A 56818-nucleotide genomic window follows, 5' to 3' on the forward strand; every position below is an offset into this window, starting at 1 on the left:
TCCACGTCGATCAGGTGGCGGGGGGCGGAGCCGCTGATCAGGCCGCCGATCCAGTCGCCGATGCCGCCCTTGAGCCAGAGGCGGGTCGGGGTCGGGAAGCCGAGCTTGCGGCGTTCACGGACCGACTCGGGGACGATGCCGCGCATGGCCTCGCGCAGGGCGTGCTTGGTGGTGGTGCTGTGCGGGGGCAGCTTCATGTCGGTCGGCAGGCCGGCCGCGGCCGCGTACACGGCCTGGTCGAGGAACGGCACGCGCAGTTCGAGCGAGTGGGCCATGGACATCCGGTCGGCCTTGCACAGGATGTCGCCGGGCAGCCAGGTGTGCAGGTCGACGTACTGCATGGAGATCACGTCGTCGACGTCGGCGGTCTCGGCGTACAGGTGGCTGGTGACCGCCGTGTGGGGGTCGGCCGTGAACCGGAGCAGCTGGGCCTTCTCCTCGGGCGAGAAGATGCGGGCGTTGCCGTAGTAGCGCTCCTCGATCGGGGTGGTGCCGCGTTCGAGGAAGCTGCGGCCGCGCACGCCCTCGGGGATGGCGTGGGCCAGGCCGCGCAGGCCGCGCTTCATGCCGTTGGGCAGGCGCTCGATGGACGACAGGGAGGCCGGCTCGCGATAGATGGTGTAGCCGCCGAACAGCTCGTCGGAGCCCTCGCCCGAGAGCGTGACCGTGACGTAGCGCGACGCCGTCTGGGCCAGGAAGTAGAGCGGGACCAGCGACGGGTCGGCCACCGGGTCGTCGAGCAGCTGCACGATGCGGGGCAGTTCGCGGATCACGTCGTCCTCGGTGACCACGGTCGGGGTGATCCGCACGCCGAGCTGGGCCGCCGTGTCCTGGGCGATCTCGATCTCGGAGTAGCCGTCGGCCGCGAACCCGGCCGTGAAGACGTGCAGGTCGGGCTTGACCTCGCGGGCCAGGGCGACCACGGCCGACGAGTCGACGCCGCTGGACAGGAACGCGCCGACCGGCACGTCGGCGTGCAGGTGCTTGTGCACGCTGTCGCGCAGCGCGTCGCGGATGGCGGCCTGGGCGTCCTCGGGGCTGCTGTGCAGGGGGCGCAGCTTGGGGCGGAAGTAACGCTCGGTGCGTACGCCGCCGCCGGCGGTCCAGGTCAGCCGGTGCCCCGGGGGCAGGCGGCGGATGTTGCGGTGCAGCGTGAGCGGGTCCGGCACGTACTGGAAGGTGAAGTAGTGGGCCAGCGCGTCGGTGTCGATCGACGGGCCGGAACCGGCCGCGAACGGCAGCAGGGCCTTGCGCTCGCTGGCCAGGAAGAGGCCGTCCACGGTCTCCAGCAGGTAGAGCGGTTTGATGCCGAAGGGGTCGCGCGCCGCGTGCAGCGTGCCGGTCCACTGGTCGTAGGCGGCGAAGGCGAACATGCCGCGCAGCCGGGGCAAGGCGCCCGGGCCCCAGAAGTGGAACGCCGCGGCCAGCACCTCGCTGTCACCCTCCGTGGCGAACGTGGCCCCGTGCTCGTGGATCAGCTCGGCCCGCAGCTCCCGGTAGTTGTAGATCTCGCCGTTGAAGACGACGGTCCACCGGTCGCGGTAGTGCACGGGCTGGGCGGCCTCCTCGCGGTCGATGATCGCGAGGCGCTTGAAGCCGAACGCGGCGCCGTCGGCGAACTCCACGCGGGTGTCGTCCGGGCCGCGGTGGTGCATGGTCTCCAGCGCGGCGGAGAACGCGGCGGCGGTCGCCTGGTCCGGCGCTCCCGCGGCCGGGCGGCTGCTCACGAAGACGTTCAGCCCACACATGGTGTTCCTCCCCTGTCGGTTGGACGGGAAAGTTAGGCCGGATTCTGTGAAGAACTTGTGGGGCCATCGGTATCGGTTCAGTTCTTCATCGGAATCTCACATTCGTTGGTGGGGGTGGCGCGCTGAGGTCACAATCGCGGCGTGACCGCACGTATCCTGGTGGCCGACGACGACCCGAAGCATGCCCAGCTCATCCGGCTCTACCTCGAGAAGGAGGGGCACCAGGTCATCACCGTGGGTGATGGCCGCTCCGCGCTCGAGGTGGCTCGCGCCCGCAAGCCCGACCTGGTCGTGCTCGACGTGATGATGCCGCTGGTGGACGGCCTGGACGTGTGCCGCATCCTGCGGGCCGAGTCGTCGGTGGCGATCATCATGGTCACCGCCCGCTCGTCGGAGAACGACATGCTGCTCGGGCTGGACATCGGGGCCGACGACTACCTGCCCAAGCCGGTGAGCCCGCGCGAGCTGACGGCCCGGGTGCGGGCGCTGCTGCGGCGCACGGGCGCGGCCGACGGGCCCTCCTCGATCCTGCGGGTGGGCGATCTGGAGGTGGACGCGGGCCGGTTCGAGGTGCGGGTCCGGGGCGAGGCGGTCACGCTCACGGCCAAGGAGTTCGGGATCCTGGAGCTGCTGGCCCGCGAGCCGGGCCGGGTGTTCACCCGGGGCCAGATCATCGACAAGACGTTCGGCTTCGAGCACGACGTCTCGGCCCGCACGGTCGACGCGCACGTGGTCAACCTGCGCCGCAAGATCGAGGCCGACCCGGCCGAGCCGCGTTACGTGCAGACCGTCTACGGCCGCGGGTACCGGATGGCCGAGCAGTGAGTTTCCGCCTGCGCATCTTCGTGCTCGTGCTGCTGGTGGCCTCGACCGCGATCGGCGCCACGGCCTGGCTCACGCTCAAGCTGAGCTCGCGCGAGGTGTCGCAGGCGCTGGAGGCCCAGAACCGGCACCGGGCCGACATCATCGCCGAGATCCAGCAGTACGGCTTGAAGCACGGACGCTGGCCCGGGGTCGACCAGGTCGTCGCCGGCCTGTCCGAGCGCACCGGCCTGCACATCCAGCTGCAGACGGCCGAGGGCGAGGTGCTGGTCGACTCGGACATCCAGGCCAACCGCCCGTCCGGGCCGGTCCAGCCCGTGGCGTACGACATCGACCCGCTCCCGGCGCCGCGGTTCTCCCCGACGGCAGCCCCGGCGAGCAAGGTCGTGCGGGTCAACTACATCCCGAGGGACGTGTTCGGGAAGGCGGACCCGGTCCGCGACGACGCGGCCCGGCTGACCCTGCGGCAGGCCGCGCAGTACCGGGCGGGCCTGGTCCTCGTCCGCTGCCTGGGTGACGCCACGGGCGCCGACCCGGCCCTGGCCGGCACCCAGGCCCCGTACGTGTCCCAGGCCCAGCTGACGCAGTCGCCCGAATGCCTGCAGAAGGCCACGACCCGGGTGCTGGGCGACGAGTACTGGTTCCAGGGCTACTGGGACTATCTGACGCGCTGCGAGCGGCTCAAGCCGGGCGAGGGCATGGACGCCGACCTGACCAACACGGCCTGCCTGCGCGGGGCGTTCAACGACACGGTGGTGACCAGCTCGGCCGTTCCGCTGCTGCTCTACCTCGGCGGCCGCAACACGGTCGAGGTGGCCGACTTCGGGCGCCCGGCGCTGGCCGGCGCGGCCGGGCTGCTGATCGTGGCCCTGGCCGGCACGTTCCTGATCGCACGTCAGGTCAGCCGGCCGGTGCGGCGGCTCACCGGGGCCTCGATCCTGCTCGCGGCCGGTCAGCACGACGTGCGGGTGCGCGACGAGGGCCACGGCGAGCTGGCCCAGCTGTCCCGGTCGTTCAATGCGATGGCCAAGGCGGTGCAGGAGAGCGAGGAGCGGCAGCGCCGGCTCGTGGCCGACGTCGCGCACGAGATGCGTACGCCGTTGTCGAACCTGCGGGGTTATCTCGAGGGCCTGGCCGACGGAGTGATCGAGCCCAGCCGGGAGCTGTTCGCCTCGCTGCACGAGGAGACCCTGCTGCAGCGCCGCATCCTGGACGACCTGCAGGTGCTGGCCCTGGCCGAGGCGGGCGACCTCGGATACACCCGGACGCCGACCGACCTGGCCGAGCTGGCCACGGCCGGGGTGACCGCGCAGCTGGCGGTGGCGGCCGCGGCCGGGGTGACGCTCGAGGTCGAGGCGGACACGCCGGTCATGGTCTCGGCCGACCAGGACCGGATGCGCCAGGTGCTGGGCAACCTGCTGACCAACGCCATCCGCTACACCGACCGGGGCGGGCGGGTGGTCGTCCGGGCCCGGGCCGAGGCGGGCGAGGCGTGGCTGTCCGTCGAGGACACCGGCGTCGGGATCGCCCCCGGCGACGTGCCACATGTGTTCGAGCGGTTCTGGCGGGCCGACCCGGCCCGGCAGCGCGCCACCGGCGGCAGTGGACTCGGGCTGACGATCGCGCAACGCATCGTGACCGACCACGGTGGCCGCATCGAGGTGGTCAGCCGCCCGCACCTGGGTACGACGTTCACCGTGCGTATTCCACTGTCCTAGTAGGGCTCGCGCGCTGCTTTCGACTGATGCCGCAAAAGTTTTGTTCGTCGATCCAAAAGTCTGGACAGGACTGTTCCTTACTTCATAACGTGAAGCCCACTACGGGATTGTTTCCGGCACGTGACGGCCCCCACCGTCGCGGCCTGGAAGCACGCCCGCAAGCCACAGCAATCCCCGGCTGCGGCGCGGCGGCACGCGCCCCGCCTGGCGACTCGAGTCAGGAAGGGACCACGTGAACAAAAGGATCCATGTCCATCGAAGAACAGCGATGGGAACGGCTGCTCTTCTGCTCTCCTCCGTCCTCACGGTGGCCGTCATGCCGGCCTCCCCAGCCGCCGCGGTGATCAACCCGGCCGACTTCCAGCAGGTCACGCTGGCCAAAGGTGTGGCCGAGACCGGCGAGCCGATGAGCATCGCCGTGCTGCCCGACCGGTCGGTGCTGCACACCGCCCGCAACGGCACACTGCGGCGCACCGACGCGGCCGGCGCCACCACGGTCATCGCGAACATCCCCGTCTACACCCACGACGAGGAGGGTCTGCAGGGCGTGGCGGTCGACCCCGGTTTCGCCACCAACCGGCAGATCTTCCTGTTCTACGCGCCGCCGCTGAACACCCCGGCCGGTGACGCCCCGGCCACCGGTACGGCGGCCACGTGGGCCACCTGGGCCGGGGTCAACCGGCTGTCGCGGTTCACCCTCAACACCGACTTCTCGGTCAACATGTCGAGCCAGGTCAACGTGCTCGACGTCGCGACCGACCGGGGCCAGTGCTGCCACGTCGGCGGCGACATGGACTGGGACGCAGCCGGCAACCTGTACATCTCGACCGGCGACGACTCCAACCCGTTCGACTCGGCCGGCTACTCCCCGATCGACGAGCGGACCGACCGCAACCCGGTCTTCGACGCCCAGCGCAGCGCGGGCAACACCAACGACCTGCGCGGCAAGATCCTGCGGATCAAGCCCAACACCAACGGGACGTACTCGATCCCGTCGGGCAACCTGTTCGCCCCGGGTACGGCCGGCACCCGGCCCGAGATCTACGCCATGGGGTTCCGCAACCCGTTCCGGATCAGCGTCGACAAGGCCACCGGCGTGGTCTGGGTCGGCGACTACGGTCCGGACGCGGGCACCACGTCGTCCACCCGCGGACCGTCCGGGCAGGTCGAGTTCGACCGGGTCACGGCGCCCGGCAACTTCGGCTGGCCGTACTGCACCGGCACCAACACGACCACCGAGACGTACAACGAGTGGAACTTCGCGACCAACGCGACCGGCCCCAAGTACAACTGCACGGGCGGGCCGGCCAACAACTCGTTCCGCAACACCGGTCTCGGCACGCTGCCCCCGGCCCAGCCGGCCTGGATCCGGTACGCCGGTGACGCCGGCACCCCGTCCGAGTTCGGCGGCGGCTCCGAGTCGCCGATGGCCGGCCCGGTCTACCGGTACAACGCGAGCAACCCCTCCACCACGAAGTTCCCGCAGGTGTTCGACGGCAACTTCTTCGCCGGTGAGCTCGGCCGGGGCTGGATCAAGCCGATCGTGGTCAACGCCAACGGCACCCGGGGCGCGATCGACACCTTCCCGTGGAACGGCAAGCAGGTCATGGACATGGCGTTCGGGCCGGACGGCGCGCTCTACGTCCTCGACTACGGCACCGGCTACTTCAACGGGGACGCCAACTCGGCGCTCTACCGGTACGACTACGTGGCCGGCGGCAACCGGGCGCCGACGGCTCAGGCCAGTGCGACGCCGACGTCGGGTTCGGCCCCGCTCAGCGTGCAGTTCTCGTCGGCCGGGAGCAGCGACCCCGACGGTGGGGCGCTGACCTATTCGTGGGCGTTCGGCGACGGTACGACGTCGACGGCCGCGAACCCCGCCAAGACGTACAGCAGCAATGGCTCGTACACAGCGACCTTGACTGTGCGTGACCCACAGGGCGCGACCGGGACGGCGAGCGTGACCGTCACGGTCGGCAACACCGCACCCAGGGTGACCATCAATGCCCCGGCCGCGGGTCAGCTCGCCTCGTTCGGCGACAGCATCCCGTGGAGCGTCACGGTCACCGACCCCGAGGACGGCACGATCGACTGCACGAAGGTGACCATGGCCTACGTGCTCGGTCACGACCAGCACGGTCACCAGATCACGTCGCAGACCGGGTGCTCGGGCACGATCACCATCCCGACCGACGGCGAGCACGACGACGCCGCGAACATCTTCCCGATCTTCGACGCGTCCTACACCGACAAGGGCGGGCTGGTCGGCAACGCCCAGCACATCCTGGCTCCGCGCAAGCGGCAGGCCGAGCACTACAAGACGGCCCAGGGCGTCACCAAGATGTCCAAGACCACGGCCGAGGGCGGGCAGACCGTCGGTGACATCAACAACGGCGACTGGATCCAGTTCGATCCGTACAAGCTGAACAACGCCACGTCCTTCACGGCCCGGGTCTCCTCGGCCGGCATCGGCGGTACGCTCCAGCTGCGTACGGGCTCGGCCACCGGCACGGTCATCGGCTCGGCCGCGGTCGCGCCGACCGGGTCGTGGGACACCTTCGTCAATGTCACCGGGTCGATCAGCGGGGCGCCGGCCGGCACCACGTCGCTCTACCTGACGTTCGCCGGCGGCACCACGGGCGCGCTGTTCGACCTGGACAGCTTCTCGTTCACCACCGGCACGGCGCAGAGCCTGCTCTCGCTCAACAAGACGGCCACCGCCTCGAGCGTCGAGAACGCCACCTACCCGGCGTCCGCCGCGGTGGACGCCTCGGCCACCACCCGCTGGTCGAGCGCTTTCAGCGACCCGCAATGGATCCAGGTCGACCTGGGCCAGACCTACAACATTTCCCGCGTACGCCTGCAGTGGGAGGCCGCCTACGGGTCGGCCTACCAGATCCAGACGTCGACCAACGGCACCACCTGGGCCACCGCGCGCTCGATCACCGGTGGCAACGGTGGCGAGGACGACAACGTCGGCCTCAGCGCGCAAGCACGGTACGTCCGCATCAACGCCACCACCCGGGCCACGGCGTGGGGCTACTCGCTCTTCAACTTCGAGGTGTACGGCAGCTGATCCTTCCCCTTAGGAGTGGGCGCCCGTTCCCCCAAGCGGGCGCCCACTCTCCCCGAGCACAGGAGGTTTCATGCGCAAGCTGATAGCCGGCACGGCGACCCTGGTCGCCCTCGCCGCCTGCACGTTCACGGCTTCACCCGCAGCAGCGGCCGACGCACCGTACGACGTACTGGTCTTCTCCAAGACGGCCGGCTTCCGTCACGACGCGATCCCGGTCGGCATCCAGACGATCCGCGACCTGGGCGCGGCCAACAACTTCTCGGTCACGGCGACCGAGGACGCCAACGCGTTCACCACGGCCAACCTGGCCCAGTACGAGACGGTGGTCTTCCTCAACACCACCGGCGACGTGCTCAACGCCACGCAGCAAACCGCTTTCGAGTCGTACGTGCGAGGCGGCGGCGGTTATGCCGGCGTCCACGCCGCGGCCGACACCGAGTACGACTGGCCGTTCTACGGCAACCTGGTCGGGGCGTACTTCCACTCGCACCCGGCGATCCAGACCGTCACGGCCCGGGTCCAGAACCGGGCCCACCCGAGCAGCGCCCACCTGCCGCAGAACTGGACCCGCAACGACGAGCTCTACAACTACCGCACCAACCCCCGCAGCAGCGCGGCCGTGCTGGCCACGCTGGACGAGTCGACGTACTCGGGCGGCAACATGGGCGCGGACCACCCGATCTCGTGGTGCAAGACGGTCGACAGCGGACGGTCGTGGTACACCGGCTTCGGCCACACCCAGGCCTCGTACGCCGAAGCGAACTTCCGCAGCCACCTGCTGGGCGGCCTCCGCTACACGGCCAACCGGGCCAAGGCCGACTGCCGGCCCGAGACCGGCTACACCGCGATCTACAACGGCAGCACCACCGGCTGGACGCAGGCCGGGCCGGGCAGCTTCACCAACAGCGACGCCACGCTGAGCTCGACCGGCGGCATGGGTCTCTACTGGTACTCGGCCAAGCAGTTCACGTCGTACTCGCTCAAGGCCGACTGGCGGCTCACCGGCGACAGCAACTCGGGCATCTTCGTCGGCTTCCCCAACCCCAACAACGACCCCTGGGTGGCCGTCAACCAGGGGTACGAGGTGCAGATCGACGCCACCGACGCGGCCGACCGCACGACCGGCGCCATCTACACCTTCAAGTCGGCCGACCTCGCCGCCCGCGACGCCGCGCTGAACCCGGCCGGTGAATGGAACTCCTACGAGCTGCTCGTCGAGGGCCAGCGCATCCGGGTCTACCTGAACGGCAAGCTGGTCAACGACTTCACCAACACCGACCCGGCCCGCAACCTGGACGGCTACATCGGCATCCAGAACCACGGCGCCGGCGACCAGGCCGCCTTCCGCAACATCCGGGTCAAGGAGCTCACCGGGCAGCCGCCGGTGACCAACCTGGCCCTGAACAAGACGGCCACCGCCTCCAGCGTCGAGAACGCCTCGTACCCGGCCTCGGCCGCGGTCGACGCCAGCACCAGCACCCGCTGGTCGAGCGCGTTCAGCGACCCGCAGTGGATCCAGGTCGACCTGGGTGCAACCTACAACGTTTCCCGCGTACGCCTGCAGTGGGAGGCCGCCTACGGGTCGGCGTACCAGATCCAGACGTCGGCCAACGGCAGCACCTGGACCACCGCCCGGTCGGTGACCGGGGGCAACGGCGGCGAGGACGACCTCACCGGACTGAACGCGCAGGCCCGGTACGTGCGCGTGCTCGGCACCACCCGGGCCACGGCCTGGGGCTATTCCCTCTTCAACTTCGAGGTCTACGGCAACTAGCAACAAAGGAAAGAGGTTCGGATGACGACTGGCGTGTGGTTGATCGGAGCACGAGGATCTGTGGCCGTGACCAGCATGGTCGGGGCCACCGCACTACGCGCCGGGCTCGCCGAGCCGCTCGGTTGCGTCACCGAACTGCCGGAGCTGGCCGGCCCGGCCCTCCCGGGTCTGGCCGAGCTGGTCTTCGGCGGGCACGACATCAGTGACATCACCCTCGAGAAGAAGGTGGAAGACCTGGTCGCCGCAGGCGTGCTGCCCGCACGCCTGGCGGCGGCCGTGGCCGACCAGCTGGACGGGCTGCAGCGCGAGCTGCGGCCCGTGCCGACGGCCTCGACGCAGGCCGAGGTGGCCCGGCTGGTTGCCCAGGACATCGACGACTTCCGGCGGCGGCGTGGCCTGTCCCAGGTCGTCGTCGTCAACGTCTCGTCGACCGAGCCCATCTTCGAGTCGGGAGCGGCTCATTCGTCGCTCGCGGCACTCGAGGAGGCACTGGCTCAGGGCTCGCCGCTGCCGCCGAGCTCGCTCTACGCGTACGCCGCCTTCAATGCCGGCTGCGCCTTCGTGGACTTCACGCCGTCCACCGGGGCGAGGCTGCCGGCCCTGCGCGAGCTGGCCGAGCGGGAGGGCCTGCCCTACGCCGGTCACGACGGCAAGACCGGCGAGACGCTGGTCAAATCGGTGCTGGCCCCCATGTTCGCGATGCGCCATCTGCGCGTACGCACGTGGAGCGGCACCAACCTGCTGGGCGGCGGCGACGGCGCCAACCTGGCCGACCCCGCCGCCAACGCGGCCAAGGCCACCAGCAAGCAGCGGGTGCTGGCCGAAACCCTCGGCTACCAGCCCCAGGGCACCAGCCACATCGAGTACGTGGACGACATCGGCGACTTCAAGACCGCGTGGGACCTGATCACGTTCAGCGGCTTCCTGGGCACCCAGATGCGGATGGAGTTCTCGTGGCACGGCTGCGACTCGGCCCTGGCCGCGCCGCTGATCCTCGACCTGGCCCGGATCACGGCGGCCGCCCACGCGGCCGGGCGGGGCGGGGCGCTGACCGAGCTGGCGTTCTTCTTCAAGGACCCGATCGGCGAGGTGCCGCACGCGCTGGCCGAGCAGTGGGCGACGCTGGCCGCGTTCGTGCGGGGGCTCCATGCGCCTGCGTGACCTGGCCGAACTCGTACGGGCACCGGCCGCGCTGTCGGTGCCCGGGGACACGGTGGCGGGGGCGGCCGCGTCAGGCGGGCTGCGCCGGTCGACGCCGGGGCTGGCCGCCGCGTCGGTCTGCCTGTACTGGGGTGGCATGGCCGCCAACGACTGGGCCGACCGCGAACTCGACGCGCACGAACGGCCGGAACGGCCCATCCCGTCCGGGCGGATCGGGGCGGGGCAGGCGTTGCTGGCCGCGGCCGGGCTGACCGCGGCCGGGGTCGGGTTGGCCGCGCTGGCCGGCGGCAGACGGGCTGCGGCGGTCGCAGTGCCGCTGGCGGGGGCGGTGTGGATCTACGACTTGTGGGCCAAGAACACCGCTGCTGGGCCGCCGATGATGGCTCTGTGCCGTGGGTTGGATGTGCTGCTCGGCGCCAGCGGCGGTGATGTGCGTAGGGCGGTGCCGGCGGCGCTCACCGTTGCTGCCCATACGTACACGGTGACAGCGTTGTCACGGCACGAAGTGTCGGGGGCGACGCCCGCGCTGCCGTTGAGCACGCTGGCCGGCACGGTGGGGGTGGCCGCTGCGGCAGCCGCGGCGAAGTCTCGTTTCGATCATGCGCGAACCCACCACCGAGCCCACCCTCCCAAGGGGGAGCCCCCTCGTCCATTTTCGCAAGCGAGCGGGCGGCTTCGGGCTTCGAATGCTGTGGCCTGTGGACAGGGCGACGATGTGGACAACGCCCGAAGCCGGTCCACGCGTGTTATGCCGGCTGCGGGCACCATCGCGACCACAGCGCTCGCAGCCTGGTACCTCAACGGATACGGCCGAGCCCAACTCCGCGCGGCCGCCGACCCCACCGCCGCCCCGATCCGCGCGGCCGTCGGCGCCGGCATCACCGAGCTGCCATCGCTGCAGGGAGCACTGACGGCAAAGGCCGGCTCCCCCGCGTACGGGATCGGTCTGGCCCTGATGGCGCCCCTGGCCCGCCGCCTGGCTCGAAAGGTGTCGCCGACATGAGATTCGGATACGGGACCAACGGGTTCGGCAATCACCGGTTGCCCGAGGCCTTGGCCGTCATCGCCGACCTCGGTTACGACGGGGTTGCCCTCACACTGGACACCAACCATCTCGATCCTTTCGAGAGCGGCCTGGCCCACCGCACGGCTGAGGTGGCGGCTGAGCTCGGCAGGAGGAACCTCGCTGTCGTCATCGAGACCGGCGCCCGGTATCTGCTCGATCCTTGGCGTAAGCACTCCCCCACGCTCATGGACGACCACCCGGAGAAGCGTCTCGAATACCTGCGCCGGGCCGTCCGCGTGGGGGCCGAGCTGGGAGCCGAGGCCGTCTCGTTCTGGGCGGGCATCGGGTCGCCGGAGCACTGGGACCGTCTGGTCGACGGCACCGGGCAGATCGTCGAGTTCGCGCAGAAGCATCGCGTGACGCTGGGTTTCGAGCCGGAGCCGGGCATGCTCGTCAACGACATCGCGGACTGGCGCCGCCTGCACGCGGACCTCGGCCAACCGAAGAACTTCGGCATCACCCTCGACATCGGACACTGCCGCTGCCTCGAGGATCTGCCGGTGGCGGACTGTGTGACGGCGGTGGCCGATCACCTCGTCAACGTGCAGATCGACGACATGCGACGCGGGGTGCACGAGCATCTCGAGTTCGGGACCGGCGAGATCGACTTCCCACCCGTTCTCGCGGCGCTGTCGGCCAATTATCGGGGGCTCGTGTCCGTCGAGTTGCCCCGGCATTCCCATGCGGCGCCGACGATCGCCGCGCAGTCCCTGGACTTCCTGCGCAACGCCGCCAAAGAGGCAGGAGACCGATCATGACCACGTTGGACGAGCTACGGACCTTTCTGACGATCGACGATTTCAAGCCGGCCGATGTGCCGGCGCTGTTCCCGGCGGCGGGCCGCCGTTACGGGCGGGAGCCGCTCACCGAGGGCTGGACGACGGACGAGGCCGCGCGGGCGCTTCTGCTCGCTGCGGTGCCGCCGGCCGAGATTCATGAGATCTACCGGTACGGGGACACGGCCGAGAAACTGGCCGTGCTGAAGGCGCTGCCGTTGCTGCCGATCGGTGACGATGCTGTGCCGTTGCTCGAGGACGCGCTGCGCACCAACGACACCCGGCTGGTGGCGGCGGCCCTGGGCCCGTACGCGGATCGGCTGAGTCTCCAGGCGTGGCGCCAGGCCGTGCTCAAGTGCGTCTTCATGGGCGTGCCGCTGAGCAGTGTGCACCGGCTGCACGAGCGCGCCGACGCCGAACTGGGCGCGATGTTGCGCGCCTTCGCCCATGAACGTTCCGCCGCGGGCCGCGACATGCCGCCCGATGCGACCGCTCTGCTCGAACGGCTCCAGGAGGTCTGATGCGCATCTTCGATCCGCACATCCACATGACGTCGCGCACCACCGACGACTACCAGCGGATGGCCGAGGCCGGGGTGCGGGCCGTGGTCGAGCCGGCGTTCTGGCTCGGTCAGCCGCGGACCAACCCGGGCTCGTTCACCGACTACTTCGACGCGATCATCGGCTGGGAGCCGTTCCGGGCCTCGCAGTACGGCATCCGGCACCACGCCACGATCGCGCTGAACCCGAAGGAGGCCAACGACCCGCGCTGCCGTCCGGTACTCGACCTGCTGCCGCGCTACCTGGCCAAGGACGGCGTGGTGGCGGTGGGCGAGATCGGGTACGACTCGATGACCCCGGCCGAGGACGAGGTGTTCGCGGCCCAGCTGGCCCTGGCCCTCGACCACGACCTGCCTGCGCTGGTGCACACCCCGCACCGGGACAAGGCGCGCGGCACCCAGCGCAGCATCGACGTCGTGAAGGAGTCGGGCATCGCCCCGGGGCGGGTGCTGCTCGACCACCTGAACGAGGTGACCGTGGCCGCCGCGCTCGAAGCGGGGCTGTGGGCCGGGTTCTCCATCTATCCGGACACGAAGATGTCGCCGGACCGGATGGTGGCGATCCTGCGGGAGTACGGGGTCGAGCGGGTGCTGGTCAACTCGGCCGCCGACTGGGGCAAGTCGGATCCGCTGCTCACCGTGCGGACGGCCGAGGCCATGCTGGCCGGCGGGTTCGACAAGGACGACGTGGACCGGGTGCTGTGGCGCAACCCGGTCGAGTTCTACGGGCAGTCGGGGCGGCTCGACCTGTCCGACATCGCGGAGACCGAGGCCACGTTCGCCGGCAACTCGATCCTGCGCGGGGGCAGCTGATGCACCTGAGCTACTGCACCAATGTGCATCCGGCCGAGGACCTGGCCGGGGTCATAGAGCAGCTCGACACGTACGCCGGTCCGATCCGGCAACGGCTGGGGGCCGACGTTCTCGGGCTGGGGTTGTGGCTGGCCGCGCCGGCCGCGGCGGCCCTGGCCGACGATCCTGCGCTGCGCCGGCGGTTGCGGGCCGAACTCGACGCGCGCGGGCTGGAAGTGGTCACGCTCAACGGTTTCCCGTACGAGGCGTTCCAGGCGCCGGTGGTCAAGCACGCCGTCTACTACCCGGACTGGACCTCGCGGGACCGGCTCGACTACACGCTCGACCTGGCCCGGGTGCTCGGCGATCTGATGCCGGAGCCGGCCGCGTACGGGTCGATCTCGACGCTGCCGCTGGCCTGGCGCACGCCCTGGGACCCGGAGCGGGCCGACCAGGCCCGGCGGCACCTCGACGAGCTCGCCCTCGGGCTCGAGAAGCTGGCCGGGGAGACCGGGCGGACGATCAAGGTCGGGTTCGAGCCGGAGCCGGGCTGCATCGTCGAGAACACCACGCAGGCCGCCGACCTGCTGGGCGGCGTGGACACCCGGTGGCTGGGCGTCTGCCTCGACCTGGCCCACCTGGCCTGCGCGTGGGAGCAGCCGGCCCAGGCGCTCGACCGGCTCGCCGCGGCGGGCGTGCCCGTGGTGAAGGTGCAGGTGTCGGCCGCCCTGCAGGCCGATGACCCGGCCGCTGCGGCTGAGGTCCTGCAGGCGTACGTGGAACCGCGTTTCCTTCATCAGACGCGCTCCTCGCTCGGCGGGGCGACCGACGACCTGGACGCGGCTCTGGGCGAGCAGCTGCCCGGGCCGTGGCGCATCCACTACCACGTACCGCTGCACGCCCTGCCCGAGCCGCCGCTGAGCTCGACGGTTCCGGTGCTGCGGCTCGCCTTGCGGGAGTTGCTCGCGCGCACGGACTGCGAGCACTACGACGTCGAGACGTACACCTGGGGGGTGTTGCCGGTGTCCCAGCGGCCGACCGACACGGCGGGGCTGGTGCACGGGATCGCGGCCGAGCTGGCCTTTGCCCGGGACCTTTTGACCACGGAGGTGAGCGCGCGATGACCCAACTCCTCGTGCTTGATGTAGTGGGGCTGACCCCCCGGCTTCTCGAACACATGCCGCGCCTGCGGGCCCTGGCCGGGCGGGGTTTCCAAGCCCAGCTGGGGACGGTGCTGCCGGCCGTCACCTGCTCCGCGCAGTCCACTTTCCTCACCGGTGAGCTGCCGTCGGAGCACGGGATCGTCGGCAACGGGTGGTACTTCCGGGAGCTGGGCGAGGTCTTTCTCTGGCGGCAGCACAACGCGCTGGTGGGCGGGGAGAAGATCTGGGACGCGGCCCGCAAGGCCCGGCCCGGCTACACGGTGGCCAACGTCTGCTGGTGGTACGCGATGGGGGCGCAGGTCGACTGGACCATCACGCCGCGGCCGATCTATTACGCGGACGGGCGCAAGGAGCCGGACTGCTACACGTACCCGCCCGAACTGCACGACGAGCTGCCGCCGTTCCCGCTGTTCACCTATTGGGGGCCGGCCGCGGGCATGCCGTCGTCGCAGTGGATCGTGAACGCGGCCCGGCAGCTGCACACCACCAAGAAGCCCGACCTCACGCTCGTCTACATCCCGCACCTCGACTACGACCTGCAGCGGTTCGGGCCGTCGTCCCCGCAGGCGTCGGCCGCCGCGACCGCGTTGGACGAGGTGCTCGCACCCCTGCTGGACCTGCCCGGCACGACGGTGGTGGCCCTTTCCGAGTACGGGATCACGGACGTCAGCAAACCGGTCGACATCAACCGGATGCTGCGGTCCGAGGGCCTGCTCGAGGTCTACACGCAGGACGGGATGGAATACCTCGACCCGTGGACCTCGCGGGCCTTCGCCGTGGCCGACCACCAGGTGGCCCACGTCTACGTGCGCGACCCGGCCGACCTGCCCGCGGTGACCAAGCTGTGCGAGGCGCTGCCGGGCGTGGCCGAGGTGCTCGACGAGACCGGCAAGACCGAGTACGGGCTCAATCACGACCGGGCCGGCGAGCTGGTGCTGGTCTCCGACCCCGATGCCTGGTTCACCTACTACTACTGGCTCGACGACGCGCGGGCGCCCGACTTCGCGCGCGCGGTCGAGATCCATCGCAAGCCCGGGTACGACCCCGCGGAGCTGCTGTTCGACCCGGCCGACCCGGCGGCGGCCAAACGCCGGGCGATCAAGGCCGTGGCCCGCAAGAAGCTGGGGCTGCGGTACGTGATGAACCCGGTCGGGCTCGACGCGGGGGCCAAGGCCATCCGCGGCTCGCACGGCCGGTTGCCCGACGACGCGGCGGACGCTCCGGTGCTGCTGTGTTCCGATCCTTCCGCCGTACGGGAAAGAATCGAGGCCACCGAGGTCAAGGCGCTGCTGCTCGGTCTGGCGGGGTTGTCATGACACTCGAGGCGACCCGCCCGCCGGCCGCGGCCGACCTGCGGCAGCGCTTCGACACCGCGCTCGCGTCGTTCATCGACCGGCAGGACCCGGCCTGGCCCGACGGCGCTCCCCGCGGCGCCCTGGACAGCCTGCGCCGGTTCGTGCTGGCCGGCGGCAAGCGGCTGCGGCCGACGTTCTGCTACTGGGGCTGGCGTGGCGGGGGCGGCGAGGACTGCGACGAGGTCATCAACGCGGCGGCCGCGCTCGAGCTGTTCCACGCGTTCGCGCTCATCCACGACGACATCATCGACGGCAGCGACCGGCGCCGGGGCCAGCCCTCGATGCACCGCTTCTTCGCCACGCTGCACCACCGCCGCTCGTGGCGCGGCGACTCGCTGGCCTTCGGTCGCAACACCGCGCTGCTCTGCGGCGACCTGTGCGCGGCCTGGGCCGAGCAGATGTTCCACGAGTGCGGGCTGCCGCCGAAACAGATCCACCAGGGGTACGCGGCGTTCGCCCTGATGCGGACCGAGGTGATCGCCGGGCAGTACCTGGACCTGGTGTCGGGCGTGGGCGACGGCTCGGTGGCGAGCGCGCTGACGGTGATCCGGATGAAGGCGGCCCGCTACACGGTGACCCGGCCGTTGCAGATCGGGGCCTGGCTGGCCGGGGCGCCGCAGGCGCTGTACAACTCGTTCACCGACTTCGGCGACCCGCTGGGCGACGCGTTCCAGCTGCGCGACGACGTTCTGGGCGTGTTCGGCGACCCCACGGTCACCGGAAAGTCCACGCTGGACGACCTGCGCGAGGGCAAGCCGACGGTGATGATGGCGCTGGCCCGCGACGCCGCCTCGCGCGAGCAGGGGGCGCGGCTGGCCACCCTGTTCGGCAACCCCGACCTGGACGCGGAGGGGGCCGAGCAGCTGCGCGCCATCATCGTCGAGACGGGGGCCCTGACCCAGATCGAACAGATGATTCGCGTACGGGCCGACGCCGCCCTGACCGCACTGGAGTCGGCCCCGGTGCCCGACTTCGTCCGGACCGCGCTCACCGACCTGGCCACCGCCGCGGTCGACCGAGCCAACTGACCGGACCAGGCCACCGCGGCCCGGCTCGGCTCCGAACCCGGTCCGCGGTGGCCGCAACCGAGCGAAGTCACTCCAGGTGATGCGATGATCACCGCATGACACCAGGGGTCACGCGGCGGGTGGTGGCCGGGCTGAGCTGTGCCGAGTGGCATCCGGGCGCCATGCCGACGGTGCTGGCCCTGCACGGGCTCACGAGCACGTCGCAGGTGTGGTCGGAGCTGGCCGGGGCGTTACCCGGCATCCGGGTGGTGGCGCCCGACCTGGCCGGGCGGGGCGGCTCGCGGCACGCGTCCACGGGGACCGGGCTGGCCGGGCACGCGGCGGCCGTGGTGGCGGTCGCGGAGGATCTCGGGCTCGGGGACATCACGCTGGTCGGGCATTCGATGGGGGCGTTTCTGGCGCCGCTGGTCGCGGCCCGGCTCGGAGAACGGGTGCGCAGGGTGGTCCTGGCCGACGGGGGCGTGCCACCGGATCCGTCGCCTCTGTTGCGGCGGCCGGTGGTGCGCGGCATCTTCACCCTGCAGGGGTTGCTGTTGCGGCGGCGGTGGCGCAGCGCCGAGGCGTACGTCGAGGCCGTCGAGGGCAAGGCCGTGCGGGCCCGGCCCGAGCTGCGGCCGGTGGTGCGCGAGTGGGCCGCCTATCTGCTCGACGGCAACGGGCGGGCCCGGCTCGACCCGAAGCGGCTGGTCGCCGACGCGGTGGACAGCCTGGCCGGGCCGGCGACGCTGCCGGCACTACGCGAGAGCACCGTGCCGGTGCACCTGCTGGCGGCCAGTCATGGCGCCCACGACGGGGCGGCGGCGTTTCTCAGCGACGCGGCGCTGCAGCGCGCCCAGGGGCTGCTCCCGCGGCTGACCACCGAGCGCGTTGCCGCCAACCACGTCACCCTGCTGGCTGACCCCCGGCTGGTCGCTGCCGTCAGGTCAGATCCAGCGTGAACTCGGCCCGCTCGACCTTGCCGGCGACTTGGAACTCGAGGAACGCGCGGTAGCGGCCGGCGCCGGGAACCGAGACGTTGAAGCGGATCGCGCCGTCGGCCAGCTCGGGGTCGGGATGCACGTGGACGTAGCCCAGGTCGCCCTCGCGCAGCACGACCAGGTGGCCGTAGGCGCCCAGATAACGTTCGAGCGTGGCCGGACCGGGAGCGCCGGAGCGGGTGACCCGGAACGAGATCGGGACGGTCGTGCCGGCCTGCGGCGTGCCCTCCATCGTCACCGCGAACGGGCCGGCCGGGGCCCGGGTCGCGGCGGCGGGCAGGGCGGTGCCGGTCGCGGCGCCGGGGACGTGATGGTCGACGCCCAGCACCAGCGGGGTGGTGGCGCCCTCGGCGGTGGCCACGCTGAAGTCGGCGAAGATGCGGTAGGCGCCCGCCCGGGGCAGGGCCAGCGGCACCGACCACAGGCCGTCGGCCGACATCGTGGGGTGCAGGTGCTGGAAGCCGGCCAGGTCTCGGCCGGCCACGACCAGGTGCAGCGGCTTGTCGTGCACGACGGCGAAGCGGGTGGCCGGTTGCCGGTCGGCGCCGACGATGCGGAAGGCGTAGTCGACGGCGCGGCCGGCGGGCTGGGATCGGCGTACGGGTTGCAGGGTGTACCCGCCCGAGCTGACCGTGGTGCCGGCCGCCTCGACCGTGGCCGCTCCGCCGTCGCCACCGCCGTGCTGGTGGCCCGCCATAGTTTGCGACATCGGCGCGACCGGGGCCGGCGCGGCGGCGGACTCGGGCGGGGCGGCGGTGGCCCGGCCCAGCCCGTAGCCGCCGATCAACGCCACCACGACGGCGCCGACGGCGATCGGCACGACGGGAATCGAGCCGGCTGTCGTCGCGCCCGCCTTGGTCGCACCCGCCTTCTTCGCGCTGCTCTTCACCGGGGCGCTCCCCGCCGGGCGTCGCCGCCAGAAGATCAGGCCGACCACCACCAGGGCGGACGCGGCGATCCCGCCCAGCCAGCCCAGCCAGTTGGTGCCGCCGTCCTCCGGTGCCGCGACCGGGGCCGCGGCCGATGGCGCAGTGCCGGCCGCGACGGCCCCGCCGAGCAGCGCCGGGTCGGCCTGGTCGGTCGGCGGCGTCCACCCGGCCGGGGCCGGCGTCGCGGGACCGGTGTACTTGAAAGTCACGGTGCCGTGCACGTTGTCGCCGTCCGACGCCCGCGACTGATAGCCGACCTTGTACTCCCCCGTCACCGGCAGGTGGGCGATGCGCACCCGGGCCGGGAACCCGGTCGTGTACTGCCGCGGCTCGAACTTGCCACCCTCCATGAAGTACTCGGTGACCGGTTTGTCCAGCGGCCGCGGGCCGGCGTGCTCCCACCCGTTGTCGACCCGCCCGCCGTCGGGCGCGGTGACGGTGAAGAACGCGTTGTCCGGCACCTTCTCGGTGAAGAACAACTCGACGCTGTCGAGCGGCGCGCTCACCGTCGCCCCGCCGGCCGGGACCGACATGCCCAGCGTGCCGTGCGCCGCCGCCGGCGACGGCACAGCGAACACGACGACAACGACAGCGCTGACCGCGAGGACAACTCGGTGGAAGAGGCCCATCGCACTATCCTCGGAGAACGGAAGCTTTAGTCAAGGCATCGAGATCTTTTTATTCGCCAGACCGAAGTTTCGCTCGTTCCCGTCTCAAGTGGATCGGTCAAGCGGCGACCTGTCGCTTGTCCGCGGCCGGGCGGTAGTCCGCGATCTCGCCGGCGGGCATCGGGCGGCCGTAGTGGAAGCCCTGGGCGTACCGGTAACCGAGCCGCTGCAGTTCGGCCGCCTGTTCCGCGGTCTCGACGCCCTCGGCCACGGCGCGCAGGCCCAGGCCCTCGCAGATGCCGATCAGCGCGGCCACCACGACCGCCTGCGGGCCGCCGTCGGTGATGTCGTCGACGAACGACTTGTCGACCTTCAGCACGTCGGCCGGGCACGAGCGCAGCAGGCTGAGCGACGAGTGGCCGGTGCCGAAGTCGTCCAGGGCGATCTTGACCCCGAGGGCGGCGATCGCCCGCAGTTCGGTCAGCGCGGTGCCGCCGTCGAAGACCGCGGTCTCGGTGACCTCCACGGTCAGCACCTCGGGCGGCAGGCCGGTGCGGCCCAGCACCGCCGCCACATCCTCGGCGAAGCGGGCCTCGCGCAGCTGGCGGGCCGACACGTTCACCGACACCGTGGCCGGCGCGGCCGGGCCCAGCTCGGCCCGCCAGGTCACCGCCTGCCGGCAGGCCTGCTCGAGGACCCAGGCCCCGAGCGGCACGATCAGGCCGGTGCGCTCGGCGGCCGGGATGAACACGTCGGGGCCGATCGGGCCGCGCTCCGGGTGATGCCAGCGCAGCAGCGCCTCGACCCCGAACAGGGCGCCGCCCGGCATGGTCACGATCGGCTGGTAGAGCAGGGTGAGCTGGTCGGTGTCGAGGGCGATCCGTAGGTCGGCGGCCAGCCGCGACTGCTCGGCGGTGCGCTGGTCCATCGCCGTCGCGTACGTGACCTGGCGGCCCTTGCCCTGGCCCTTGGCCTCGTACATGGCGACGTCGGCCCGGCGCAGCAGCTCGTCGGCGGTGTCGCCGTCACGGGCCGGGGCCAGCCCGATGCTCGCCTCGACGACCAGCTCGTGGCCGCCCGCGCGCACCGGGCGCCGCAGCCGGGCGGCGATCGCGGCCAGGATCCCGGCGGCGTCGCCCCGCAGCAGCAGCGCGTACTCGTCGCCGCCGAGCCGGGCCGGCACGCCCCCGGCCGGCAGCTCGTTCTCGATCGTGGCGGCCACGGCGGTCAGCAGCTCGTCGCCGACCGCGTGCCCGAGGTCGTCGTTGATCGCCTTGAAGTCGTCCAGGTCGATCAGGGCGACGCTGACGTCGGCCGGGTCGTCGGCCAGCGCGGCGGTGATCTCGCGGGTCAGCACGGTGCGGTTGGCCAGCCCGGTCAGCGCGTCGTGGCCGGCCTGGTGCACCAGTTCCCGCTGGCGGGCGTCCAGGTCGTCGAGCAGCCGGCTGTTGTCGCGCAGGGCGACCAGCTGGCGGGTGGCGACGAGCAGCGAGACGGTGACCGAGCCGATCGCGATCGCGAGCAGGTCGGCCGAGTGCTCGACGGCGCTCGAGAGCAGCAGCGCCCCGGTGGCCAGCACGGCCACGTACGGCATGTGGCTGAGCCGCCGCATGGGCGGGCGCGGCAGCGGGTGGCCGATCCGGGTCGCGCGGGTCTGCCGGTCGGCGGCCAGGCAGAGGCACAGGCAGCAGGCCGGCAGCAGCACGTGCGCGGTGTTCAGGTACGGCTTGTCGGCCAGCAGCGGGGCCAGGGACCCGCCGCCGGCCCCGATCGCCCCGGTCAGGGCCAGCAGGTGCAGGGCCCGCCGGTCGATCGGCCCGGTGCCGGTGAAGGCCACTTTCACGAAGGCGAAGATGCAGATGACCCCGGCCGCGAGCACGATCAGCACCGAGGCCGAGTCGGCGAAGCCCCCGCCCAGCCACTGCTCCCAGCGCGGGTAGGCCAGATGCCACGCGAACGTCAGCACGGTGACCAGCACGGTGGCGATGTCGAGCCCGAACCGGGTCCACTCGATGCCCGTCCGCCGGGCCCCGGGGATGCGCAGCAGTCCCAGCAGGAAGACGGCCAGCCCGGTCACGTAGACGGCCGCGGTGATGCCGGAGATGTGCTGCCCCTGCTGGGCGCCGGTCAGGTAGTCGTAGGCGTTGGAGGCGGCGCCCAACCCGATCAGCACGATGCCGGCCGACGCGTACCGCCAGTAGCTGCGGCCCTCGGAGGACGCCCGCCACGAAGCCCAGGCGGCCAGCGGCACGCTGACGAGCAGCGGCAACCAGCCCAGCAGGGTCGGCGTCTGCCGCAGCAGCCCACCCGCGAACCACAGAGAGGCCAGCACGAGGACGACAGCCGCGACTACGAGGGTGCGGGTCAGACGGAACGGCGGAACCATCGCCGCCGCCATGCCACGAGTCCTCTCCACATCGATCCCATCGGCTCGTCACCGCTGCGGATGAGAAAGATCGCGGTGCTGCCCGCGCCACAGGGTAAACCCCCTGCCCGGACAGCGCGAGGGACGAACGGACGATCACTGGCACCGGAGCCGAGCCAACTGGCCCTCGAGCCGCCGGTGTACGACGAGAGAATTGGACGCGTGGCGGTGCTTTCCCCCCACCGTGTCGCGCGGTGCATGATACCCGGGTTCCCGAGGCGCGCACCCGAAAAGCGAGAACTGGCCCACCGGGAGGACTACGAGGTAGCGGTGGCCGCGGCCTGGACGGTGGCGCTGGAGCGGCTCGGTCTGGAGAACCCGGTTGCCCTCCAGCTGCTGCAGGCGTGCTTGTTCATGGCCCCGGAGCCGATCTCGCTCGAGCTCTTCCTCACTCCCCCCAAGGTCAACATCTCGCCGGAGATGGGCGCGACCCTGCAGAACCCCAGCCGGCTGAACCGGGCCCTGCGGCAGATCGGCGTTACGGTCTCGCCCGCACCGACTACCGCGAGCGACTGCGAGGACGAGTGGGCCCGCCGGCTGGCCATCGACATCATCGCCTTCTTCTTCTACTGGGGCGATCAGCGCGGCTGCCGGGAGTACGCGGTCCAGGTGGTCGAGCACTGGAACACCATGCTGACCCCCGAGGACCCGCAGATCCTCAAGGCGGCGCGGTGGCTGGCGTTCGTCGAGCGGCAACTCGGCAACCTCGCGGTGGGCGCGGCCATCAACGCCGACTGCCTCAACAAGCTCCAGGCGTCCGTCGGCCACGACGACGAGGAGACGCTGGACGCGATGATGCTGGCCTCGGACGACCGCCGGGCCGCCGGGCCGCCGGCAACTTCGACGGCGCGGTGACGCTGGCCATCGAGGCCTTCGAGATCTCGCGCCGGGTCTTCGGGCCCGACTACCCGCACACCCTGGCCACGGCTCACGCCCTCGCGGTCAGCCTGCGCGCGGCCGGCGACTTCCGCACCGCGCTCGAGCAAGACATGGACACCGTGCGGCGGCGCACCGCGAGCACGACCGCGCGGCCTACGAGGGGCTGCGCGAACGGCTCGGCCCGGACCACGTGCTCACGCTGACCTGCGCCACCAACCTGGCCGGCGACTACGCGGCGGCGCTGGCCCTCGACACCGACACGCTGGGGCGCTCGGAGCGGGTGCTCGGCCCCGAGCACCCGGCGATCGTGGCCGCCCTGGCCGGCGAACGAGGCAACTGCGACGTCGACCCGATGCCGCTCTGATCAGCCCTGAGCGCGGGCTTGGAGGGCAGTCAGCAGGGCGGCCGGGGTCCGGGGGTCGTCCAATGTGATCGCGAAGCGGCGGCCGTTGGTCTGGTGAACAACGAGGCCGGGGCCGCGGCGCAGCACCAGGGCGGATCGGCCGGGTGTGACGCGGTAGCCCCAGCCGCCCCATTCCAGGGGCTCGATCCGCGCGATCTCGAGCCCGGCGATCTCGGTCAAGGGGATGGTCTTGAGCGGAATCCTGACCAGGCCGGCGATCAGGCGCAGGCCGCGGCGGTCGGCAGTGACGCGGATGCGGCCGAGGACCAGGCCGGCCACCAGCGGGACGGCCAGCACCGGCCAGATCGGGGCCCGGCCGAGATAGGCGACCACGGCGACCAGCACCGCGGACGCGCCCAGCACGGCCAGGAGCAGCGGGGCGCGCAGCGTGGTGCTCCAGGCGGCGCGCTCGGTCGGGCCCAGGTCGAGCGGGGTCACGGCCTCGGCCGGGGGCTGCGCCGCGACCGGCGACGGCCCGGCCGCCAGGGCGACCACCGCGCCCCAGGCCAGGCCGGCCACGAAGTACAGCAGGCGCCAGCCCAGCCGCGGGTCGGCCGGGTTGTCCAGGGTCGCGGTCGCGGTGGACACCCAGAGGCCGGCGAAGCTGCCGGCCAGAGCGCCGGCCGTGCCGAGCAGGTAGCGCAGGCCGGAGGCGCCGCCCGCCCGCAGGGCAGCCGCGATGCCGGCCAGACCGGCCACCACGCCGACGATCAGCATGGCCAGCCAGAAGCCGCGGGACGAGCTGAAACCGTCGGCCGGGCCGCTGCCGCTCCAGTGGGTCGCCATCCGGTCGGGCAGCCGGTCGGACCAGGTCACCGCGGTGATCACCACGGGCAGCCAGATCAGGACGATGGCGGCCAGGGTCCTCGGTCGGTTCACGGCCGTGCCTCCCTCACTATCGCGAGCATCTCCGCGTCGCCCAGGCCCTGCCGCCGCGCCTCGCCGACGAACTGGCGGGCCAGCTCGACCAGCCGCAGGCGGGCCGCGTCGGCGTCGCCGCGGACGACCGCGCCCCGGCCGCGCCGCAGCTCGATCAGATCCTCGTCGCGGACCTTGGCGTAGGCCCGCAGCACGGTGTGCAGGTTGACGTCGAGCACGTCGGCCAGTTCCCGGGCGGCCGGCAGGCGGTCGCCCGGGGTCAGTTCGCCGCGCAGGATGCCCCCGCGCACCTGCGCGGCGATCTGGTCGGCCAGCGGTTCGGCCGCGGCCACGTCCACCCGGAACAACATGTTTGCATTCTACTATAACAATCCAGTCCGAGTGGACGGGGGAACCGCTCAGCGGACGCCGAAGGCGCGGATCACGGTCTGGGTGATCGCTCCCTTCCGGGCGACGTCGCTGCCGGTGGCCCGCACGCTGACGAACCGGGCCGACTTGGGCGCGTCCAGCAGGCCGTCGACCGCGCCCACGGTCAGGGCCGAGGTGGCCGCGCCCGGAGCGCCGACCGCCTCGACGTCGGGACCGCTGTTGCCGGCCGCGATGAACAGTGCGCCGGTCTCCGCGCTGAGCCGGTCGACGGCGGCGCTGAGCGGGTCGGTGCCGTCGGTCGGCCCGCCGCCCAGGCTCATGTTGATGACCTTGGCCTTGGCCGTGCGGGCGGCCCGCTCCATGCCGCCGATGATCCAGGAGTCCTGGCCCTCGCCGAGGTCGTTGAGCACCTTGCCGATGTGCAGGCCGGCGCCGGGGGCCACGCCCTTCTCGGCGCCGCCCGAGGCCGCGCCGGAACCGGCGATGGTCGAGGCCACGTGGGTGCCGTGCCCGTGCCGATCGGTGACCTCCTCACCCGGGACGAAGCTGGTCGCCTCCTCGATCCGGCCCGCCAGGTCGGGGTGCGCGGGGTCGACGCCCGTGTCGAGGACGGCCACGTCCACGCCGGTGCCGGTGCCGGTGTCGCCGCCGGCCCAGACCTTGGGCGCGCCGATCTGCGCGGCGCTGTCGGCCAGGGCGGCCCGCACCTTGCCATCGAGCCAGATGCGTTTGATGCCGGCAGCCTGGCGCATCGAAGTGCCGCGGGCCAGGGTGGACCAGAACTCCCGCGACCGCGCGACCGTGAGGGCGGCGCCGCCGATGCTGGCCAGGGGGCGTACGCCGGAAACGCTCTTGGGCAAGGCGCGGCGCCGCCACCGAGGCGGCCGACGTGACGGCCACGATTGACTGAACGAGCAACGCGACTCCTGAACGCAGCGGAACGAGTTGCTCGAAGCCTGTGGACGTTCGCTTACGGCCCGGTGAAGCGGCCCTGTCCACATCGCGCCATGTCCACTGCCGGTCAGGGGGCCTTGGTGACCGTCAGGGTGCTGAGCGGGGTGGGGTTGAGGGCGCTCATCGGGGTGCCCTTGTCGCCCCAGGAACCGTCGGCGATCGCCTTGTCGCGCGCGGCGACCAGAGTGGTGTAGGTCCGGGCGGGGAGGCGGTCTAGGCGCAGCTTGCAGGCCACGCCGGCGCCCTCGGGGCGGGTCGATCCCAGATAGATGGTGTACGGGGCGGCGCCGTCGCCGATGATGTCGAGCTTGCCGTCGAGGTAGCAGCGGCCGGCCACGCAGATCAGGAGCGCGACGACGGTGTCCTTGGCGGACACGTCGGACGGGGCGACAGTGAAGCGGGTGTCGAAGGGGTACGGGACGCTGGTGCCGGCTTTCGGGGCGACGATCCGGGTGCGGGCTGCGGGCTTCGCCGGGGTGGGCTTGAGCGGTGACGGTTCGACCGTCGTGGGCTTGACCGTTGTGGGTCTGACCGTTGAGGGCTCGGCCTTCGCGGGCGAGGTTGTGGGCGGCGGCGCCTGCGAGGCCGGGGTGGTGACGGCTGCGGCCGACGACGTCGGGGCGATCGGCTGTACGGCGGCAGTGGTCTCGACGGGTGCGTCGGGGCGGGTCAGCAGGACGGCGACCACGACGGCCACGATGGCGCCGCCGGCCACACCGCCGAGCGCAGCCGGCAGCCAAGCGCGGCGGGGGCGCGCGGGTGGCGTCGGCGCGAAGACCGGTGCGGGCGTGACCGGTTCGTACGCCGGTGGGCCCGACATCAGGCGCGCCGGCGATACCGGGGGCGCGGAGGTCGAGGGCGCGGACTCGTTGCCGGCCGGGCCAGTGGCCAGGTAAGTGCGGGCGCGCTCCACCGTCCAGTGGTCGTCGCCGAAGGCCGCCGGGCCGAACTCGGCCACCTTGGCGTAGTTGGTGCGGGCGACGTGGCGGTTGGCCAGGTCCTCGGCGACCACCGCCAGGTCGTAGGCGAGCATCACGGCCAGCGGGTCGCCGTCGCTCAGGCGTCCCGGAGCCTCTTCCAGCACTCGGCGTGCGCCTTGCGGATCGCCGGCCGCCGCGTGCAGGCCGGCCAGCTGACGCATCGTCTCGAGCAGCTCGGGGTCGCCCCCAGCCAGCGCCGTCCGGCCGTTCGCGACGGCGGTCTCGAGCAACGCGCGGGCTCCGGCCGGGTCGCCCGCCTCGACGAGGTCGTGGGCTTGCTGACGGGCATGAGCGAACGCTGATGAATCCGGCACCCCGCCATGCTGCCCGGCCGGTGCAAACTGCGCCAACTCAGCAACGGTCAGCGGCGGTCAGGCGCCGGCTACGGAGGTCACTCCGCCGACGACGGCCACGGCGCTGAGGGCGACCAGCAGCGCGGTGCAGAGCTTGCGCGTACGCGGGCTGGGTGGGGCCTGGTCGAGCGCGGCCACCAGCACACCCCAGGCGATCGCGACCCCACCGGCCAGGAATCCGAGCATCGTTGCAGGATGCCGTCACCGGCCGCTTCCACGTTCCGACGGCCGGTGACGGGACGGTGAATACCCGGCTATTTCTCCATGAGGGCGGCGGCCCGGTCGAGGTCGGCCTGCGTCACCGCGGCGAGCGAGCCGAAGTTCTTCACGGCCTGGTAGTACACCCAGGCCAGGCTGTTGCAGGCCGCCCGCGAGACGGTTCCGTAGGTGGCGCAGACCCGCTGCAGATCGGCGTAGAACGTGTTGTCGAGGCGGGCCTTGTTGGCCGCGAAGGCGCCGATCGCCTTGTAGTTGCGGTAGCCGAAGTCGTGGTGCCAGCACGAGTTGTCGAACGTGAAGCCCAGCGGGTTGTCCGGGCTCGACGAGCAGTAGTCGGTGGACCAGTCGAAGTTGTACGAGGCCCACGGTGGACGGTTGGTGCGGGCGTCGTTCCAGGCCGCGGTGCTGGCAGCGGTCGGCTGCGTCCACCGGGCGAGGACGGTGGCCTTCGAGTCCGCGGCGTACGCGGCGTTGGCCGGGAAGAGAACGGCGACGGCGAGGAGCAGAACGACGAGGAGGCGTCGGGTCATGCCCCTCAGGGTGCGGTCACCCGGTGAACTGATCCATGTCGATCGATGAAATCCCGCGCCCGCCGCAGTAAATTACCGGCGAGTATTCCTTAACGATCATTCATGTGCTTAAGGTCAGTATTTGAGGTGCGTGCGGGTCAGCTTGGCCACCTTCTCGACGAGCGCGATGCCGGTGTCCATCGACTGGTTGTTGTGCGACAGCACGGCCAGCGACACGTTCACGTCACCCTCGGGCGAGGTCACCCGGCCGATGGTGTTGACCGCCCACAGGCCGCCGTCGGCCGAGCGCGTGTCCCAGCCGTTCTTCACCGTGGCCGTCTCGCCCGGCTGGGCCACCGCCGGCACGCCCCAGTTCTGGTCGTCGTTGACGGTGTTCATCAACGTGAAGGCGGTCTTGCGGGACTCCTCGTCGAGCGGGCCCTTGGTGTCGACCAGCTTCGAGAGCAGCCGCACCTGGTCGCTGGCCGTCGTCCTGGTCAGGCCCCAGGCCTTGTTGACGGTCGTCTGGCTCAGGCCCAGGCGCTTGTTGCACTTGGTGATCGCGCTCTTGCCCCCGAGGTGCTGGAACAGCTCGGTCGTCGCGTTGTTGTCGCTGGCCCGGATCATCGGCGTGGCCAGGGCCATCTCGCCCTCGGTGGGCTCCCGGTCGGCGTCCTGCGCCTTGAGCAGCTCGCAGGCCAGGATCTGGGCCTTCACGATGCTCGCCGTGTCGAACGTCTCGGCGCCCTGATAGGCGTACGTCTGGCCGGTCTTCTTGTCGAGGACGGCCACCGAGAAGTCGGGGGTCTCGGCGGCGACCTGCTTCAGCGCCGCGTCGAGGGCCTTGGCCCGCTTGGCCCGCTCGCGCTTGGCCAGCTCCTCGGCACTCGGCCCGGCCGGCTTCGCGTTGCCGCCGATGGCCGCGGGCAGGACGCCGTCGTCGTCATCGGTGAGACCGAGAACGATCAGTCCGCCGCCGCCGAGAATCACGGCCGCCGCCACAGCAATGATGAGGTTCCGGGATCGCCGCACCGAAGCATAGTGCCGCCTTCATCGCCAAGACTCAAACCCTCGTACTCTCGGCGAAGCCATCGACACTGTCCGTGCAAGACATCAACCGCCTTTGATGCCGACGGTCTCCACCTCGGTCGGCTCGTGCGTGTCGAAGCCGGTGCGGTCCATCGTTCCCCAGACCGCCGGGCGACCGTGCCAGGCCGAGAAAGCCCCCCACACCTGCCACAACGCGAGCAGCTGGCGGTAGCCGAAGTTCTCGAACACGGCCGCCACCACGCCCCGCAGCATGTCGCTCCAGCGCGGGTACCGATGGAACGACACTTCCTCGATGAAGAGCGCGACCAGACTGACGAGCAGGCCGTAGCCGTACGCGACCAGGGCGAACCGCCACGCGAAGCCGATGTCGATCGCGTCCGCCCACAACCCCAGCGGCAACAGGACGAGCGCGGCCAACTCGACGAACGGCGCCAGCAGCTCGAAAATCAGGTAGTACGGCAGGGCCACCAGCCCGATCCGGCCGTACCGCGGATTGAAGACCATGTGGCGGTGCTTGGTGAGAATCTCGGCGATCCCCCGATGCCACCGCCGCCGCTGATACCCCAGCACCTTCCAGTTCGACGGCGCCTCACTCCAGCTGACCGGCTCGGCCACGAAGATCACGCGGTAGTCGTCCCCCCGGTCGCGCAGGTAGTGATGCAGCCGGACCACCAGCTCGGCGTCCTCCCCGATCGTGTCGTGGGCCATGCCACCGATCTGCACGAGCAGGTCCCGCCGGAAAACCCCGAACGCCCCGCTGATCACGACCACGCCCCCCAGCCGCGACCACCCGGTACGGCTCATCAAAAAGGCGCGCAGGTACTCGACGACCTGGATCCGCACGAGCCAACTGCCAGGCATCCGGACGTCGACCACTCGCCCCGCGACCACCTTGCAGCCATTGGCGATCCGCACGACCCCGCCGCAAGCCGCCACCCGCAGCGGATCGTCACCGAACGGCTTGGCCACCGAAAGCAGCGCATCCGGGTCGAGCACGGAATCGGCGTCGACCATGCAGACCAGCGGGTGCCGAGCCAAATTGATGCCCACATTGAGGGCGTCGGCCTTACCGCCATTGGTCTTACGCACGACGGTCAGCGCGCCCTGATCCCCCCGAGGCACATGCACAGACAAAACATGCGACTGATACGGCACTTCAGCCGGCACCACCCGAGGCACTTCGACCAGATCAAAATGCGCCCGCAACTTCTCGAACGTGTCATCGGTCGACCCGTCATCCACCACCACGATCTCGAACCGTGGATAACGCAACGCCGTCATGGCCTGCACAGCCGGAACAATCCCAGCCCCTTCGTTGTACGCAGGCACAATCACCGTCACCGGCAGAGTCAACGGACTACGGAACATATCGTCGGCCCCCGCGAACGGCGCCCGGCGCAGATGCTTGGCGAACTCGACCGAAGCCAGCACGATCATGATCAGATAGCTGCTGTTCAACGCCACGAAGTACCCGAACACGGCATAGTCGGCGCCCCGCAGCACGCCCAGCACAACCTCACGCACCAGTACGCTCCGCTCTCGATCCCACCCCGACCGGCCCGCCCGCGGTCCCACTCCGCCGGGCCGCCCGTCCGCCCGACCACAGCGTCACGGCACCCGCGCCGGAGCGCGGCATCACTGCGCTCCCCCCACCCGCGGGGTCACTGCGCACCCACCGGCGCGGGGTCACTGGGCCCCCGCCCAGGCGCGGGCCCCTGCGCACCCACCCGCGCGCGGGTCACTGCGCTCCCACCAAGTCCGGGTGGAGCAGTGCGAGGGCCTCGCGGCAGTGGTCGTTGTCGCGATCCCGCAGGGCGGCGACGCCGGGCGGGCCGAGGCGGCGCAAGCTGTGGGCGGCCTCGTGGGCGATCTGGAACTCGCCGTCGTCCAGGTGCGCAGCCAGCGGCGGCACCGCAGCCGGAGCGCCGAGCGCGCCCAGCGCCCGGGCCGCCGCGGCTCGTAACAGATCAGGATGCGGCGGATCGAGCACATCGATCAGGGGCTGCAGCGCACCCCGGGCGCCGAGCCGCCCCAGGTTGGTCGCGGCCGCGACCCGGACGTCCAGCACGTCGTCCTCGGCCAGCACGCGCGCCATCCGCCCGACCGCCCCGGTCGCCCCGAGCAGGCCGAGCGCATCGAGGCAGACCGCCCGCACCCGCGCGTGCGGATGATCGAGCGCGGCCGACAACGTGACCTCCGCACCCCGCCCCATCTGCACCAGCGCATGGGTAGCCAGCAGCGACGGCACCGGGTCGCGCAGGTCGAGGCTGGCGATCATCCGCCAGGCCGCCCGGGGCTCCCCGATCCGCCCCAGCGCCCGCACGGCCACCACCCGCACCTCATGGTCGCGGTCGGTGAGCAGCTCACACAGGCCGGGCACGGCCTCCCGCAACTCGAGGTCACCGAGCAACTGAGCCGCCCGGGCCCGCCGCACAGCACTGCGCGCGTGCAACTCCCCCAGCGCGGCCCGAGCCGCCCCCCGATGCAGGAACACCGAGACGAGCGCGGCATGGGCATCCCCACGGAGCTTCCCCAGCAGCCCGAGCGCGGCCGGCAACGCCGCCCGCCAAGCATCGTCGGGGATGGCGATCAGGCCCTCGCTGCCCTCTTCACCGTTCTCGGCCACGAACGCCAGCAACGCCCGGCGAGGCCCGGCCGCCAACGAGGCCCGGCGCTTGGCCCGCACCCGCCGCCCGACCCGGACAACCACGATGCCGGCCGCCGTGCCGACAAGAACGCCCAGCAGAACCAGGATGGCGACGCCAAAAACCGCGAACACCGCCCACCCCCTCCGCGCCCTCGCCCCGCCTCGCCCAGCCCCGCCCCGCCCCGCCCCGCCCCGCCCCGCCCACGAGACGATCCGCCTCACTTCGCACCACCGCCGAAACGAACCGTGCCGTCTCACGCCACCGCCGAAACGAACCGTGCCGTCTCACGCCACCGCCGAAACGAACCGTCTCGTCTCACGCCGTGGCGGGACGATCCGTCTCGTCTCGTTCTGCTTGTCGGAACGACACGTTTCGTCTCGGCAGGCGGGCGCAGGCCGATGCGAGAAATATATCCGTTTTGTGGGTCTGCGAGTCTGCGTTCAGTCGGTGCGGGCGGCCTCGGAGTCGGCCTCGGAGTGGGCCAGGCGTTCGGCGTGCCAGGCGTGGCCGGGGTTGCCCTCGCCCTCGCACTCCGGGTCGTCGTCGTCCTCGTAGGCGCTCGGGGTCTCGCGGGCGGCGAGGTCGGCCGGGAGCCGGACGGTGATCGTGGTGCCCGTGTTCTCGGACGAGGCGACGTCGATCGTGCCGCCGTGGTTGTCGATGATCGTGCGGGCGATGGCCAGGCCCAGCCCCGTGCCCGGAATCGCCTGCTTGATCGCGTTGGTGGCCCGGAAGAACCGGCCGAACAGCGCCTGCTGCTCCTCGGCCGGGATGCCCATGCCCGTGTCGGCCACCTCCAGCACCGCCTGATGCCCGCGGCGCTCGGCGTGGACCGTCACCGTGCCCTCGGCCGGGGTGAACTTCACGGCGTTGGTCAGCAGGTTGTCGAGCACGCGGTCGAGTTGCGCGCCATCACCTCGTACGGGAAGGGGCCCCCGCACGTCCAGATGCAGGACCACCGCGTTCTTGGCCGCGACCGGGCCGATCGCCACCAGGGCCCGGTCGATGACCTTGGCGAAGTCGAGCGGGGTACGGTCGCTGCCGTAGCCGCCCGTCTCGATCTTCGAGAGCGTCAGCATGTCCTCGACCAGGTCGCGCAGGCGCCGCGTGTTGCGCGAGATGACGTCGAGCATCCGCCGCTGGGCATCGCTCAGATCGTCGGGACCGCTGTCCCGCAGCAGCTCCAGATAGCCGGAAATGCTGGTCAGCGGCGTGCGCAGTTCGTGCGACACGGTCGACATGAAGTCGGTCTTGACCGTGTCCAGGGCCTGCAGGCGCGCCGTGACCTCCTCCTCGTGGCGGCGGATGGCCTCGCTCTGCCCGGCCGCCGCGTTCACCGCCTCGGCCAGGGCCCGGATCTCGGCCGGCCCGGCCGCGGGATCGGCCCGGGCGTTGAGTTCCCCTTCCCGTACGCGGCCCAGCGTCTCGACGACCGCGCCGAGCGGCCGGGTGAGGCGGCGCGTGGTGCGCACAGCCGTCAGCACAGCGCCCGCCGCCGCGGCCAGGGTGAGCACCGAGACGACCGCGATCGCGACCCCCTGCAGCGTGCCGACCTGCGCCCGCAGATCGGCCGACCGACCCTCGAGCGTGAGCCGGAGCTCGTCGTTGACCGTGCCGAAGGCCTGGAAGAGCGTGGTGCCACGCTCGGCGTAGCGGGCCGCGGCGGCGCTCCGGGGCGGTTCGAGACGCTGCTCCTCGGCGTTGGCCCACCACCCGTCGGCCCGCGCGATCTGGACGGCGGCCGACGAGGCGTGCCGCTCCCCGCTCAACCGGCGCAGCTCGTCCCCGGCCACCGCGTAGTCGCTACGGGCCAGGTAGTACGTGTCGAGCATCCGCTCGTCGCCGGTCAGCAGATAGCCCCGCAGCCCGCGCTGGGCGTCGGTGAGCACAGCGCGCACCTCAGCGTTGGCCAGCTGCAACGGTTGCACCTCGTCGGTGAGCTGCTGCACGACCTGCCGCTCGATCAGCACGGCGGCCAGTTCCGCCGCCCCCGAGCCGACGATGAGCACCACCAGAACCGCGAAGGCCCGGCTCAGCAGCCGCCCGACGGACCCTTCACGTCGCATCGTCCCGACGCGCGCCCGGCCGGCCGGCCCTCACGCCCGGGCCCGGCTCAGCAGGGCCTGGATGCGGGAGACCAGTTCGCGGGGGCTGAAGGGTTTGGTCACGTAGTCGTCGGCGCCCGCGCTGAACCCGCCCTCGACGTCCTGCTCCTGCACACGCGCGGTCAACATGATGATCAGGATCCCGGCGGTGGCCGGGTCGGACCGCAGCATCCGGCACACGTCGATCCCGGACAGGCCCGGCATGGACACGTCGAGCACCGCCAGCGTCGGCTGCCGGCTGCGCGCCTGTTCGACCGCGGTCTGCCCGTCCTCGACGGCGATCACCTCGAAGCCGGCCTGCTCCAGCTTGAACGCCACGAGGTCGCGGATGTCGGCGTCGTCATCGGCGACCAGGACCACCGTCACGGCACTCTCCCTCGGTTGTCTGCGCAGTCGCTACTTATCGGGACCATATCCGGTTAGTCCGGGTTGTGAGGCCGCTCCACGAATGCCGAGGTTTGTGCAACTGATGCGCACCCGGCACGCAGCAGAGCTGCATCCACGCTCGGGTCTCCTGGATGGCAGGCCCCACTTGCACAGCCCAGCAGGAGGTTTCCGATGAACACGGTCCTCGACTCCATCCGCTCCGAGGCGCTTTTCGCCTCGACCCTGCAGCGCTCGCAGAGCCCCACACCCGAACTGATCCGGGAGGCCGTGACAGCCACGGTCGACCGTCTCGGCGAGGCCCGTTGCGCCGAGGTCGTGGCCCAGGAGTTCGGCGAGCACCCGGACTGCGCCCTCGGCCGGATGCGCTGGGCCCTCCGGGCTGTGCGCTCGGCCTTCGCCTGACCCCCGGCCCCCGGGCGGGGGAAATGTGGGACAGGGGTGGTGCGGACTCGACCGGCCCGCCTAAGCTCGGCCGCATGCTGCACGCGCGAAGGAACTGGTGGCCCGCCTGACCGGCGGACCCCACGCGCGTTGACACCCACGCGGCCGCCTCCCGAGGCGGCCGCTTCTGCATGGTCGAGCCTCGGTCGGCGCCGCCGAGACCCGGAAGAGGACCACCATGCAACCCTTCGCCCTGCTCCACCGTGACGGCGCCGACCACGTCGAGGTGCTGACCGGCGACGTCGTGACCGTCGCCGCCCTCGACGACATCCCGCTGCACCGCGGCCGCCCCACGCTGGCGGTGATCCCCTACCGCCAGATCACCGAGCGCGGCTTCGACTGCGTCGACGACGGCGCGCCCCTCGAATGCCTGATCGTGCGGGAGTCGCGCCGGGAACCGCTCGACGCCTTCCCGCCCGGCCCGCTCAGCCTCAGCGGCGGCGGCTTCGACCTCTCCGACGACGAGTACGGCGCGATCGTCGAGGACGTGCTGCGCGACGAGATCGGCCACGGCGAGGGCGCCAACTTCGTCATCCACCGCGTCTACCAGGCCCGGGTCGAGGGCGACCCGATCGCCGCCGCCCGCTCCGCCTTCGGTCGCCTGCTCGCCGCCGAACAGGGCACCTACTGGACGTTCCTCGTGCACACGGGCACCCGCACGCTGGTCGGGGCCACGCCGGAACGGCACGTCAGCGTGGCCGACGGCATCACGATGATGAACCCGATCAGCGGCACCTTCCGCAACGGCTCGGGCCGCCTGCTCGACTTCCTGCGGGACCCGAAGGAGGTCGAGGAGCTCTACATGGTGCTGGACGAGGAGCTCAAGATGATGGCGACGGTGGCCGAGCACGGCGGCCAGGTGGCCGGCCCCTACCTGAAGCAGATGACCCACCTGACCCACACCGAATACCTGCTGGCCGGCCGCGGCTCGCTGGACGTGCGCGACGTGCTGCGCGAGACCATGTTCGCCCCGACGGTGACCGGCAGCCCGATCGAGAACGCCTGCCGCGTGATCGCCCGCCACGAACAGCGGGGCCGCCGCTACTACGCCGGCGTGCTGGCCCTGCTCGACCACGACGACCAGGGCCGCCAATCGCTGGACGCGCCCATCCTGATCCGCACGGCCGAGATCTCCCCCGACGGTGAGCTGCGGGTGCCGGTCGGCGCCACTCTCGTCCGCCACTCGACCGCGGCCGGCGAGGTGGGCGAGACCCACACCAAGGCGGCCGGCATCCTGGCCGCGCTCGGCGCCGTCCCGGCGCGACCCGCCCCCGCGCGCACCGAGGCCGAATCGCCCGAGGTGCAGGCCGCCCTGGCCGCCCGCAACACCGACCTGGCCCGCTTCTGGCTCGACTCGCGGGAGCCGGGCGCCCTGACCGTCCCCGCCCTGGCCGGCCGGACCGCCGTCATCGTCGACGGCGAGGACACCTTCACCGCGATGCTGGCCCACCAACTGCGCGCCCTGGGCCTGACCGTCACCGTCCGCCCCTGGACCGCCCTGCCCCACCCCGACGTCGCCGCGGCCGACCTGCTGGTGGCCGGGCCCGGGCCGGGCGACCCGGGCGACACGCACGACCCGAAGATGGTGGCGCTGCGGGACCTGATCGGCACCCGCCTGGCCGAGCGCCGGCCGCTGCTGGCCGTCTGTCTGGGCCACCAGATCCTGGCCGGCCTGCTCGGCCTGGCCCTGCACCGCCGCGACTCCCCCTACCAGGGCCTGGCCCGCGAGGTGGATCTCTTCGGCACCCCGCGCCGGGTCGGCTTCTATTCGAGCTTCACCGCGCTGGCCGCCCAGGACGAGCTGCGCACCGCCCACGGCCGGGTCGAGATCGCCCGCGACCCCGTCGATTCGGCCGTCCACGCGCTGCGGGGCCCGGCCTTCGCCGGCTTGCAGTTCCACCCCGAATCCGTGCTGAGCCGCGACGGCGTGGCCGTGCTGACGGATCTCCTGAATCAATTGATGGCCGACGTGATTAGCCCCGCCACGAACGGGTAGCGAAGAGGGTTGCCGGTGGTTCAAGGGGATCGAGAGCCTCCGCTTGGGCCACCGGCCCCGCTCGCCCGGCGAGCGCTCAACCGGCGAGGACATCATCGAGCACCGCCACGAGTTGGTCGGGTCGTTCGAAGAGGGCGGTGTGACCGGCGCCGGGCACGACGGTCAGCTTCTTGCTCGGTGCCCGCAATCGCGCATACCAATCGTCGAAGAGCACCCGGAGCCCGCGCATCTCGTTGCCGCCCAGGTAGAACCAGGCCGGCACGGGCAGGCTCGGCGCGTCGCGGCGAAGGTCGATCCCCTGCATCCGCGGATAGAGGACGCTCCACGTGTCGAGGATGGCGTTCAGCACGTGCGCCTTCTGGAGCAGCGTGTATTCGTCGACCCCCACCCCGAAGCTGGGCGCCCGCTGCCCGTACGCCTGAGCCTCGTACGTCATGATCGGCTCGTAGCCCCAGACGTCGGGGTACGGCGGCGGGCCCAGCGCGGTCATCTGCCGGACTGGCACCAATAGCACCGGCCGACCCGCCGGCCGCGGCAAAGCAGGACACGGCGCGGGCTGGGACCGAGTGATCAAGACCGTGGTGCAGTTCGTCGCGGTGTCGGGGGCGGGGTCGTTGCGGGCTCAGGCCACCGAGCAGCTCGGGCGGTTGACCGATCGGGAGCGCGAAGTGGCGATCGGGCTGGGGCGCGGGTGGTCCAACGCCGAGATCGGGGATGCGCTGGGCATGGGCGTCTCGACGGTGAAGGGGCACGTGTCGCGGGTGCTGGGCAAGCTCGGCATGAACAACCGCTCGCAGGCCGCCGTGATGGTCCACGACGCCGGCCTGGTCTGAGCGACAGCCGGCCACAGCGAGCACTGCGGCCAAGAAGGAGCGCGGCGCGCGGCCGCTGAGGAGCAGGTCGGGCGCCCGGCGGGGAACCGGGCGCCCGAGGTGGAGCTGGTGGTCAGGGCGTGGCGACTCCCGCGTCCTGGCCCTCGTTCAGCGTGATGTTGTGGCCGTTACCGGGGTCGAAGAGGTGGATCTTGTCGAGGTTCATCCAGACGCGGGCGTCGACGCCGTCGCGGACCCGGGACTCGGCGGACAGGCGGGTCACCAGGTTGTCCTGGGGCGGCAGGTCGGCGCCGCCCGCGTCGGCCGTCAGGTCTTCCAGATCGGCGGACACGGCCCGTTCGCCCTCGACCGTGAAGTAGACGTATTTGTCCGAGCCCATCGACTCGACCAGGTCGACCGGCATCGTGAACTCGAAGCCCTTGGCCCGCTGGTGCTCCTCGATCAGCGCCGCGTCCTCGAAGTGCTCGGGCCGGATCCCGACGATCAACTGACGCGGCGCGTCGGCACCACTCAGCGAGCGCCGCAACCGGTCGTTCAGCGGCAGATCACCGAGCGGTGTCCGCAGCACCGACTCCTCGACCGTGGCCGGCAGGAAGTTCATCGACGGTGACCCGATGAACCCGGCCACGAACAGGTTCACCGGGTTGTCGTACAACGTCTGCGGATCACCCACCTGCTGGATGTAGCCGCCGCGCATCACCACCACCCGGTCGCCGAGCGTCATGGCCTCCGTCTGGTCATGAGTCACGTACACCGTTGTGGTGTTGAGCTGCTTCTGCAGGCGCGAGACCTGCGTACGCATCTGGACCCGCAGTTTGGCGTCGAGATTGGACAACGGCTCGTCCATGAGGAACGCCTTGGGGCTGCGGACGATCGCCCGGCCCATCGCCACCCGCTGCCGCTGCCCGCCGGAGAGGTTGGCCGGTTTCCTCCCCAGATACTCCGTCAGTTCCAAGACGCGAGCGGCCTCGGCCACCTTTTTGTCGATCTCGGCCTTGGGCAGCTTGGCCAGCTTGAGGGGGAACGCCATGTTCTCGCCCACGGTCATGTTCGGATAGAGCGCGTACGACTGGAACACCATCGCGATGTCCCTGTCCTTGGGCGCCTTGTCGTTGACCCTCTCCCCGGCGATCCGCAGCTCGCCCGACGAGATGTCCTCCAGCCCGGCGATCATGTTGAGCGTGGTCGACTTCCCGCAGCCCGACGGCCCGACCAGGATGATGAACTCGCCGTCGGCGATCTCCAGGTCGATCTCGTGCACCGCCGTCGTCCCGTCCGGGTATTTCTTGGTCACTTTGTCGAGAACAATGTCAGCCATCGCTACCTACCCCTTCACGGCGCCGGACGTGAGGCCCGCGACGATGCGCCTCTGGAAGAACAGCACGAACAGGATGATCGGGATCGTGATCGTCACGGCGGCGGCCGAGATGGCCCCCGTCGGGTCCTCGAACTGCGAGGCGCCGGTGAAGAACGACAGCGCCACCGGGACCGTGCGGGACTGCTCGGTCGAGGTCAGCGAGATGGCGAACAGGAAGTCGTTCCAGCAGAAGATGAAGACCAGGATCGCCGTGGTGAACACGCCCGGGGCGGCCAGCGGCGCGATCACCTTGCGGAACGCCTCGCCCTGGGTCGCGCCGTCCATCTTGGCCGCCTTCTCCAGGTCCCACGGGATCTGCTTGAAGAAGGCCGACAGGGTGTAGATCGCGAGCGGCAGGGCGAACGTGATGTACGGCAGGATCAGCCCGAGCCAGGTGTCGAAAATCCCCAGGTTGCGCTCGATGTTGAACAGCGGCGACACGAGCGAGACCTGCGGGAACATCGCGATCAGCAGCGAGACGCCGACGAGCGCCTTCTTGCCCGGGAAGTCGAGCCGGCTGATCGCGTACGCGGCCATCGTGCCCAGCACGACGGCGATCACCGTCGAGATCAGCGCGATGCCGATCGAGTTCATCAGGGCCCGCACGAACTGGTCGGTCTGGAAGATCAGCTTGTAGTTGTCCCACGTCCACTCGCGCGGGATGAAGTTGCCGTCGGTGAGCGTCCCCGGCGTCTTGAACGACAGCGAGACGATCCACAGCACCGGGATCAAGGCGAACACGACGACGATCGCGTCCAGCAGACCCCATTTGACCTTGGCGGAGGTGGTCTCGGCGGCCATCAGCGCCTCCCCTCGTCGTCGCTGCTACCGGGGGCCGCCGTGCCGAACAGTTTCACGAAGATGAAGGCGATGATCGCGACGGTGAGGAAGATGAGCACCGACATCGTGGAGCCGATGCCGAGGTTGAGGCCCTTCATCAGGTTGTTGTAGGCGATCATCGAGACCGATGACGTCTCGTTGGCCCCGGCCGAGAGCACGTAGATGTTGTCGAAGATCCGGAAAGCGTCGAGCGTGCGGAACAGCAGCGCGACCAGGATGGCCGGCTTCATCACGGGCAGCATCACCTTGGTGAACCGCTGCCACCACGAGGCCCCGTCCATGGAGGCCGCCTTGAGCAGGTCGTCCGGCACCAGGGCCAGCCCGGCCATCAGCAGCAGGGCCATGAACGGGGTGGTCTTCCAGATCTCGGCGAAGATGATGATGGCGAGAGCGCTGGCCCGTTCGGTTAGCGGCGCCCCCTCGGGCGAGAACAGGTTGGCCAGATAACCCGTGCCCGGCGTCCACGCGTAGCGCCAGCTGAACGCGGCGACCACGGTCACGATCCCGTACGGGATGAGCGCGCTGGTCCGCACCAGGCCGCGCCCGATGATGGTCCGGTGCATGATCAGCGCGAGCCCCATGCCCAGCACCAGCTCGACCGAGACCGAGATGACCGTGATCAGCATGGTGACGCCGAACGCCGTCCACCAGTAGTCGTTGGACAGCACCGTGACGTAGTTGGCCAGCCCGATGAACTCCCGGTTCTCCGGAAACTTGAGGTCGTAGCGCTGCAACGACAGCCAGATCGAGTACAGGATCGGGTACGCCGTCACCGCCACCATGACGAACGCGGCCGGCGCGCACAGCAGCCAGCCGAGCCGGCGTTCCTGCTTCTTGCCCTCGCTCAACCCCGCGCGCGGCGCGGCTTCGGCCCCCGAGGCGGCCTTCTCACGCGAGAGAACGCTCACGGCAGCACTCCCTTCGAGTCGATGGCGGCCTGGATCGAGTCCCGCAGCGAGTCCGCGGTCTGCTGCGGCTGGATCGACGCCGGCGGGGACAGCTCGGCCGACACGACGGTCGAGAGGTTCTGGTACGCCGGGGTCCGCGGCCGCGGCGCCGAGGTCTTGAGCTCCTCGAGCAGCACGTCCTTCATCGGGTAGGCCTCGGTCATCGAGGGATCGTCGTAGACCGACTCGATCGACGGCGCCTGTCCCGATTTCGTGGCCAGGAACAGCTGGCTCTCCGGGCTCCGCAGGCATTGGATCGCCTCGAAGGCCAGGTCCGGGTGCTTGCTGTACGCGCTGACGGCCTGTTCGGATCCGCCGATGGTGGTCTTGCTCGGGGTATTGGCGTCGATCGCCGGGTAGCGGGCCCACCCGACGTTCTTGGCCAGGTCGGGCGCCTCCTGCACCATCGACGCCCACACGAACGGCCAGTTGAGCTGGAAGGCGCCGCCACCGTCCTGGAACGCCCGGCGGACGTCGTCCTCGACCGCGTTCGAGAAGGACGGGCTGGTCACGCCCGCGGTGGCGAACGCCTTGAGCGTCTCCAGCGCCTTCACCGCGCCCTCGTCCATGACGGCCTTCTTGCCGTCCTGGTCGACCACGTTGCCGCCGGCGCTGGCGACCAGGCTGTTGTAGAGCACGACCAGGCCCTCGTACTGGGCCCCCATGGTCATCACCTGGTAGGTCTTGCCCTCGGCCTTGAGCTGCTGGGACATCTGGATCATCTCGGCCCAGGTCTTGGGCGGGGTCGGCACCAGGTCCTTGCGGTACCAGAGAAGCTGCACGTTGGTGTTGTTCGGCGCCGCGTACAGCTTGCCGTTGTACTGCGCGGAAGCGACCGCCGGTTCGAGCGTCTCGCTCTCCACCTCGTTCTTGAGGTCCCCGGTGATCTCGCGGATCCAGTTCGCGCTGGCGAACTCCTGGGTCCAGGTCACGTCCATGCCGAGGATGTCCATGCTGTCGTCCTTGGCGGCGAGCCGGCGGACCATCTGCACCCGCTGGTCGTCGGCCTGCCGCGGCAGCACCTGGTACGAGATCTTGTACCTGCCGGCCGCCTCCTGGTTGCACCGGTCGACCACGCTCTGCATGTTCTCGACGGGTGAGTTGTAGAAGTTCAGGACGGGTACGCCGCCCTCGTCCGATCCGCAGGCCGCCAACGGTGCGAGCAGGGTGATCGCGGCCCCCGCCGCGAGTGCCCGGGCGCGCAGGGTGCGCCGTTGCGGATGTCGGTCCGTGATCGTCATTGACCCTCCATCCGGCCGGAAAGCGTCAAGTGATCTCGATCACTTGACGGCCAGTGGTTGTCCTGCCCCACACGGTGAGCCGACAAACCAAGAATGCATCGAAGAGATCTAGGCTCGGGGGATGGAAGCCACTTACTACTTCGATCCGGCCTGCCCGTTCACCTGGCGCACCTCGCGCTGGCTGGTCGCGGTCGCCCCCGAGCGGCAGGTCACCGTCCGCTGGCGGGCCTTCAGCCTGCTCGTGCTCAACGGCGACAACATCCCCGAGCAGTACCGTGGCGGCGTGACCGCCTCGTTCCGGGCGTTGCGCCTGGTCGAGGCGCTGCGGGCCGAGCAGCGGGACGACACGGTGGCCGCCTTCTACACCGTGCTCGGCACCCGGGTCCACGAGGACGGCGCCCCCCTCGACGACGACCTGGTCGACCAGGCGGCCGAGGCGGCCGGGGTCACCGACGCCAAGGCCGTCCTGGACGACGAGCGCTGGGACGACGCCGTCCGCGAGTCCCACGAGACCGCGCTCGAGCTGGCCGGCCCGGGCATCGGCTCGCCGGTGTTGCACGTGGACGGCGCCACCCGGGGCCTGCACGGCCCGATCATCGACACCGTCCCCGCGGGCGACGAGTCCACGGCGATGTTCGACTCGGTGGTCACGCTGATGCGCACCGAGACGTTCTTCGAGGTCAAGCGCGGCCGCTAGACGATCCCGCGGATCACGTCCATCGCTTTCAGACGCTCGGCGCCCGTGCCGAGCAAGCCGTCCGGGACGATCAGCTCGTCGAGACCGATTTCCGCGTACGCGGCCACGTCCTCGGCGAGCCGGGCCGGCGACCCGCCGATGACCGGCGGGCCGTCGGCCGGCACCGGACCGTCCACGACGACCAGCGCCTGCGCCGTGCGCTTGATCGCCCGGGGGTCCCGTCCCACGGCCGCGCAGTGCTCGTCGAGCACGGCCGACTTGTGCGCGACCAGGTCGGGCCGCCCCCAGCAGTTCCACTCGTCGGCGTGCTCGGCCACGACCCGCAGCATCCGCTTCTCGCCCTTGGCGCCGATCAGCAACGGCATCGGCCGCTGCACCGGCTTGGGCTCGTTGACCGCGTCGGTGACCTGGTAGTACCGGCCGTCCACGGTGGTCCGGGGGTCGTTCAGCAGCCCGCGCAGCACGAGCAACCCCTCGACGAAACGGTCGATACGCTGCTTGATCGGGGGCAACTCGATCCCGTACTGCTGGTGTTCGTTGATCTGCCAGCCCGCGCCGACGCCGAGCACGAACCGTCCGTCGCTGATCCGGTCGACGGTGGCCGCCATGTTGGCCAGCACGGCCGGATGCCGGTAGGTCATTCCGTACACGAGCGTGCCGATGCGCACCCGGGGCACGACCGCGGCCAGCGCCGCCACCACCGACCCGCACTCGAGCACGGGCCAGGTGTCGTCCTCCCCCGGCCCCGTGTTCGGCATGAAGTGGTCGGCGAACCAGACGCCGGCCCACCCGGTCGCCTCGGCGTGCCGGGACACCTCGAGCACATCGGCAAAGCTCTGCCCGGCGCCGGGCCAGATCGAAAGTCGCATGCCGCCACCTTGCCGGAGCTGCTCCCGATTTGCACTCAATCGCTGGTCGACGAACCGTCAAGCGAGGCCGCGGGCAACCGAAGGATCCCTGAACGAGCGGCACAGTGCCGGTCACCCGAAGGGAGCAAGCGGTGTTCCGTAGCGGTAAGCGCGCCGAGTCCGAGCGGACCAGCGCCGAACTGGCCGAGGCCCAGGCCGACGTGGCGGCGATCACCGCGATCATGCGGTCGATGGAGAGCGCCTCGTCGCCCGAGCAGGCCATCGGCGGCGCCCTCGACCAGGTCCGCAGCCTGTTCGGCTGGGCCTACGGCTCGTACTGGCAGCTGGAGCCGGCCGGCAAGGTGCTGCGGTTCGCCCAGGAGAGCGGCACGGTCAACGAGGAGTTCCGGCGGGTCACCCTGGACGCCTCCTTCGCCGAGGGCGTGGGCCTCTCCGGGCGCGCCTGGCGCACCCGTGACCTGGTCTTCGTCAGCAACATCGCCGACGTCACCGACTGCGTGCGCGCCCCCGTCGCGTCCCGGGCCGGTGTCCGCAGCGGGGTCTGCTTCCCGCTCATCGAGGACAACCAGGTGGTCGGCACGATGGACTTCTTCGCCACCGAGGAGCTGCACCCGTCCGAGGGCCGGCTGGCCGTGCTGCGGGCGGTCGGGCAACTGGTCTCGGGCGCGCTGGCCCGCCTGCACGAGGGCGTCCGCCAGGAGAAGGCGGCCCAGGACGTGCACGCCGTCTCCACCGTGATCCGCGAGCTGACCCAGGCCACCAGCCGCGACCAGGCCCTGCGGTCGGCGCTGGAGACCATCCGCCAGGACTTCGACTGGCAGTACGGCTCGTTCTGGCAGCTCGACGAGAGCGGCCAGGAGCTGCGCTTCTCGCTCGAGTCGGGCGACGCCGGGGCCGAGTTCCGCCGGGTCACGATGTCGGCCTCCTTCACCAAGGGCGTCGGACTCTCGGGCCGGACGTGGGCCCGCGACGACCTGGTCTTCGTCGAGGACCTGGGTGAGCTCACCGACTGCGTGCGCCGCCCCGCGGCCCAGGCGGCCGGGGTCAAGTCGGGCGTCTGCCTGCCGATCAAGGTCGGCGGCCACTTCATCGGCACGATGGACTTCTTCGCGACCCGCACGCTGATCATGTACCCGGGCCGCGAGGCCGCCTTGCGTAACACCGCCTACCTGGTCGGTCAGGCCCTGGAACGGTTCGTCTCGACCGACCAGCTGCACACCGCCGGCCGTACGCTGCTCGACTCCATCGCCGAGGTCGAGCGCAACGTCACCTCTGCCGCCACCGTCGCCGAGCAGGGTGAGCGCCTCACCGTCGAGGCCAACCAGCACGTCGCCGGGCTCGGTCAGGCCAGCGCCGAGATCAACCAGGTCGTGCAGACCATCCAGTCGATCGCCGCCCAGACCAAGCTGCTCGCGCTCAACGCCACCATCGAGTCGGCGCGGGCGGGCGAGGCCGGCAAGGGCTTCGCCGTGGTCGCGGGCGAGGTGAAGGCGCTGTCGGACGAGACCGAGCGGGCCACCGCCGAGGTCAGCAACAAGGTCAACGCCATCCAGGAGCGCGTCGACGCGGTCACCGCGTCCCTGGCCGAGATCCACACCGCCGTCGAAGAGATCAACCAGACCCAGCGCCTGATCGGCGGCGTCCTCACCGAACAGGTCGCCGTCACCGGCGCCATCCTCAACTGATCCGGAGCCCCCTTCATGCTTAGCAACGAATCCCCCTGGACCCGCCTGCGCGAAGGCAACCTGCGCTGGACCGAGGATCGCAGCACGGCCGCCGGTGACCGCGGCGCGGCCCGCCGCGCCCAGCTCAACGAGTCGCAGAACCCGTTCGCGCTGGTGCTGGGCTGCGCCGACTCCCGGGTGCCGGCCGAGATCCTGTTCGACCAGGGCCTGGGCGACCTGTTCGTGGTGCGCACGGCCGGCCACGTGGTCGACGCGGCCGCGCTCGGCTCGGTGGAGTACGCCGTCGAGATCCTGGGCGTCTCCCTGATCGTGGTGCTCGGTCACGAGGGCTGCGGCGCCGTGGCCGCGGCGACCCGGGTCGTGGACGACGGCCTGGTCCCGCCCGGCTACATCCGCGACATCGCCGAGCGCATCGCGCCCGACGTGACCCGGGCCCGCCGCGCCGGCGCCACGACCCAGGCCGAGATCGCCGCCCAGCACTCGCTCTACACCGTCGACCTGCTGCGGGAACGGTCGTCCATGGTCGACGCGGCGCTGCGCCGGGGCGCGGTCACCGCCGTACCCGCGCAGTACTGCCTCTCCACCGGCCTGGTGTCGGAGGTGCACGCCCCGGTCCTCGCGACCGTCTGAGAGTTTCCCTTCGGTGGCCGCGGTCCGGTCAGGCTGAGCCTGGGCGGATCGCGGCCATCACGTGTTCGACCAGGCCGTCGGCGTACTCGTCGGTCAGCGGCCCGGTGCGCAGCAGCCAGCGATGGAAGATCGGCCCGAAGACCGACTCGACGGCGTGATCCAGATCGGCCCCGGCGCGGACCTGACCCGCCTCGCGACCCACTTCCAACCTTTCCCGTACGGCGAGAAAGTGCGGCCGGAGCAGCCGGTCTCGCACCTGGCCGGCGAGCTCGTCGTCCTCCAGCGTCTCGACCGTCAGCGCCCGGGTGGTGGCCGACAGCAACGGATCGGCGAACTCGGCCACGGTAGCCCGGACGACCCCCCGCAGGTCGGCTTCGAGGTCGCCCGTGTCGGGCAGCGCGGTCGGCCCGGACTCGACGTTCTCGGCCAGCGCGTCGAGGACCAGCGCGCTCTTGCCGGCGGGCCACCACCGGTAGATCGTCGCTTTGCCGACGCCGGCGCGGGCCGCGATGGCCTCGATGGTCATCCGCGCATACCCGGTGTCACCGAGCATCGCCGTCGTGGCGAACATGATCGCGCGACGGGACTGCGCACTACGGCGGGCAACATCAGGCACAGGCTCACCCTACCCTGACGAGACGATACGTATCGTCTTGCCAACTCGCGAGACGATACGTATCGTCTCGTCACAACACCTCGAACTGCCCCTTCACCCCACCTGAGATGCGAGACGATACGTATCGTCTCGCTACGACTCGCCCTGCTGGCGAGACGATACGTATCGTCTCGGCTCGACGAGCGGACGCGGCGCCGCGACGAAAGCGAGAACCCGTGCCACACATCGCCATGGTCAGTATCCCGTTCCACGGACACGTGAACCCGAGCCTGGAGGTCATCCGCGAGCTGGTGCGGCGTGGTCATCGGGTGACCTACGCCAACGACCCGTCGTTCACCGAGGCCGTCACCGCGACCGGGGCCGAGCTCAAGCCGTATGCCACGACCCTGCCCCGGGCCGACACGCACGGCGACCTCGACCCGATCGACCAGCTCACGATGTTCCTCGACGACAGCATCGCGATGCTCCCGCAGCTCCGCGCGGCCTACGCCGACGACCGTCCCGACCTTTTCCTGTACGACATCGCGGGCGCCCCGGCCCGGCTGCTCGGCGAGCAGTGGGGCATTCCGGCGGTGCAGCTGTCCCCTACGTACGTGGCCTGGGACGGCTACGAGCAGGAGATGGCCCCCATGATCGAGGCGATGCGGGCCGACCCCCGCGGCGCCGCCTACTACGACCGCTTCACCGAGTGGCTGGCCGCCGAGGGCTCGTCCGCCACGGACAGCATGTCCTTCCAGGGCCGCCCCGAGCACGCCTTGGTGCTGATCCCCCGCGCCCTGCAACCCCACGCCGACCGGGTCGACCCCGCCGTCTACGACTTCGTCGGCCCGATCCTGGGCGAGCGCGGCACGTGGACCAGGCCCGACGCGGACAAGGTGCTGCTGGTCTCGCTCGGTTCGGCCTTCACCGACCAGCCCGACTTCTACCGGCGCTGCGTCGAGGCCTTCGGGTCGCTGCCCGGCTGGCGCACCGTGCTGCAGATCGGCCCGGTCGACCCGGCCGTGCTGGGCGACGTGCCGGCGTCGGTCGAGCTCCACTCGTGGGTGCCGCAGCTGGCCGTCCTCGAGCAGGCCGACGCGTTCGTCACCCATGCCGGCATGGGCGGCAGCAGCGAGGGCCTGTACTGCGGCCTTCCGATGATCGCCGCCCCGCAGGCCGCCGACCAGTTCGCCAACGCCGAACAACTGGCCGGCCTGGGCGTCGCCCACGTCGTCGACTCGGCCACCGTCACCCCGGCCGAGCTGCGCGACCACCTGCTCACCCTCACCACCGACTCGGCGGTGGCTGCCCGCAGTCAACACCTCAAGCATGAAGTACGCGCCGAGGGCGGCGTCACTCGATCGGCCGACCTCATCGAGAAGATGGTGCGGTGACCACACCACTGACGATTCTCGAGATGTCCCGGCGCAGCGGTTTCAGCGAGCCGACGCTGCGCTACTACGAGAAGACGGGCCTGCTGGGCCGGGTCGACCGTGATCCCGGGACCGGTCACCGCCGCTACGACGGGGCCACGGCCGAGCGGGTCGAGGCCCTGGCCTGCCTGCGGTCGTCCGGGGTGAGCGTCGACGGCCTGCGCGACTACGTGCGGCTGGTCGAGGTCGGCGTCGAGGCCGCGGACGAGCTGCGCGACCTCTTCGCCACCCAGGCCGGCCAGCTCGCGGCCGAGATCGAGCGGCTGCGGGTCCGCCACGAATACCTCCGCCTCAAACAGGAGCTCTGGGCGGCCCGCGGTCGCGGCGACGACGACACCGACGTCATCCGCCGCCTCAATGAGGTGCTGCAAGCGTTCTAGCCGACGAGACCGAGCCGCAGCAGGCTGTCCGCGGTGTCGGCGATCGTCGTGGCCACCTCGCGCGGCTGCCAGCCGAGCAGGCTCCGGGCCTTGGCGTTGCTGATCACCGGGATCCGGCCGCCCAGCAGGGCCGCGTCGCGCAGCGCGGGCTCGGTCCGGGCCGCCGCACGCACCTGCTCGACGGTCAGCTCGGTGGCCGGCACCCGGTCGGCCCGGGCGGGCAGGTGCTCGGCCAGCATCCGGCCCATCTGATAGAAGCTGATGGCCGGGCCGCCGACCGCTATGAAGCGCTCCCCGGCCGCGGCCGGGCTCAGCATCGCCCGCAGGTGCAGGTCGACCACGTCGCGGACGTCGACCACACCGAAGTACATCCGCGGCACGACCGGGCTGGCTCCTTCGAGGTAGCTCCTGACCAGGCCGGTCGAGGCCGAGAGCCGGGGCGCGAGCAACGGGCCGAAGATGCCGGTCGGGTTGATCACGGCCAGTTCGGGGGCGGCGTGCTCGCGGGTGTACTGCCAGGCCGCCTGCTCGGCGACGGTCTTCGAGCGGATGTAGACGGGCAGGTCGCCGGCGGTGTCGGTCCAGTCCGACTCGTCGTAGCGGTCACCCGGCTTGGGGGTGTAACCGACGGCGGCGTACGACGAAGTCAGCACCACGCGCTGCACGCCCTCGGCCCCGGCCGCCGCCAGCACCCGGAGGGCACCGTCGCGGGCCGGGACGATCACCTCGTCGGGGTCGGCGGGCGGCGTGAACGGGAACGGCGAGGCGTGGTGCCAGACGTAGCGGACGCCGGCCATCGCCTTGTCCCAGTTGTCGTCGGCGGTGAGGGCGGCGGTCACGAACTCCAGGCGGTCGCTCGGACCGGCCAGGGTACGGACGTCGTCCTCCTGCTCGGGCCGGCGCACCACGACACGGACCCGGTAGCCCTCGGCCAGCAGCCGTTGTACGGAGTGGCTGCCGACGTGCCCGGTCGCGCCGGTGACAAGAACGGTGGAGAGATCGTTGGTCATGACACCCGAGTGTTCGCGCCCTCAAGCGCTTGAAGGCAAGGGTGATCCGCATTACGGCGACGGCCGGCCGGTGAGAGCCCCACCGGCCGGCCGTTTCCCCATCCCCCACCCTTCCGGGGCGGGCCTCAGGTCGAGGGTTCGCTGCCCTGGCAGTGACGCCAGAGCCAGCGGCCCTCGACCTGCTCCACCAGGCCCGACACCCGGTAGGGGAAGTTCTCGTCGGCGCCGTCGTCGGGGCGCGCGATGCCGTCGGCGTCGGCGAAGACGTAGGCCCGGTCGCCGAACGTGTGGACCGTGACGTCGTGCGCGTGCCAGGCGTACGCCTCGGTCCGCAGGAAGACCTCGCCGAGCAGGGCCGTCAGTTCGGCCCGGCCCACCGCCGACTCGGAGCGTTCGGAGCCGGCGTAGCCGATGTCGTCGCCGGGGGCGAAGCAGGCCAGCGCCGCGTTCAGGTCGCGGGCCGCGAACGCCTCGCTGAGGTCGCGCACGGCCTGCGCGGGTCCTTGACTCATGCCGAAACCTCGATCTTGCCGGGAGCCGCCGGGCCGGCCGGAACCGTGGTGGCGACCGGAGTCGGCCCTTCGACCGGGGTGCCGGGACGTTCGATGTACTCGAGCCGTTCGACGCGGCGCATGCCGGGCAGGAACAGGAAGCCGAACGTCACGACCGCGCCCAGCAGGCCGGCGCCGATCAGCGTCTCGCGGACACCGATCCACTCGGCGACCGGCGCGGCCAGCGCGTACGACAGGGGCAGCAGCGCCGTCGACACGAACCAGTCGAGGCTGGACACCCGGCCCAGCATGCCCTCGGGCACGAACCGCTGTTTGGTGGTCGCCCAGGCCACCGTCCCGGCCGCTTCCAGGCCGTTGACCAGCACGCAGGCCGCGGCCAGCTGCCACGTGTGGGTGGCCGCGCCATAGCCGGCCACGGCCAGTGTCGCGATCGCCCACACCGCGTACGTGAAGGTCATGAACCGGCGCGGGATGCCGATCCACCCGACCGCCAGCGCGGCCGCGATCGCGCCCAGACCGCCGGACGTCAGGATCAGACCCAGGGCGGCCGCACTGCCGCCCAGTTCGTGCTTCACCACGTACGGGAGAAGCACTTCGGTCGGTCCCACGAAGAGCAGGTAGGTGAACGTGGCCGACAGGAACGTCCCCCACAGCCACACCTGACCGCGCACGAACCGGAACCCGGCCCGCATCTCCCGCCAGATCGATTCCACCGGCCCGTCGTCGGCCGAGGCCGGCAACGAGACCCGGGTCATCGCCAGCAGACAGGCCACGGACAGGGCGAACGTGGCCGCGTTGACCGCGAAGGCCCAGCCCGCGCCCCCGATCGCGATGATCGCGCCGGCCAGCATGGGCCCGAAGATCTGCATGCCGGCCGGGCGCACGAACTGGTCGAGCGCGTTGGCCGCGACCAGGTGCTCGGCCGGCACGACCCGGGGCACGGTGGCGTCGAAGGACGGGCCGAAGAACCCGGCCGCCGCGCCGTGCACCGCCGCGATGACCAGGATCGGCCACAGCGCGGTCAGCGACCCGGTCAGGGTCAGCACGGCCAGCGTGCTCATCGTGACCAGCCGTACCAGGTCGCTGGCGAGCATGACCTTGCGCGGGTCGAACCGGTCGCTGACCACGCCGCCGAACAGCAGCGTGACGACCTGGGGCAGGCTGAGGGCGACGCCCACCGCCGACATGGCGGCGGGCGTCCCGTAGAGGTCGTAGACCTGCCAGGCCAGGGCGACGAGCAGCACCCCGTCGCCGACCAGGGAGGCGCTCATCCCGGTCCACAGGAGCCGGAACTGGCGGTGCCGCAGCGGCGCCAGCGGACCGGGGAGCCTCACTCCGCGGCGCTGCGGAGCTTGCCGGCCGCGGCCAGTTCGGTGATGACGGCGTTCAGCTCGTCGAGCTCCTCGTCCGAGTTGGCCGCGGTGACCTGGGCCCGGAAGCCGACCTGGTCGTGCGGCACCAGCGGGTAGGCGGCCAGCGTGACGTAGATGCCGCGGTCCCACAGCAGCTTGCCGACGGCGTCGATGTCCTCGCCGGCGGCCAGCGGCAGCTCGATCACCGGGGTGTTGCCGGTGTTCGGGGTGAAGACGTTCAGGGCCCGCACGTGGTCGAGCACCTTCATGGTCTTGCGGTACAGGTCGGCGCGGATGTCGTCGCCACGCTTCTCGTTGAGGTCGAGGCCCGCGTTGACGGTGGCCAGCGAGGCGGTCGGGGCCGGGCCGGAGTACAGGTACGGCGGGGCCGACACCTTGAGGTGGTTCTTGAGCCAGGTCGGCAGGGCCAGGAAGGCCAGCAGCGACGAGTACGACTTGCTGAAGCCGCCGACGAGCACGACGTTGTCGTACGTCTCGCCGCTGTACTTGACGATGGCGTTGCCCTTGAGACCGTAGGGCGACTTCTCGTTGGCGCCGCGCTCGCCGATCACGCCGAAGCCGTGGGCGTCGTCGACGTAGAGCAGGGCGCCGTACTCGCGGGCGACGGCGGCGAACGCCTTCAGGTCGGGCGCGTTGCCGGTCATGCTGTTGACGCCGTCCATCGCCACGATCTTGGAGATGCCGGCCGGGGCCGCGGCCAGCAGCTCGCGCAGGTGCTCGTGGTCGTTGGCCCGGAAGCGCTGCACGGTGGCGCCCAGGCCCCGGGCGTACATGGAACCGTCGTAGATGGTCTTGTGTGCCTGCGAGTCGAGGAAGACCATGCCCTTGCCGGCCAGGATCGGCAGCACGGACATGTGGATGTGCGTGATCGTCGGCAGGACCAGGGTGTCGGGCGCGTCGAGCAGCGCCGTCAGCTTCTCCTCGATCTGCGGGTAGAGCGCCGGGTTGCCGAGCAGGCGGGACCAGCTCGGGTGGGTGCCCCAGCGGGCGACCTCGGGGGCGATGGCGTCCATGATCTCGGGCTCCAGGTCGAAGCCGAGGTAGTTGCAGGAGGCGAAGTCGGCCAGCCAGTGGTCGCCGACCCGGATGCGACGGCCGCGGACCTCTTCGATCGTGGCGTCGTACATCGGGTTGCCGCTGCGCAGGCGCTCCAGGTCGGCCCAGCGTCCGTCGCGCTTGACGAACTCGAGACCGGAACCTTCGAGGGGAGCGTGGTTCATGGGGGGTGGGGTTCCTTTCAGTGGGGGGAGACGGCGGAGCTCTGCGTGCGCAGGTACTCCAGGAATTCGTCGGAGGTGACCGGCTTGCTGAACAGGTAGCCCTGCCCGTACGAGCAGCCCATCTCGGCCAGGGCCGTGCGGTGCCCGTCGAGCTCGATGCCCTCGGCCACCACGGCCAGTTCGAGGGTGCGGGCGAGGCTGACGATGGTCTCGACCAGGGCCATCTGCTGCGGGTTGTGCAGGATGTCGTCGATGAAGGACTTGTCGATCTTGAGGACGTCGACCGGCATGTTGCTCAGGTAGCTGAGCGACGAGTAGCCGGTGCCGAAGTCGTCGATGGCGATCCGGACGCCCATGGCCCGCAGCTCGCGCAGGTCGGCCCACACCTGGTCGGCGTCGTGCAGCACCAGGCTCTCGGTGACCTCGAGCAGCAGCCAGCGCGGGTCGGCGCCGGTCTCGGACAGCACCTCGCGCACCTCGTCGACGAAGCCGGGCGTCCGGAACTGCCGGGCCGAGACGTTCACGCTGACGTACCGCATGGGACGGCCGGCCTCGGTCGTGCGCCAGTGGGCGAAGGTGGTCAGCGCCTCGCGCAGCACCCAGCCGCCGATCGCCACGACCGAGCCGTTCTCCTCGGAGAGCTCGATGAACTCGTTCGGGCCGAGCAGGCCGCGGACCGGGTGCTGCCAGCGCACCAGGGCCTCGAGCCCGGCCACGTCGCCGGTGGGCAGGTCGATGATGGGCTGGAACCGCAGGCGCATCTGGCCGCCGGCCACCGCCTCGTTGAGCGCCGAGCGCATCTCGAGCCGGCGCAGCATCGCCTCGTGCATCTCGTCCTGGTAGCGCTGCCAGGTGTTCTTGCCCTCGGTCTTGGCGCCGTACATGGCCACGTCGGCCCGGCGCAGCAGCTCGCTGATGCCGGCCGCCTCGGTGCTGGTGGCCACGCCGACGCTGGCCGCGCCGTGGATCTGGTGGGTGGCGCCGGTGGCGTCGACGACCTCGATCGGCTCGGCCAGGGCGGCCACGATACGGTCGGCCACCCGTTCGACCTCGCCGGTGTCGGCGATGAGGTCGATCAGCACGGCGAACTCGTCCCCGCCGGTGCGGGCCACGGTGGCCAGCGGGCCGGCCAGGTCGGTGATGCGGCGGCCCACGGTGGTCAGCAACTGGTCGCCCGCGGCGTGACCGAGGGTGTCGTTGACCTCCTTGAAGTCGTCCAGGTCGACGAACAGGACGCCGACCTCGTGCCGGCCGTCGACGGCGAAGGTGGCCGCGCTCTCGAGCCGGTTCTGGAAGAAGGCACGGTTGGCCAGGCCGGTCAGCGCGTCGTGGTACGCCTGGTGGGCCAGGTCGTTCTCGAGGCGGCGGCGCTCGGTGACGTCGCGGATGGTGACCACGAGCCCGTTCACGGCCGGCTCGTCCCGCAGGTCGCGGCACGTGCACTCCACCTGCAGCAGCAGGTCGTCACCCGAGACGGCGGTCAGGTCGACCCCGTCGCGCGGCCCACGGCCGCTGCGCACCTGGTCGAGCAGGTCGCGCAGCTCGGCGTGGTCGGTGCCGGCGATCAGGCGCGACAGCGGCATGCCGACGAGGTCGGTGCGGCCGAACACGGGCAGCGCGGACGGGCTGGCGTAGCGGATGGTCTCGTCGTCGCCGACGATCAGGATCACGTCGGAGGCGCTCTGGATCAGCGCGCGGAAGTAGTCCTCGCTGCTGCGCCGGTTCACCTCGTCGGTCAGGGTTATGCGTTCGACGGCCATGGTGGCCTGGGCCATCAGCGCCTCGAAGGACGGCTCGAGCGCAGTCAGCACCTCTTCGCTCGCGGCCAGGAAGACCTGGTTGTGGCGCAGCGGCCCGTTGCGGGTGCGCCCGGCCGACACCGCCTCGGCACACAGCGCCCACTCGAACCCGTCGAGCTCGGCGGTCAGGTCGGCCGGCAGGCCGGCCACCCGTACGCGGGAGGTGGACATGAGCCCGGTGACGGCGCCCGGCTCGGCGTCGGAGCCGCGCATGACCCAGCGGTGATCCTCGCCGGTCGGCACGATCGAGGTGACGGCCTGGGTCAGCGCTGCCCCGGCCTGGTCGACACTGCTCGCGGCGACCAGGTCGGCGCCGGTGATGCGCAACGTGCGCTCGCGGGCCGCGGTGTCGCGCTGCAGCTGCATGAGCCCGGCCACCCGGGCCATGACCAGCAGGAACATGATGCCGGAAGCGGACGCGATCATCGGCGCGTCGGTGACGCCCTGGTTCAGGTCCTCGATCAGCAGCACGGCCGGGGCGATCAGGGCGGCCACCGACATCAGGGCCAGGCGACGGCCACCGGTCAGGCTCTGCGCGATCTGCTCGCTCGTCGTCAGCTGACGCATCGACGGGTGCAGGGCGGACAGCGCGGTGGCGGTGTAGAACAGCACCCATCCGGCGTCGACCGGGCCACCCACCTGCCAGGTGCCGTCGAGCTGGCGCAGGCCGTAGAGGACGTCGGTGATCAGCAGGCTGCCGACCCCGGCCACGAGCACATGCAGCGCGACCGGCTTGCGGCCACCCGCGGTGAGCAGGCGGGCCAGCATGGCCAGGGCGAGGACGTCACCCAGGGGGTAGCCGGACGAGACGGCCTTCTCGACGAAACCGAGGTCGGTGTCCCGCACGTACGGCGAGATCAGGAACACCCACGAGAGCAGGCCGAGACCGGCGGTGGGCACGAGCGCGTCGAGCAGCGCGGCCCGGTTGCCGGCCCCCGAACGGGACCGGATGAAGATCAGCAGCGCCCCGGCCAGCATCGGGTAGACCAGCAGGTAGAACAGATCGGCCAGCGACGGGAACGGGTTGGCGATGTGCATGAAGTCGGTCAGCACGTTGTACGCCGTGTCGCCGAGCGTGAAGCTGACCAGCACCGCCGACAGCAGGTACCAGGGCAGGCGCTTGGCCGGCCGGTGCACCCGCACCCCGACCAGCACCGCCGCCGCCGCGGAGAGCCCGATCGTCGCCCACGAGTACATGCTGTACTGCGGGAACGAATAGAAAACGACCGTCAGCGCGGCTATCCACGCGCCGAAGCACGCTTGCATGCGGGGGGCCGACATCCGTGCTCCGATCTGACCCAGGGACGAGTGAGCCCCCCTGATCGGCACCCCGATGCGAAGCTGAAGAAAAGCTGAGTCAGGTCATCCGGTGAAGCGCGGCACGCATCCGGTCGAGGTCGCGGCGGCGGCGCTCGAGCGTGGTCGCGAGCAGCACGAGCAGCAGGCCGGCCACGGCGAGCGGGATCCAGCGCGGGATCAGGTCCCAGACCTGGGCCAGCTCGTACGCGGCCTGCCCGGCCAGCACCCCGCCGCCGATGATCACGGGCGCTCGCAGCCGGGCCGGCACCCCGGCCGCCACGATGACCACCGCCGTTGCGCCGAGCACCAGGCGGCGCAGGTACTGGTCGTCGCCGGTCAGGATCACGAACAGGTGCGGCAGCAGGCCGACCAGCAGCGCCGGACCGTAGACGACCCAGCTGGAGCGGCCCTTCCCGAGCACGAAGCCGGCCGCGAGCAGGGCGGCGTCGAGCACGAGGACGGTCCACCAGGGCAGCCCGAAGCCGGCCGGCACGGCCAGGGCCAGCACGGCCGCCCCGCCCAGCGCGGCCATCCGCCACCACGCGGCCGGGACCAGCAGCACCGAGGCCGCGGCGACCAGGGCCACGGTCGCCGGCAGTTCCCAGGTGAAGGGGCCGGCCACGGTCGGGTCGAGCGCCCGCACCCCGGCCCCGACCGCCAGCACGAAGGCCACCAGGCCGGGCGCGGCGGCCACGGCGATCGCGCCGTACCGGCCGTAGAAGCGGCCCACCCCGGCCAGCACGAGGGCGACCACGGCCACGGTCAGCAGGGCGTCCCCGTCGATGATCAGGTGGGCCACCCGGCTCGCGGCGACCCCGGCCGCGGCCACCAGCAGGCTGTCGCCGACCTGACCGGCCCCGAGCAGGCGGGTCGCGACCACCACGACCCCGGCCGTGATCAGCAGAGCCCCGCCGGACGTGGCGGCGTCGCCCGTCTCTTGCGTCGTGAACAGGCCGAGCAGCGCCCAGACGCCGGACACCATGACCGCCAGACCGCCGGCCACCCCGCCGGCCAGCCGCAGGCCACCGCGCAGCAGGGCCACCACGACGACGTCGAGACCGGCCACCGCGGCGAAGGTCAGGGCCCAGCCGGCGGCGTCGGGGTCGACCGGGACCATCAACATCGGGAGCACCGGCTGGGCGATCACCAGGGCCGCGTACCGGGGGCCGGTCAGGCCGGTGACGTGCTCGTAGCCCGCGGCCAGGGCGGCGGTCACGGCGAAGACGGCGCTGGCGTACCCCCAGCCGTTGGTCGCGGCCACGCCGAACAGGTTCACGTGCCAGGCCGCGTACCCGTCGAGCAGCACCAGCAGCAGACCCACCGCGGCGAAGGTCTCGGCGGTGGCCCGCAGGTTGCGCCGCAAGGCGACGAGCGGCGCGGCCAGCGCGAGACCGGTGAAGGCGGCCAGCACGACGGCCCGTCCGCCCAGGCCGAACTGGGCCCAGGCCACCGCGGCGAAGACGATCGCGGCCACGCCCAGCAACAGCCCGCCCAGTGCGAACAGCACGTTCTGGGCCGCCTTGGAGGAGACTTCCGGCCGGGGCGCGCCCAGGGACGCCTGGACCCGGGCCGCCGCGGCCTGCCGGCGGTTCCACACCTCCCGCAGCCGATGGTTCAGTCGGGCGATCTCGGCGTCGGCCGTGACCACCTCGATCGCGTCGGCGTCGGGGCCGCGCCCGCAGGACGGGCAGCCGGTGTCCGACGAGGCGGCAGTTCCGCAGGCCGGGCAGGGATACGTCATGACGCTGATCCTTGTCGCCGCCGGGGCGGAGCGGGTGAGCACGCGTACTCATCGGGGCTGAGTCTCTTGACGCGACTGGCATAGTGCTCGTCGATGATCCAGACCAAGGGTCTGACGAAGAGGTACGGAAAGACCGACTCCGTCCGCGACGTCACGTTCACCGCTGCCCCGGGCCGGGTCACCGGCGACTTGCCGTTCACGACGTTCA

Annotated in this window: 52 protein-coding genes (2 of these 52 running past the window's edge); 25 read left to right on the top strand and 27 right to left on the bottom strand. The window is 71.2% G+C overall.

The features are described from left to right. Positions 1 to 1748, bottom strand: partial view of an asparagine synthase (glutamine-hydrolyzing) gene (asnB, locus tag M1L60_RS30680; RefSeq protein WP_253241022.1) — the 5' portion only. It extends 202 nt beyond the left edge of the window; only the first 1748 of its 1950 coding nucleotides appear in the window; it begins with the start codon at positions 1746 to 1748; its stop codon lies beyond the left edge, outside the window. A gap of 141 nt (positions 1749 to 1889) precedes the next feature. On the opposite strand from asnB, the gene M1L60_RS30685 reads away from it, so the two are divergent. The 13 genes from M1L60_RS30685 to M1L60_RS30745 all read left to right on the top strand — a co-directional run bounded on the left by M1L60_RS30685 (position 1890) and on the right by M1L60_RS30745 (position 17976). Beyond that, positions 1890 to 2573 carry a response regulator gene (locus M1L60_RS30685; protein ID WP_308208561.1) on the top strand — a complete coding sequence of 228 codons (684 nt, stop codon included), beginning with the start codon at positions 1890 to 1892 and terminating at the stop codon, positions 2571 to 2573. Next, entirely contained in the window at positions 2570 to 4288 is a 1719-nt protein-coding gene (locus M1L60_RS30690) for a sensor histidine kinase (protein ID WP_253241023.1), read from the top strand. The genes M1L60_RS30685 and M1L60_RS30690 overlap by 4 nt, the downstream gene beginning before the upstream one ends. A 316-nt stretch (positions 4289 to 4604) precedes the next feature. After that, entirely contained in the window at positions 4605 to 7364 is a 2760-nt protein-coding gene (locus M1L60_RS30695) for a PQQ-dependent sugar dehydrogenase (protein WP_253241024.1), read from the top strand. A gap of 70 nt (positions 7365 to 7434) precedes the next feature. Then, positions 7435 to 9138, top strand: coding sequence for a ThuA domain-containing protein (locus tag M1L60_RS30700; RefSeq protein WP_253241025.1), 1704 nt, complete (start codon positions 7435 to 7437; stop codon positions 9136 to 9138). 21 nt (positions 9139 to 9159) lie between these two features. Next, the gene (locus M1L60_RS30705) at positions 9160 to 10299 is read left to right on the top strand and encodes an inositol-3-phosphate synthase (RefSeq protein WP_253241026.1); all 1140 of its coding nucleotides are present in this window, start codon (positions 9160 to 9162) and stop codon (positions 10297 to 10299) included. Next, positions 10286 to 11302, top strand: a complete 1017-nt coding sequence (locus tag M1L60_RS30710) for an SCO3242 family prenyltransferase (protein ID WP_253241027.1) — start codon at positions 10286 to 10288, stop codon at positions 11300 to 11302. Before M1L60_RS30705 ends, M1L60_RS30710 begins: the two co-directional genes overlap by 14 nt. Further along, a complete protein-coding gene (locus M1L60_RS30715) occupies positions 11299 to 12123 on the top strand; it encodes a sugar phosphate isomerase/epimerase family protein (RefSeq protein WP_253241028.1) in 825 nt (274 codons plus the stop codon). Before M1L60_RS30710 ends, M1L60_RS30715 begins: the two co-directional genes overlap by 4 nt. Next, the gene (locus M1L60_RS30720) at positions 12120 to 12662 is read left to right on the top strand and encodes an EboA domain-containing protein (protein ID WP_253241029.1); all 543 of its coding nucleotides are present in this window, start codon (positions 12120 to 12122) and stop codon (positions 12660 to 12662) included. Before M1L60_RS30715 ends, M1L60_RS30720 begins: the two co-directional genes overlap by 4 nt. After that, positions 12662 to 13513 (top strand): TatD family hydrolase, encoded by an 852-nt coding sequence (locus M1L60_RS30725; RefSeq protein ID WP_253241030.1) that lies wholly within the window; start codon positions 12662 to 12664, stop codon positions 13511 to 13513. Before M1L60_RS30720 ends, M1L60_RS30725 begins: the two co-directional genes overlap by 1 nt. Further along, a complete protein-coding gene (gene eboE, locus M1L60_RS30730) occupies positions 13513 to 14616 on the top strand; it encodes a metabolite traffic protein EboE (RefSeq protein WP_253241031.1) in 1104 nt (367 codons plus the stop codon). Before M1L60_RS30725 ends, eboE begins: the two co-directional genes overlap by 1 nt. Continuing rightward, a complete protein-coding gene (locus M1L60_RS30735) occupies positions 14613 to 15971 on the top strand; it encodes an alkaline phosphatase family protein (protein WP_253241032.1) in 1359 nt (452 codons plus the stop codon). Before eboE ends, M1L60_RS30735 begins: the two co-directional genes overlap by 4 nt. After that, complete coding sequence (locus M1L60_RS30740; protein WP_253241033.1) at positions 15968 to 17038, top strand: polyprenyl synthetase family protein; 1071 nt, start codon at positions 15968 to 15970, stop codon at positions 17036 to 17038. Before M1L60_RS30735 ends, M1L60_RS30740 begins: the two co-directional genes overlap by 4 nt. Positions 17039 to 17133: 95 nt before the next feature. Beyond that, complete coding sequence (locus M1L60_RS30745) at positions 17134 to 17976, top strand: alpha/beta fold hydrolase (RefSeq protein ID WP_253241034.1); 843 nt, start codon at positions 17134 to 17136, stop codon at positions 17974 to 17976. Here the strand turns inward: M1L60_RS30745 and M1L60_RS30750 are convergent. Together M1L60_RS30750 and M1L60_RS30755 are read right to left on the bottom strand one after the other, a co-directional pair. After that, the gene (locus M1L60_RS30750; protein WP_253241035.1) at positions 17957 to 19573 is read right to left on the bottom strand and encodes a copper resistance CopC family protein; all 1617 of its coding nucleotides are present in this window, start codon (positions 19571 to 19573) and stop codon (positions 17957 to 17959) included. The genes M1L60_RS30745 and M1L60_RS30750 overlap by 20 nt on opposite strands. Positions 19574 to 19670: 97 nt before the next feature. Continuing rightward, a complete protein-coding gene (locus M1L60_RS30755) occupies positions 19671 to 21950 on the bottom strand; it encodes a putative bifunctional diguanylate cyclase/phosphodiesterase (protein WP_253241036.1) in 2280 nt (759 codons plus the stop codon). Positions 21951 to 22247: 297 nt separating this feature from the next. Here M1L60_RS30755 and M1L60_RS30760 point away from each other — a divergent pair, with 297 nt between their 5' ends. The 3 genes from M1L60_RS30760 to M1L60_RS30770 are packed head-to-tail and all read left to right on the top strand — an operon-like array spanning position 22248 to position 23220. Beyond that, positions 22248 to 22832 carry a tetratricopeptide repeat-containing protein gene (locus M1L60_RS30760; protein WP_253241037.1) on the top strand — a complete coding sequence of 195 codons (585 nt, stop codon included), beginning with the start codon at positions 22248 to 22250 and terminating at the stop codon, positions 22830 to 22832. After that, on the top strand, positions 22829 to 23059 hold the full coding sequence (locus M1L60_RS30765; RefSeq protein WP_253241038.1) for a tetratricopeptide repeat protein: 231 nt from the start codon (positions 22829 to 22831) through the stop codon (positions 23057 to 23059). The genes M1L60_RS30760 and M1L60_RS30765 overlap by 4 nt, the downstream gene beginning before the upstream one ends. Then, on the top strand, positions 23047 to 23220 hold the full coding sequence (locus tag M1L60_RS30770; protein WP_253241039.1) for a tetratricopeptide repeat protein: 174 nt from the start codon (positions 23047 to 23049) through the stop codon (positions 23218 to 23220). The genes M1L60_RS30765 and M1L60_RS30770 overlap by 13 nt, the downstream gene beginning before the upstream one ends. Here the strand turns inward: M1L60_RS30770 and M1L60_RS30775 are convergent, their stop codons facing one another. From M1L60_RS30775 to M1L60_RS30825, 11 genes are all read right to left on the bottom strand, one after another. Further along, positions 23221 to 24138, bottom strand: a complete 918-nt coding sequence (locus tag M1L60_RS30775) for a DUF1648 domain-containing protein (protein WP_253241040.1) — start codon at positions 24136 to 24138, stop codon at positions 23221 to 23223. It lies immediately after the preceding gene. Then, complete coding sequence (locus tag M1L60_RS30780) at positions 24135 to 24488, bottom strand: GntR family transcriptional regulator (RefSeq protein WP_253241041.1); 354 nt, start codon at positions 24486 to 24488, stop codon at positions 24135 to 24137. Before M1L60_RS30780 ends, M1L60_RS30775 begins: the two co-directional genes overlap by 4 nt. A gap of 48 nt (positions 24489 to 24536) precedes the next feature. Continuing rightward, positions 24537 to 25367, bottom strand: coding sequence for a S8 family serine peptidase (locus M1L60_RS30785; protein WP_438862167.1), 831 nt, complete (start codon positions 25365 to 25367; stop codon positions 24537 to 24539). A 161-nt stretch (positions 25368 to 25528) separates the two neighbouring features. Beyond that, complete coding sequence (locus tag M1L60_RS30790) at positions 25529 to 26755, bottom strand: hypothetical protein (RefSeq protein WP_253241042.1); 1227 nt, start codon at positions 26753 to 26755, stop codon at positions 25529 to 25531. Positions 26756 to 26812: 57 nt separating this feature from the next. After that, a complete protein-coding gene (locus tag M1L60_RS30795) occupies positions 26813 to 26980 on the bottom strand; it encodes a hypothetical protein (RefSeq protein ID WP_253241043.1) in 168 nt (55 codons plus the stop codon). A 68-nt stretch (positions 26981 to 27048) separates the two neighbouring features. Beyond that, positions 27049 to 27543 carry a phospholipase gene (locus tag M1L60_RS30800; protein ID WP_253241044.1) on the bottom strand — a complete coding sequence of 165 codons (495 nt, stop codon included), beginning with the start codon at positions 27541 to 27543 and terminating at the stop codon, positions 27049 to 27051. Between the two features lie 114 nt (positions 27544 to 27657). Continuing rightward, the gene (locus tag M1L60_RS30805; protein ID WP_253241045.1) at positions 27658 to 28554 is read right to left on the bottom strand and encodes a serine hydrolase; all 897 of its coding nucleotides are present in this window, start codon (positions 28552 to 28554) and stop codon (positions 27658 to 27660) included. An 81-nt stretch (positions 28555 to 28635) separates the two neighbouring features. Next, positions 28636 to 30084: a glycosyltransferase family 2 protein gene (locus tag M1L60_RS30810; RefSeq protein ID WP_253241046.1), complete on the bottom strand. Its 1449-nt coding sequence runs from the start codon at positions 30082 to 30084 to the stop codon at positions 28636 to 28638. 226 nt (positions 30085 to 30310) lie between these two features. Further along, a complete protein-coding gene (locus tag M1L60_RS30815; protein WP_253241047.1) occupies positions 30311 to 31351 on the bottom strand; it encodes a HEAT repeat domain-containing protein in 1041 nt (346 codons plus the stop codon). 309 nt (positions 31352 to 31660) lie between these two features. Beyond that, positions 31661 to 33286, bottom strand: a complete 1626-nt coding sequence (locus tag M1L60_RS30820) for an ATP-binding protein (protein WP_253241048.1) — start codon at positions 33284 to 33286, stop codon at positions 31661 to 31663. A gap of 30 nt (positions 33287 to 33316) precedes the next feature. After that, a complete protein-coding gene (locus M1L60_RS30825) occupies positions 33317 to 33691 on the bottom strand; it encodes a response regulator transcription factor (RefSeq protein ID WP_253241049.1) in 375 nt (124 codons plus the stop codon). A gap of 192 nt (positions 33692 to 33883) precedes the next feature. On the opposite strand from M1L60_RS30825, the gene M1L60_RS30830 reads away from it, so the two are divergent. Together M1L60_RS30830 and M1L60_RS30835 are read left to right on the top strand one after the other, a co-directional pair. After that, positions 33884 to 34114: a hypothetical protein gene (locus M1L60_RS30830; protein ID WP_253241050.1), complete on the top strand. Its 231-nt coding sequence runs from the start codon at positions 33884 to 33886 to the stop codon at positions 34112 to 34114. Between the two features lie 217 nt (positions 34115 to 34331). Beyond that, positions 34332 to 36149, top strand: coding sequence for an anthranilate synthase family protein (locus M1L60_RS30835; protein WP_253241051.1), 1818 nt, complete (start codon positions 34332 to 34334; stop codon positions 36147 to 36149). 76 nt (positions 36150 to 36225) lie between these two features. On the opposite strand, the gene M1L60_RS30840 is transcribed toward M1L60_RS30835, so the two are convergent. Then, positions 36226 to 36723, bottom strand: coding sequence for an alpha/beta fold hydrolase (locus M1L60_RS30840; RefSeq protein WP_308208563.1), 498 nt, complete (start codon positions 36721 to 36723; stop codon positions 36226 to 36228). On the opposite strand from M1L60_RS30840, the gene M1L60_RS30845 reads away from it, so the two are divergent. Beyond that, positions 36716 to 36982, top strand: coding sequence for a response regulator transcription factor (locus M1L60_RS30845; RefSeq protein ID WP_253241053.1), 267 nt, complete (start codon positions 36716 to 36718; stop codon positions 36980 to 36982). The two genes, M1L60_RS30840 and M1L60_RS30845, sit on opposite strands and share 8 nt — an antisense overlap. Before the next feature lie 112 nt (positions 36983 to 37094). Here the strand turns inward: M1L60_RS30845 and M1L60_RS30850 are convergent, their stop codons facing one another. Genes M1L60_RS30850 through M1L60_RS30865 form a run of 4 tightly spaced genes read right to left on the bottom strand, consistent with a single transcriptional unit; the run spans position 37095 to position 41367 of the window. Further along, a complete protein-coding gene (locus M1L60_RS30850; protein ID WP_253241054.1) occupies positions 37095 to 38300 on the bottom strand; it encodes an ABC transporter ATP-binding protein in 1206 nt (401 codons plus the stop codon). A gap of 6 nt (positions 38301 to 38306) precedes the next feature. Further along, a complete protein-coding gene (locus M1L60_RS30855) occupies positions 38307 to 39140 on the bottom strand; it encodes a carbohydrate ABC transporter permease (RefSeq protein ID WP_253241055.1) in 834 nt (277 codons plus the stop codon). Continuing rightward, the gene (locus tag M1L60_RS30860) at positions 39140 to 40087 is read right to left on the bottom strand and encodes a carbohydrate ABC transporter permease (RefSeq protein WP_308208564.1); all 948 of its coding nucleotides are present in this window, start codon (positions 40085 to 40087) and stop codon (positions 39140 to 39142) included. The genes M1L60_RS30855 and M1L60_RS30860 overlap by 1 nt, the downstream gene beginning before the upstream one ends. Then, on the bottom strand, positions 40084 to 41367 hold the full coding sequence (locus M1L60_RS30865) for an ABC transporter substrate-binding protein (protein WP_253241056.1): 1284 nt from the start codon (positions 41365 to 41367) through the stop codon (positions 40084 to 40086). The genes M1L60_RS30860 and M1L60_RS30865 overlap by 4 nt, the downstream gene beginning before the upstream one ends. 121 nt (positions 41368 to 41488) lie before the next feature. Here M1L60_RS30865 and M1L60_RS30870 point away from each other — a divergent pair, with 121 nt between their 5' ends. Next, complete coding sequence (locus tag M1L60_RS30870) at positions 41489 to 42064, top strand: mycothiol-dependent nitroreductase Rv2466c family protein (protein ID WP_253241057.1); 576 nt, start codon at positions 41489 to 41491, stop codon at positions 42062 to 42064. Here M1L60_RS30870 and M1L60_RS30875 read toward each other — a convergent pair. Continuing rightward, positions 42061 to 42933 (bottom strand): TIGR03560 family F420-dependent LLM class oxidoreductase, encoded by an 873-nt coding sequence (locus M1L60_RS30875; RefSeq protein ID WP_253241058.1) that lies wholly within the window; start codon positions 42931 to 42933, stop codon positions 42061 to 42063. The two genes, M1L60_RS30870 and M1L60_RS30875, sit on opposite strands and share 4 nt — an antisense overlap. Before the next feature lie 131 nt (positions 42934 to 43064). On the opposite strand from M1L60_RS30875, the gene M1L60_RS47220 reads away from it, so the two are divergent. Both M1L60_RS47220 and M1L60_RS30890 read left to right on the top strand, forming a co-directional pair. Further along, entirely contained in the window at positions 43065 to 44618 is a 1554-nt protein-coding gene (locus M1L60_RS47220; RefSeq protein WP_308208566.1) for a GAF domain-containing protein, read from the top strand. A gap of 15 nt (positions 44619 to 44633) precedes the next feature. Then, a complete protein-coding gene (locus tag M1L60_RS30890; RefSeq protein WP_253241059.1) occupies positions 44634 to 45248 on the top strand; it encodes a carbonic anhydrase in 615 nt (204 codons plus the stop codon). Between the two features lie 28 nt (positions 45249 to 45276). On the opposite strand, the gene M1L60_RS30895 is transcribed toward M1L60_RS30890, so the two are convergent. Further along, positions 45277 to 45819 (bottom strand): TetR/AcrR family transcriptional regulator, encoded by a 543-nt coding sequence (locus M1L60_RS30895; RefSeq protein WP_253241121.1) that lies wholly within the window; start codon positions 45817 to 45819, stop codon positions 45277 to 45279. 152 nt (positions 45820 to 45971) lie between these two features. Here M1L60_RS30895 and M1L60_RS30900 point away from each other — a divergent pair, with 152 nt between their 5' ends. Further along, on the top strand, positions 45972 to 47237 hold the full coding sequence (locus M1L60_RS30900; RefSeq protein ID WP_438862168.1) for a macrolide family glycosyltransferase: 1266 nt from the start codon (positions 45972 to 45974) through the stop codon (positions 47235 to 47237). Further along, positions 47234 to 47656: a MerR family transcriptional regulator gene (locus M1L60_RS30905; protein WP_253241061.1), complete on the top strand. Its 423-nt coding sequence runs from the start codon at positions 47234 to 47236 to the stop codon at positions 47654 to 47656. The genes M1L60_RS30900 and M1L60_RS30905 overlap by 4 nt, the downstream gene beginning before the upstream one ends. On the opposite strand, the gene M1L60_RS30910 is transcribed toward M1L60_RS30905, so the two are convergent. The 6 genes from M1L60_RS30910 to M1L60_RS30935 form a co-directional block, all read right to left on the bottom strand. Beyond that, entirely contained in the window at positions 47653 to 48666 is a 1014-nt protein-coding gene (locus M1L60_RS30910; RefSeq protein ID WP_253241062.1) for an NAD-dependent epimerase/dehydratase family protein, read from the bottom strand. The genes M1L60_RS30905 and M1L60_RS30910 overlap by 4 nt on opposite strands. Before the next feature lie 125 nt (positions 48667 to 48791). Then, positions 48792 to 49178 (bottom strand): nuclear transport factor 2 family protein, encoded by a 387-nt coding sequence (locus tag M1L60_RS30915; RefSeq protein ID WP_253241063.1) that lies wholly within the window; start codon positions 49176 to 49178, stop codon positions 48792 to 48794. Further along, positions 49175 to 50512: an MFS transporter gene (locus tag M1L60_RS30920; RefSeq protein WP_253241064.1), complete on the bottom strand. Its 1338-nt coding sequence runs from the start codon at positions 50510 to 50512 to the stop codon at positions 49175 to 49177. The genes M1L60_RS30915 and M1L60_RS30920 overlap by 4 nt, the downstream gene beginning before the upstream one ends. Beyond that, positions 50509 to 51771, bottom strand: a complete 1263-nt coding sequence (locus M1L60_RS30925) for an aminotransferase class I/II-fold pyridoxal phosphate-dependent enzyme (RefSeq protein WP_253241065.1) — start codon at positions 51769 to 51771, stop codon at positions 50509 to 50511. The genes M1L60_RS30920 and M1L60_RS30925 overlap by 4 nt, the downstream gene beginning before the upstream one ends. A 17-nt stretch (positions 51772 to 51788) precedes the next feature. Next, positions 51789 to 54851, bottom strand: a complete 3063-nt coding sequence (locus tag M1L60_RS30930) for a putative bifunctional diguanylate cyclase/phosphodiesterase (protein ID WP_253241066.1) — start codon at positions 54849 to 54851, stop codon at positions 51789 to 51791. Between the two features lie 76 nt (positions 54852 to 54927). Further along, on the bottom strand, positions 54928 to 56610 hold the full coding sequence (locus M1L60_RS30935; protein WP_274622916.1) for an SCO7613 C-terminal domain-containing membrane protein: 1683 nt from the start codon (positions 56608 to 56610) through the stop codon (positions 54928 to 54930). Between the two features lie 93 nt (positions 56611 to 56703). On the opposite strand from M1L60_RS30935, the gene M1L60_RS48565 reads away from it, so the two are divergent. After that, positions 56704 to 56818 carry the 5' portion of a hypothetical protein gene (locus M1L60_RS48565; protein ID WP_438862169.1) on the top strand. It continues 107 nt past the right edge of the window, so only the first 115 of its 222 coding nucleotides appear in the window; it begins with the start codon at positions 56704 to 56706; its stop codon lies off the right edge, out of view.

Source organism: Paractinoplanes aksuensis (genome assembly GCF_024137025.1).
In the GTDB taxonomy this organism is placed as follows: domain Bacteria; phylum Actinomycetota; class Actinomycetes; order Mycobacteriales; family Micromonosporaceae; genus Actinoplanes; species Actinoplanes aksuensis.

What these genes read in the sequence shown, in the direction of transcription:
- M1L60_RS30830 (WP_253241050.1), top strand. Translation starts at nt 33,884, where the DNA reads ATGAACACGGTCCTCGACTCCATCCGCTCCGAGGCGCTTTTCGCCTCG.
- M1L60_RS30835 (WP_253241051.1), top strand. Translation starts at nt 34,332, where the DNA reads ATGCAACCCTTCGCCCTGCTCCACCGTGACGGCGCCGACCACGTCGAG.
- M1L60_RS30930 (WP_253241066.1), bottom strand. Translation starts at nt 54,851, where the DNA reads ATGTCGGCCCCCCGCATGCAAGCGTGCTTCGGCGCGTGGATAGCCGCG.
- M1L60_RS30855 (WP_253241055.1), bottom strand. Translation starts at nt 39,140, where the DNA reads ATGGCCGCCGAGACCACCTCCGCCAAGGTCAAATGGGGTCTGCTGGAC.
- M1L60_RS30875 (WP_253241058.1), bottom strand. Translation starts at nt 42,933, where the DNA reads ATGCGACTTTCGATCTGGCCCGGCGCCGGGCAGAGCTTTGCCGATGTG.
- M1L60_RS30695 (WP_253241024.1), top strand. Translation starts at nt 4,605, where the DNA reads ATGCCGGCCTCCCCAGCCGCCGCGGTGATCAACCCGGCCGACTTCCAG.
- M1L60_RS30780 (WP_253241041.1), bottom strand. Translation starts at nt 24,488, where the DNA reads ATGTTGTTCCGGGTGGACGTGGCCGCGGCCGAACCGCTGGCCGACCAG.
- M1L60_RS30750 (WP_253241035.1), bottom strand. Translation starts at nt 19,573, where the DNA reads ATGGGCCTCTTCCACCGAGTTGTCCTCGCGGTCAGCGCTGTCGTTGTC.
- M1L60_RS30795 (WP_253241043.1), bottom strand. Translation starts at nt 26,980, where the DNA reads ATGCTCGGATTCCTGGCCGGTGGGGTCGCGATCGCCTGGGGTGTGCTG.
- M1L60_RS30895 (WP_253241121.1), bottom strand. Translation starts at nt 45,819, where the DNA reads ATGTTCGCCACGACGGCGATGCTCGGTGACACCGGGTATGCGCGGATG.
- M1L60_RS30720 (WP_253241029.1), top strand. Translation starts at nt 12,120, where the DNA reads ATGACCACGTTGGACGAGCTACGGACCTTTCTGACGATCGACGATTTC.
- eboE (WP_253241031.1), top strand. Translation starts at nt 13,513, where the DNA reads ATGCACCTGAGCTACTGCACCAATGTGCATCCGGCCGAGGACCTGGCC.
- M1L60_RS30705 (WP_253241026.1), top strand. Translation starts at nt 9,160, where the DNA reads ATGACGACTGGCGTGTGGTTGATCGGAGCACGAGGATCTGTGGCCGTG.
- M1L60_RS30925 (WP_253241065.1), bottom strand. Translation starts at nt 51,771, where the DNA reads ATGAACCACGCTCCCCTCGAAGGTTCCGGTCTCGAGTTCGTCAAGCGC.
- M1L60_RS30820 (WP_253241048.1), bottom strand. Translation starts at nt 33,286, where the DNA reads ATGCGACGTGAAGGGTCCGTCGGGCGGCTGCTGAGCCGGGCCTTCGCG.
- M1L60_RS30865 (WP_253241056.1), bottom strand. Translation starts at nt 41,367, where the DNA reads ATGACGATCACGGACCGACATCCGCAACGGCGCACCCTGCGCGCCCGG.
- M1L60_RS30870 (WP_253241057.1), top strand. Translation starts at nt 41,489, where the DNA reads ATGGAAGCCACTTACTACTTCGATCCGGCCTGCCCGTTCACCTGGCGC.
- M1L60_RS30800 (WP_253241044.1), bottom strand. Translation starts at nt 27,543, where the DNA reads ATGACCCGACGCCTCCTCGTCGTTCTGCTCCTCGCCGTCGCCGTTCTC.
- M1L60_RS30890 (WP_253241059.1), top strand. Translation starts at nt 44,634, where the DNA reads ATGCTTAGCAACGAATCCCCCTGGACCCGCCTGCGCGAAGGCAACCTG.
- M1L60_RS30900 (WP_438862168.1), top strand. Translation starts at nt 45,972, where the DNA reads ATGCGAGACGATACGTATCGTCTCGCTACGACTCGCCCTGCTGGCGAG.
- M1L60_RS30710 (WP_253241027.1), top strand. Translation starts at nt 10,286, where the DNA reads ATGCGCCTGCGTGACCTGGCCGAACTCGTACGGGCACCGGCCGCGCTG.
- M1L60_RS30715 (WP_253241028.1), top strand. Translation starts at nt 11,299, where the DNA reads ATGAGATTCGGATACGGGACCAACGGGTTCGGCAATCACCGGTTGCCC.
- M1L60_RS30725 (WP_253241030.1), top strand. Translation starts at nt 12,662, where the DNA reads ATGCGCATCTTCGATCCGCACATCCACATGACGTCGCGCACCACCGAC.
- M1L60_RS30755 (WP_253241036.1), bottom strand. Translation starts at nt 21,950, where the DNA reads ATGGCGGCGGCGATGGTTCCGCCGTTCCGTCTGACCCGCACCCTCGTA.
- M1L60_RS30910 (WP_253241062.1), bottom strand. Translation starts at nt 48,666, where the DNA reads ATGACCAACGATCTCTCCACCGTTCTTGTCACCGGCGCGACCGGGCAC.
- M1L60_RS30915 (WP_253241063.1), bottom strand. Translation starts at nt 49,178, where the DNA reads ATGAGTCAAGGACCCGCGCAGGCCGTGCGCGACCTCAGCGAGGCGTTC.
- M1L60_RS30935 (WP_274622916.1), bottom strand. Translation starts at nt 56,610, where the DNA reads ATGACGTATCCCTGCCCGGCCTGCGGAACTGCCGCCTCGTCGGACACC.
- M1L60_RS30735 (WP_253241032.1), top strand. Translation starts at nt 14,613, where the DNA reads ATGACCCAACTCCTCGTGCTTGATGTAGTGGGGCTGACCCCCCGGCTT.
- M1L60_RS30745 (WP_253241034.1), top strand. Translation starts at nt 17,134, where the DNA reads ATGACACCAGGGGTCACGCGGCGGGTGGTGGCCGGGCTGAGCTGTGCC.
- M1L60_RS30850 (WP_253241054.1), bottom strand. Translation starts at nt 38,300, where the DNA reads ATGGCTGACATTGTTCTCGACAAAGTGACCAAGAAATACCCGGACGGG.
- M1L60_RS30700 (WP_253241025.1), top strand. Translation starts at nt 7,435, where the DNA reads ATGCGCAAGCTGATAGCCGGCACGGCGACCCTGGTCGCCCTCGCCGCC.
- M1L60_RS30740 (WP_253241033.1), top strand. Translation starts at nt 15,968, where the DNA reads ATGACACTCGAGGCGACCCGCCCGCCGGCCGCGGCCGACCTGCGGCAG.